At 69.2% G+C, this 57,671-nt stretch carries 46 protein-coding genes and 1 pseudogene (1 of these 47 running past the window's edge); 26 read left to right on the top strand and 21 right to left on the bottom strand.

Annotation, left to right across the window (positions count from 1 at the left end; all coding sequences use genetic code 11):
- The 5 genes from AAG801_RS03935 to AAG801_RS03915 all read right to left on the bottom strand — a co-directional run.
- Positions 1 to 149: the 5' portion of a hypothetical protein gene (locus AAG801_RS03935; RefSeq protein ID WP_341887248.1), read on the bottom strand. Its footprint begins 115 nt before the window's first position; 149 of the gene's 264 nt are visible here — the first part of the coding sequence; the start codon lies at positions 147 to 149; the stop codon falls past the left edge of the window.
- A gap of 15 nt (positions 150 to 164) precedes the next feature.
- Complete coding sequence (locus tag AAG801_RS03930) at positions 165 to 416, bottom strand: hypothetical protein (protein ID WP_341887247.1); 252 nt, start codon at positions 414 to 416, stop codon at positions 165 to 167.
- A gap of 122 nt (positions 417 to 538) precedes the next feature.
- Positions 539 to 793 (bottom strand): hypothetical protein, encoded by a 255-nt coding sequence (locus AAG801_RS03925; protein WP_341887246.1) that lies wholly within the window; start codon positions 791 to 793, stop codon positions 539 to 541.
- A 161-nt stretch (positions 794 to 954) separates the two neighbouring features.
- Positions 955 to 1,218, bottom strand: a complete 264-nt coding sequence (locus AAG801_RS03920; protein ID WP_341887245.1) for a hypothetical protein — start codon at positions 1,216 to 1,218, stop codon at positions 955 to 957.
- A gap of 499 nt (positions 1,219 to 1,717) precedes the next feature.
- The gene (locus AAG801_RS03915) at positions 1,718 to 2,635 is read right to left on the bottom strand and encodes a LysR family transcriptional regulator (protein ID WP_341887244.1); all 918 of its coding nucleotides are present in this window, start codon (positions 2,633 to 2,635) and stop codon (positions 1,718 to 1,720) included.
- A gap of 185 nt (positions 2,636 to 2,820) precedes the next feature.
- Here AAG801_RS03915 and AAG801_RS03910 point away from each other — a divergent pair, with 185 nt between their 5' ends.
- The 19 genes and pseudogenes from AAG801_RS03910 to AAG801_RS03820 all read left to right on the top strand — a co-directional run bounded on the left by AAG801_RS03910 (position 2,821) and on the right by AAG801_RS03820 (position 22,497).
- Entirely contained in the window at positions 2,821 to 3,942 is a 1,122-nt protein-coding gene (locus AAG801_RS03910) for an FAD-dependent oxidoreductase (protein ID WP_341887243.1), read from the top strand.
- 35 nt (positions 3,943 to 3,977) lie between these two features.
- Complete coding sequence (locus AAG801_RS03905) at positions 3,978 to 5,696, top strand: DUF1302 family protein (protein ID WP_341887242.1); 1,719 nt, start codon at positions 3,978 to 3,980, stop codon at positions 5,694 to 5,696.
- 15 nt (positions 5,697 to 5,711) lie between these two features.
- Positions 5,712 to 7,064, top strand: a complete 1,353-nt coding sequence (locus AAG801_RS03900; protein WP_341887241.1) for a DUF1329 domain-containing protein — start codon at positions 5,712 to 5,714, stop codon at positions 7,062 to 7,064.
- 16 nt (positions 7,065 to 7,080) lie between these two features.
- Positions 7,081 to 8,124, top strand: coding sequence for a YCF48-related protein (locus AAG801_RS03895; protein WP_341887240.1), 1,044 nt, complete (start codon positions 7,081 to 7,083; stop codon positions 8,122 to 8,124).
- On the top strand, positions 8,121 to 10,511 hold the full coding sequence (locus AAG801_RS03890; protein ID WP_341887239.1) for an MMPL family transporter: 2,391 nt from the start codon (positions 8,121 to 8,123) through the stop codon (positions 10,509 to 10,511). Before AAG801_RS03895 ends, AAG801_RS03890 begins: the two co-directional genes overlap by 4 nt.
- A 13-nt stretch (positions 10,512 to 10,524) precedes the next feature.
- Positions 10,525 to 11,517: a universal stress protein gene (locus tag AAG801_RS03885; protein ID WP_341887238.1), complete on the top strand. Its 993-nt coding sequence runs from the start codon at positions 10,525 to 10,527 to the stop codon at positions 11,515 to 11,517.
- Between the two features lie 16 nt (positions 11,518 to 11,533).
- On the top strand, positions 11,534 to 12,568 hold the full coding sequence (locus AAG801_RS03880) for an aromatic ring-hydroxylating dioxygenase subunit alpha (RefSeq protein ID WP_341887237.1): 1,035 nt from the start codon (positions 11,534 to 11,536) through the stop codon (positions 12,566 to 12,568).
- A gap of 32 nt (positions 12,569 to 12,600) precedes the next feature.
- Positions 12,601 to 12,759, top strand: a pseudogene (locus AAG801_RS03875) (oxidoreductase); the annotation flags it as partial.
- Between the two features lie 19 nt (positions 12,760 to 12,778).
- Positions 12,779 to 13,828, top strand: coding sequence for an aromatic ring-hydroxylating dioxygenase subunit alpha (locus AAG801_RS03870; RefSeq protein WP_341887236.1), 1,050 nt, complete (start codon positions 12,779 to 12,781; stop codon positions 13,826 to 13,828).
- A gap of 68 nt (positions 13,829 to 13,896) precedes the next feature.
- The gene (locus AAG801_RS03865; RefSeq protein WP_341887235.1) at positions 13,897 to 14,313 is read left to right on the top strand and encodes a nuclear transport factor 2 family protein; all 417 of its coding nucleotides are present in this window, start codon (positions 13,897 to 13,899) and stop codon (positions 14,311 to 14,313) included.
- Between the two features lie 9 nt (positions 14,314 to 14,322).
- A complete protein-coding gene (locus AAG801_RS03860) occupies positions 14,323 to 15,489 on the top strand; it encodes a prolyl oligopeptidase family serine peptidase (RefSeq protein ID WP_341887234.1) in 1,167 nt (388 codons plus the stop codon).
- A 23-nt stretch (positions 15,490 to 15,512) separates the two neighbouring features.
- On the top strand, positions 15,513 to 16,445 hold the full coding sequence (locus tag AAG801_RS03855; protein WP_341887233.1) for a VOC family protein: 933 nt from the start codon (positions 15,513 to 15,515) through the stop codon (positions 16,443 to 16,445).
- A gap of 13 nt (positions 16,446 to 16,458) precedes the next feature.
- Positions 16,459 to 16,806, top strand: a complete 348-nt coding sequence (locus AAG801_RS03850) for a Rieske (2Fe-2S) protein (protein WP_341887274.1) — start codon at positions 16,459 to 16,461, stop codon at positions 16,804 to 16,806.
- Positions 16,803 to 17,930, top strand: coding sequence for an FAD-dependent oxidoreductase (locus AAG801_RS03845; protein WP_341887232.1), 1,128 nt, complete (start codon positions 16,803 to 16,805; stop codon positions 17,928 to 17,930). Before AAG801_RS03850 ends, AAG801_RS03845 begins: the two co-directional genes overlap by 4 nt.
- Positions 17,931 to 17,949: 19 nt before the next feature.
- Positions 17,950 to 19,125: an MFS transporter gene (locus AAG801_RS03840; protein WP_341887231.1), complete on the top strand. Its 1,176-nt coding sequence runs from the start codon at positions 17,950 to 17,952 to the stop codon at positions 19,123 to 19,125.
- The gene (locus AAG801_RS03835) at positions 19,122 to 19,916 is read left to right on the top strand and encodes a cyclase family protein (protein WP_341887230.1); all 795 of its coding nucleotides are present in this window, start codon (positions 19,122 to 19,124) and stop codon (positions 19,914 to 19,916) included. Before AAG801_RS03840 ends, AAG801_RS03835 begins: the two co-directional genes overlap by 4 nt.
- Positions 19,917 to 19,920: 4 nt before the next feature.
- Entirely contained in the window at positions 19,921 to 20,499 is a 579-nt protein-coding gene (locus tag AAG801_RS03830) for a cupin domain-containing protein (RefSeq protein WP_341887229.1), read from the top strand.
- Between the two features lie 63 nt (positions 20,500 to 20,562).
- Positions 20,563 to 21,543: a fumarylacetoacetate hydrolase family protein gene (locus AAG801_RS03825; RefSeq protein ID WP_341887228.1), complete on the top strand. Its 981-nt coding sequence runs from the start codon at positions 20,563 to 20,565 to the stop codon at positions 21,541 to 21,543.
- Positions 21,544 to 21,555: 12 nt separating this feature from the next.
- Positions 21,556 to 22,497, top strand: coding sequence for an NAD-dependent epimerase/dehydratase family protein (locus AAG801_RS03820; RefSeq protein ID WP_341887227.1), 942 nt, complete (start codon positions 21,556 to 21,558; stop codon positions 22,495 to 22,497).
- 206 nt (positions 22,498 to 22,703) lie between these two features.
- Here AAG801_RS03820 and AAG801_RS03815 read toward each other — a convergent pair whose 3' ends face one another.
- Positions 22,704 to 23,141, bottom strand: coding sequence for a DUF2798 domain-containing protein (locus tag AAG801_RS03815; RefSeq protein WP_341887226.1), 438 nt, complete (start codon positions 23,139 to 23,141; stop codon positions 22,704 to 22,706).
- A gap of 48 nt (positions 23,142 to 23,189) precedes the next feature.
- On the opposite strand from AAG801_RS03815, the gene AAG801_RS03810 reads away from it, so the two are divergent.
- The 3 genes from AAG801_RS03810 to AAG801_RS03800 all read left to right on the top strand — a co-directional run bounded on the left by AAG801_RS03810 (position 23,190) and on the right by AAG801_RS03800 (position 28,848).
- Positions 23,190 to 23,675 (top strand): MarR family winged helix-turn-helix transcriptional regulator, encoded by a 486-nt coding sequence (locus tag AAG801_RS03810; protein WP_341887225.1) that lies wholly within the window; start codon positions 23,190 to 23,192, stop codon positions 23,673 to 23,675.
- 487 nt (positions 23,676 to 24,162) lie between these two features.
- Positions 24,163 to 27,174, top strand: coding sequence for a dockerin (locus AAG801_RS03805; protein ID WP_341887224.1), 3,012 nt, complete (start codon positions 24,163 to 24,165; stop codon positions 27,172 to 27,174).
- A 369-nt stretch (positions 27,175 to 27,543) separates the two neighbouring features.
- Positions 27,544 to 28,848 carry an integrase gene (locus AAG801_RS03800; protein ID WP_341887223.1) on the top strand — a complete coding sequence of 435 codons (1,305 nt, stop codon included), beginning with the start codon at positions 27,544 to 27,546 and terminating at the stop codon, positions 28,846 to 28,848.
- Between the two features lie 243 nt (positions 28,849 to 29,091).
- Here the strand turns inward: AAG801_RS03800 and AAG801_RS03795 are convergent, their stop codons facing one another.
- The 8 genes from AAG801_RS03795 to AAG801_RS03760 are packed head-to-tail and all read right to left on the bottom strand — an operon-like array spanning position 29,092 to position 40,347.
- Positions 29,092 to 29,922 carry a hypothetical protein gene (locus AAG801_RS03795; RefSeq protein WP_341887222.1) on the bottom strand — a complete coding sequence of 277 codons (831 nt, stop codon included), beginning with the start codon at positions 29,920 to 29,922 and terminating at the stop codon, positions 29,092 to 29,094.
- A gap of 23 nt (positions 29,923 to 29,945) precedes the next feature.
- Positions 29,946 to 32,747 carry a hypothetical protein gene (locus AAG801_RS03790; protein WP_341887221.1) on the bottom strand — a complete coding sequence of 934 codons (2,802 nt, stop codon included), beginning with the start codon at positions 32,745 to 32,747 and terminating at the stop codon, positions 29,946 to 29,948.
- 49 nt (positions 32,748 to 32,796) lie between these two features.
- Complete coding sequence (locus tag AAG801_RS03785; RefSeq protein ID WP_341887220.1) at positions 32,797 to 35,154, bottom strand: serine/threonine-protein kinase; 2,358 nt, start codon at positions 35,152 to 35,154, stop codon at positions 32,797 to 32,799.
- The gene (locus AAG801_RS03780; RefSeq protein WP_341887219.1) at positions 35,151 to 36,419 is read right to left on the bottom strand and encodes a hypothetical protein; all 1,269 of its coding nucleotides are present in this window, start codon (positions 36,417 to 36,419) and stop codon (positions 35,151 to 35,153) included. The genes AAG801_RS03785 and AAG801_RS03780 overlap by 4 nt, the downstream gene beginning before the upstream one ends.
- 12 nt (positions 36,420 to 36,431) lie before the next feature.
- Positions 36,432 to 37,775: a hypothetical protein gene (locus AAG801_RS03775; protein WP_341887218.1), complete on the bottom strand. Its 1,344-nt coding sequence runs from the start codon at positions 37,773 to 37,775 to the stop codon at positions 36,432 to 36,434.
- Between the two features lie 15 nt (positions 37,776 to 37,790).
- Complete coding sequence (locus tag AAG801_RS03770) at positions 37,791 to 38,306, bottom strand: DUF1425 domain-containing protein (RefSeq protein ID WP_341887217.1); 516 nt, start codon at positions 38,304 to 38,306, stop codon at positions 37,791 to 37,793.
- A gap of 26 nt (positions 38,307 to 38,332) precedes the next feature.
- Entirely contained in the window at positions 38,333 to 39,658 is a 1,326-nt protein-coding gene (locus AAG801_RS03765; protein ID WP_341887216.1) for a hypothetical protein, read from the bottom strand.
- 44 nt (positions 39,659 to 39,702) lie between these two features.
- Entirely contained in the window at positions 39,703 to 40,347 is a 645-nt protein-coding gene (locus tag AAG801_RS03760) for a penicillin-binding protein activator LpoB (protein ID WP_341887215.1), read from the bottom strand.
- Between the two features lie 181 nt (positions 40,348 to 40,528).
- Here AAG801_RS03760 and AAG801_RS03755 point away from each other — a divergent pair, with 181 nt between their 5' ends.
- The gene (locus AAG801_RS03755) at positions 40,529 to 43,114 is read left to right on the top strand and encodes a winged helix-turn-helix domain-containing protein (protein ID WP_341887214.1); all 2,586 of its coding nucleotides are present in this window, start codon (positions 40,529 to 40,531) and stop codon (positions 43,112 to 43,114) included.
- On the opposite strand, the gene AAG801_RS03750 is transcribed toward AAG801_RS03755, so the two are convergent.
- Together AAG801_RS03750 and AAG801_RS03745 are read right to left on the bottom strand one after the other, a co-directional pair.
- Positions 43,107 to 45,344, bottom strand: a complete 2,238-nt coding sequence (locus AAG801_RS03750) for a hypothetical protein (protein ID WP_341887213.1) — start codon at positions 45,342 to 45,344, stop codon at positions 43,107 to 43,109. The genes AAG801_RS03755 and AAG801_RS03750 overlap by 8 nt on opposite strands.
- An 80-nt stretch (positions 45,345 to 45,424) precedes the next feature.
- Positions 45,425 to 46,114, bottom strand: a complete 690-nt coding sequence (locus AAG801_RS03745; protein WP_341887212.1) for a hypothetical protein — start codon at positions 46,112 to 46,114, stop codon at positions 45,425 to 45,427.
- Between the two features lie 193 nt (positions 46,115 to 46,307).
- Between AAG801_RS03745 and AAG801_RS03740 the strand changes: the two genes are divergently transcribed.
- Positions 46,308 to 47,144, top strand: a complete 837-nt coding sequence (locus AAG801_RS03740; protein ID WP_341887211.1) for a hypothetical protein — start codon at positions 46,308 to 46,310, stop codon at positions 47,142 to 47,144.
- Between the two features lie 229 nt (positions 47,145 to 47,373).
- Here the strand turns inward: AAG801_RS03740 and AAG801_RS03735 are convergent, their stop codons facing one another.
- Together AAG801_RS03735 and AAG801_RS03730 are read right to left on the bottom strand one after the other, a co-directional pair.
- Complete coding sequence (locus AAG801_RS03735; protein WP_341887210.1) at positions 47,374 to 48,387, bottom strand: hypothetical protein; 1,014 nt, start codon at positions 48,385 to 48,387, stop codon at positions 47,374 to 47,376.
- Between the two features lie 10 nt (positions 48,388 to 48,397).
- Entirely contained in the window at positions 48,398 to 49,444 is a 1,047-nt protein-coding gene (locus tag AAG801_RS03730) for a hypothetical protein (protein ID WP_341887209.1), read from the bottom strand.
- A gap of 447 nt (positions 49,445 to 49,891) precedes the next feature.
- On the opposite strand from AAG801_RS03730, the gene AAG801_RS03725 reads away from it, so the two are divergent.
- Positions 49,892 to 50,752, top strand: coding sequence for a zinc metalloprotease (locus tag AAG801_RS03725; protein WP_341887208.1), 861 nt, complete (start codon positions 49,892 to 49,894; stop codon positions 50,750 to 50,752).
- A 38-nt stretch (positions 50,753 to 50,790) separates the two neighbouring features.
- Positions 50,791 to 52,032, top strand: coding sequence for a hypothetical protein (locus AAG801_RS03720; RefSeq protein WP_341887207.1), 1,242 nt, complete (start codon positions 50,791 to 50,793; stop codon positions 52,030 to 52,032).
- On the opposite strand, the gene AAG801_RS03715 is transcribed toward AAG801_RS03720, so the two are convergent.
- From AAG801_RS03715 to AAG801_RS03705, 3 genes are read right to left on the bottom strand one after another with little or no spacing between them, the layout of a single operon-like run.
- Positions 52,007 to 53,209 (bottom strand): trypsin-like peptidase domain-containing protein, encoded by a 1,203-nt coding sequence (locus AAG801_RS03715; RefSeq protein ID WP_341887206.1) that lies wholly within the window; start codon positions 53,207 to 53,209, stop codon positions 52,007 to 52,009. The two genes, AAG801_RS03720 and AAG801_RS03715, sit on opposite strands and share 26 nt — an antisense overlap.
- The gene (locus AAG801_RS03710; protein WP_341887205.1) at positions 53,206 to 56,265 is read right to left on the bottom strand and encodes a hypothetical protein; all 3,060 of its coding nucleotides are present in this window, start codon (positions 56,263 to 56,265) and stop codon (positions 53,206 to 53,208) included. Before AAG801_RS03710 ends, AAG801_RS03715 begins: the two co-directional genes overlap by 4 nt.
- Positions 56,266 to 56,267: 2 nt before the next feature.
- Positions 56,268 to 57,347 (bottom strand): ATP-binding protein, encoded by a 1,080-nt coding sequence (locus tag AAG801_RS03705; protein WP_341887204.1) that lies wholly within the window; start codon positions 57,345 to 57,347, stop codon positions 56,268 to 56,270.
- Positions 57,348 to 57,671: the final 324 nt, after the last annotated feature.

The following is a 57,671-nucleotide window of genomic DNA, read 5'->3' as shown; positions in this document are numbered from 1 at the left end:
TGGGCGAACAGGGCGATCACCGAGGCGACCGAGGCAGGCAACGCGAGCAAGCCCATGAACGACCCACCGCCTTGTGCCGCGAGGAAGACGACGATGTAGGCGAAGACCTGAGCCACCAGCGGCACGAAGAAGATGAGCAGCAGGCGCATGCGGGTGGCGGCGGTTCAGCCGAACACCGTGTCGCTCTCGGCGTGGCCGCTGCTGAGCAGCAGGCGCAGGGTCGGCGCCATGCCGTCGTGCTCCCAGATGCGTGCCTGGACGATGAACTGGCGGCCGCCGATGCGCAGGGCATCGCCGGAGGCCGGCGCCACGGCGTGGCCCTCGAAGAACTTCGGCACGGCGATCGACGAAAGTCGGAGCCAGGCCTGGTCTTCGGCGGAGAACGACAGGACGATGCGAAGGTCTTGCTGGGGCATGGCAGGCATCCCTGGGATTCGGATGCGCGAGCTTAGCGCGGAGCGATCGGTCCGCCCATCGCACAGGGCAGGTCGTCGGGCCCGAGGCCGACCCGGTCAGGCCGTGATCGCAGAGCGTCCGGCTACGGCAGCTTGGTGACCACGCACTGGATGCTGGAGAGGGAAGCGCCCTGCTGGACCGTCTGGCAGGCCACCGCCTGGCGCGACGACGGTTCGTGAAACCACACCGTGCTGGTGTTCCCGCTGGAGGACACGCCGATCGGCGTGAAGCTGGGGGTGGCCTGCACCTGCGACCGCGCAGTGGGCGCGAGTGCCACGGCCAGGGCCAGGGCGGCGAAGGTCGCCGCGATGAGCAAACCAAGGTTGCGAGCGTTCATGACGGGCTCCTGAGAGACTGGGCCGAACAGGACTCGGTGGTCGGGCGACGGTGATTCGAACTGCTCCCGGGCCGAGGTGGCAAGAGCTTACCCGCAGCGGCCGCGCGGCCGGGAGCGTCGGCCCTGCACCGTGCCACCCACGGGTCGGCGATGCCGGATGCCTAGGCAGCGACCGTCAGCGCACCCATCTTCTGCGCCAGCTCCGAGAACCTGGTGGCGAGAACCCCTGCCGGCTGGGCACCGACGAAATCCTGGACGACGAAGCTCTCGTTGCCCTTGCGGGCCTCGAAACGAAAGCTCTCTCCACCCATGGCGCGGCCGGAGATGACCATGTCGGTGGTGTCCGAGATCAGGACCCGGTTGCCCACCTGCGACTCCGGCTCGAAGTGCTTGCTACCTTTGACGACTTGGACGAGGAACCACATGGCAGCCTTTCAGTCCTGTACCGGGCAACTGCCGAAGCGGCGCGTAGCGAACTACTGTTGAACTCGACTCCAGGTTGAGTGCCGAGCATATCGACATTCGCCGACGTAGAATCCGCCGCCTTCACCGACGCTCATGGCCACAGACTTGGAATCCTCTCTCGCTCGATCCGCCAACGACAAGAAGCGCGCCGCAGCCGCGCCGGCCGCACGACAAGCCGCGGGGAATCCGAAGTCCGAATCTGCGAAGGCACCTGTCCGGACGGTACTGGTGGCCGCACATGGCTGGCCCACGGATGCCGCCTTGCCTGCGCGCCGGCAGGGCGCGAAGCGCTGAACGTGACGATGGTCGCGCTGCGGGCAGGAGCGGGGGCCGAGCATCCTGTTTCGGCGCGATGAACTCGAAGACCTTGTACCGGTGGTCCCGCAGCAGCTGACTCGAACCGTGACCAGGGCTCGGCAGCCGGCGTCCCCCGGCTCGCGCCAGTCCTGAGGCTGTTGCTCAGTCGGCGCTTTGCAGGTCCTTGGCCGCCTGCCGCATCAGCCCGCGCAACCACAGCAACCCCGGGTCGAGTGAGCGGTACTTGTGCCACTGCATCGCCTGCTCGAACGTCGGCATCGGCAGTGGCAGCGGCAACAGCGTGATGGGCAACGCGGGTGCCACGTCCCTGGCCAGCATCGAGTGCACCGTGGCCACCAGTTCGCTCCCGACCACCAGGAACGGTAGCGCGGCGAAGCTGTAGGTCGTCACGTCGATGCGTCGGGACAGCCCGTAGCGCTGCACGAACCAGCTCTCGAAGGCCGGCTGGTCGGTGTTCACCGGCTGCATGACGACGTGCCCCGCGCCGGCGTAGCGCTCGAAGCTCATGCCCTCGCGGACGTGACTGCTGCCGCTCCAGACGGCACAGACGAATTCGTCGGTGAACACGGTCTCCATCGGGTGCTCGGCAGTGCAGTACGCCTTGGGGATGACCAGCAGATCGGCTTCCCCGCGCTCGAGCGCGCGCGCCGGGCTCGAGGCCTGCGGGGCCAGCTTGAAGCGCGCGGTGCTGCGCTGACCGGCGGCCAGCGATAGCACGCGCGGGACCAGCAGCTCCATGGTGTAGTCGGAGATGCACAGCCGGAACTCGCGATCGGTCGTGGTGCAGTCGAACTGAGGCTGCGCGGCGATCGAGGTGTCGATGCGCACGAGCACATCGCGCACGGCTTCGCGCAGCACCTCGGCGCGCGGCGTCAGCTCGAGTTGGCGGCCGACCTGAACCAGCAGCTCGTCGTCGAAGTAGTCGCGCAGCCGGCCGAGCGAGGCGCTCATCGCCGACTGCGACAGATGCACCCGCTCGGCCGCGCGCGTGATGCTGCGCTCTGTCAGCAATACATCCAGCGCGACGAGCAAGTTGAGGTCGAGCTTGTTGAAACGCATGAGCCAGGGTTAACCCGAAAAGTATCCACGGCATCGATGCGCCGCATGAATGCAAACCATTTTGCGCGGGGGCTCGTGCTTCGTAAGCTCTCGTCAACCCGATTCCCATACCCACAACGGAGACGACGAATGGCTGGCGGCCAGGCGAAGGGCGAACTCATGCCTGCATCTTGCGAGGCGCTGCGATGACGCAGCGCATCGCGAGTGTCTGCGTGATCGGCGCCGGTCTGGCCGGGTTGGCGTGCGCGCTGGCCGCCGCGAGCGGCGGCGTACCGGTACAGGTGCTGGAGGACGCGCCGAAGGTGTGCGCAGTGCCCGCCCACATCGAGGTGGTTCCGAACATGCTGCGCGATCTGGCGGCCTTCGGCATTGCCGAGGACTGTGTGCGCGCGGGCTTCCCCTATCACGGCATCGACGTGGTCGACCGCCAGGGGCGGCACCTGTACGAGCTGCCCACCCAGCGCCTGGCCGGACCGCGCTTCCCCGCGGCACTGGGCATTCGTCACGCCGACCTGCACCAGGTGCTCGAGCGCGCCGCTCGCGGTCGCGGTGCGCAGTTGCGCCGTGGCGTTCGCGTGAAGGCGGTTGATGATCCTGAGGGTCGCGCGCGCGTCGTCCTGGTCAGCGGCGAGGCCATCGAGGCCGATCTTGTGGTGCTCGCCGCCGGGGCCTCGAGCGAACTGCGCACGGCCTTGTTTCCGCATGCCCGCGTGGTGGCCGAGCTCGGTCAGGCCTGGTGGTACACGCTGCTGCACCGGCCCGTCGAGCTTGACCGACCGTTGATCGCTTTCGGCCGCACCGGGAGCCGCGCGGTGATCGTGCCGGTACGCCACGACCTGGCCGGTCTCGCCCTCACCGAGCCGACGCCGGCAGACCCGCAGGGCGAGCCAGGCGAGCGCATGCGCGCGGCGCTGTCGTCGTTCGCGCCGCCTGTGCGCCAGCTGGCCGCGCAGCTCACGTCCGACACGCCGGTGGTGCTTCGGCCCGCACGCTCGGCGTTGCTAGAGCCGCCCTGGCATCGCGGTGCGGTGCTCGCCGTGGGCGACGCCGCACACGCGTTCCCGCCGCACTTCGGACAGGCGGCCGCCCAGGCGATCGAAGACGCTCGCGTGCTCGCCGACCTGCTCGAAGCCGCGCCGGCGCGCGGCGCGCTGCTCGAGGCGTTCGAGCGGCGCCGTGCAGCGCGCGTGCGGCAGGTCCACGACATCGCCTCCACGGCGGCGCGTTGGGATCTGCAGCCCGATGGCACCACTGACCTGAGCCAGCTGATGGAGCGGCTGATGCGCATCGTCGCGCAGCCGGCCTGAGACGCTTCCACCCCAAGACGACGAGGAGACAGACCATGACAGGACACAGGGCGCCCCGCCTGACGGCGCTCGCCGCGGCGATGCTGAGCTGCGGCGCGCAGGCCTTCGAGATCGACACCGGCAACCCGGACTGGTCGCTTCGCTGGGACAACAGCGTGCGCCTGAGCACCAAGTTCCGCACCGAGGCGGCGGACCCGGCTCTGAAGGACACCTTCCGCCAGGTGCCGACCGGCGCGCCGGCGCCGGCACCGGCCACCTTCAGCTTCCCGCAGGCGCTCAACTTCAACGCCGGCGACCAGAACTTCCAGAACAAGGGGCTGGTCTCGGCGCGTCTCGACCTGCTGTCGGAGTTCGATGCTGTCTGGCGCCGCGACTTCGGCCTGCGCCTGAGTGCCGCGGCCTGGTACGACGACAAGCTGCAGCGCAAGACCCGCGCCGACAACGACCCGACCATCGGCCAGAACCCGTACGACGAGTTCCCGAGCAGGACCAGGAAGCTCGCTGGCGAGAAGGCCGAACTGCTCGATGCCTTCGTGTTCGGCGGCTGGCGCCTGCCCAACGGCATGAAGCTGACCACGCGGCTCGGCCGCCACGCGCTGCAGTACGGCGAGAGCCTGTTCTTCGGCGACAACGGGATCGCCCGTGCGCAGGGCCCGGTGGACATCGACAAGCTGCTCGCCTCGCCGAACGCGCAGTTCAAGGAGATCGTCCGCCCGGTGCCGCAGCTCTCCGCGCAACTGCAGCTCACCACCGACGTCTCGATCGGCGGCTATGTGCAGTTCCGCTGGGAGGAGGACCGCCTGTCACCCGCGGGCAGCTACTTCTCGACCGCCAACACGCCCTGGGGCTCGCAGCAGCCGGAGTTCGTCAACATCCCGGCCGGCACGCCGATCTCGGGCAGCTATGCGCTCACGCCGGGCAGCGACCAGAAGCCCAGGGACTCCGGCCAGTTCGGCCTGCAGCTGAAGTGGCGCCTCGACGAGACGGACCTCGGCTTCTACGTCGCGCGCTACCACGACAAGTCCGGCCAGCTCTACGGCAACCTGAATCCGGCCGGCACACCCGGCCCCTTCGGAACGCTGCCGGGCAGCTGGTTCTACCAGTTCCCGGAGAACGTCAGGACGGCCGGGGTCAGCGCCTCGCACTCCTTCGGCGACTTCAACGTGGCCGGCGAGGCCTCGGTGCGGGACGACGTGCCGCTGTGGAGCACCAACATGCTCTACCCGGGCAGCGTCGGCGCGCCGCAGCCGCGCCCGGCGATCGGGCGCACCGCCCACTTGAACCTGTCGACGCTGGCCACCTTCGGGCCGAGCGTCATCGCGCGCGAATCGAGCCTGGTGGCGGAGATCGCCTGGAACCGTGTGCTCTCGAAGGACGATCCTGACCACTCGCTCGACGAAGGCCGCACGCGCGACGCCACGGCGCTGCAGTTCATCTTCACGCCCAGCTACCGCCAGGCGATGCCGGGGCTGGACCTGAGCGTGCCGGTCGGCCTGCGCTACGTCGTCGACGGCAACTCCGCCGTCACTGGGGCGGGCTGGGGCGCCAAGGGCACCGGCAGCGCCAACCTCGGCGTCGAGGGCACCTACCTCGGCGTGTGGCAGTTCTCGGTCAACTACACGCACTACATCGGCAAGGCCGTGCCGTTCGTCGACTACTCGCCGCTGCTGACCGGCGGGCACGCGATCTTCGGCAAGGGCAGCCAGCTGGCCGACCGCAACTACCTGGCGCTGGCGCTGCGTCGCACGTTCTGATCACAGGAGTCCACGATGACCATTCTCCGCATCCCCCTGGCCGCGCTGATGGCGGTCGCGTTCGGGTCCGCGCTCGCGGCCGTGTCGGCCGACGAGGCCGCCAGGCTCAAGAGCGAGTTGACGCCCTTCGGCGCCGAGAAGGCCGGCAACAAGGACGGCTCCATCCCGGCCTGGACCGGCGGCCACACCACGCCGACCGCCGGCGACAAGCCCGCAGGCCGCCGCGGGGATCCGTTCAAGGACGAGAAGCCGCTGTTCTCGATCAGCGCGAAGAACGCCGAGCAGTACGCCGACAGGCTCAGCGACGGCCAGAAGGCGATGCTGAAGAAGTACCCGGACAGCTATCGCATCGATGTCTACAAGTCCCACCGCACCGCGACCGCGCCGCAATGGGTGGTCGACAACACCTTCAAGAACGCCACACGCGCAAAGCTGAATGGCGACGTCGTCGAGGGTGCCTACGGCGGCATCCCGTTCCCGATCGCCAAGACCGGTGCCGAGGTGATGTGGAACCACATGCTGCGCTGGCGCGGCACCTCGTGGGAGTTCAACATCAACCAGTACCAGCTCACCGCCGACGGCAAGGCCGTGCTGACCACCGACGGGCGCGCCGACCAGCAGATGCCGTACTACTTCCCGGACGGCAGCCCGGAGCAGTTCGCCAAGGGCAACGAGTACTGGATGATCCGGCTGGTCAACGCCGGCCCGCCCATCCGTGCCGGCGAGGCCATCGTCGGCCGCGTCAACATCGACGGCAGCAAGGACCAGGCCTGGGTCTACCTGACCGGCCAGCGCCGCGTGCGCAAGCTGCCCAACCCCTGCTGCGATACGCCCACGCCGTCCGCGGCCGGTGTGATGGCGTTCGACGAGATCGAGGTCTGGACCGGCCGGCTCGACCGCTTCGACTGGAAGCTGATGGGCAAGCAGGAGATGTTCATCCCCTACAACGCCAACCGCTTCCTGCAGCCGAAGACCGACGCCGAGGTCATCGGCAAGAACCACTTCAACCCCGACCACATGCGCTGGGAGCTGCACCGCGTGTGGGTGGTGGAGGCGACGCTGCGCGCCGGCCAGCGCCACCAGGCGCCGAAGAGCCGCTACTACTGCGACGAGGACACCTGGATCTGCGTGCTCGGCGACCGGTGGGACGCCAACGGTCAGCTGTGGAAGACGCTGTGGGCGCAGACCTTCGTCGCACCCGACCTGCCCGGCAACCCGATCGGCTCGTTCGGCTTCAACGACCTGCTCTCCGGCCAGGGCTTCATGGGCAACCTCTACAACGCCAAGGCCTCGCAGTACCCCTTGAAGCCGCGCTTCCCGGACAGCGTGTTCACGCCGGACGCGCTGGCCGGCGAAGGCGTGCGCTGAGGCGAGGAGCGCGACGATGAGCTTGCAGATCCGGCTGCGGCGGATGCTGGCGCTTGCCGCGATGCTGGCGGCGCCGCTGGCCGGCGCGGCGCCCGCCGGCGAGGCCCTCGAGCGGGCCGCCGTGGCAGTTCGCGCGCCGGGCCACGCCGTGCTGCTCGGCGCGGCACGGGCGGGCTCGCGCATCGTCGCGGTCGGCGAGCGCGGCATCGTCGCGCTGTCCGACGACGGCGGGCGGGCCTGGCGGCAAGCCAGCGTGCCCACCAGCGTCACGCTGACGGCGGTGCGCTTCGCCGGCGCCAGGCGCGGCTGGGCCGTCGGGCATGGTGGCGTGGTGCTGGCCAGCGACGACGGCGGGGAGCGCTGGACGCGCTGCCTCGACGGTCGGCGGGCGGCGCAGATCGTGCTCGAAGCGGCTCGCGCCGCGGGCGATGCGAGGGCGATCGCCGAGGCCGAGCGGTTCGTCGCCGACGGGCCGGACAAGCCGCTGCTCGACCTGCTGCTGCTGCCCGGGCCGCGGCTGCTCGCCGTCGGGGCCTACGGGCTGGCGCTGACCAGCGAGGACGGCGGGCAGAGCTGGCACTCGTGGATGCGTCGCCTGCCCAATCCGAAGGGCCTGCATCTGTATGCCGCACGCCAGCGCGGGCAGGTTCTGCTGTTGGCCGGCGAGCAGGGGCTGGTGCTGTTGTCGACCGACGGTGGCCAGAACTTCCGCCGCGTCGAGACGCCGTACAAGGGCACGTTCTTCAGCGCCGAGCTGCCGGGCGAGCAGGACATCGTGCTGGCCGGGCTGCGCGGCAACGCCTGGCGCTCCGCGGACGGTGGCGCCAACTGGACGCCGATCGCCGCGCCGATGCCGGCGTCGATCACTGCCACCGCGCTCGGCGCCGACGGCCGCCTGCTCGCGGCCAACCAGGCCGGCTTCGTGATGGCGCTGCACGGCGAGCGGCTGGTGCCGCTGAACGCCACGCCGCTGCCGCCGCTCAACGGCCTGCTCATGCAGGCGGGCGCCGTGCTGGCGCTGTCGATCCACGGCGCCATTCCGGTGGCCACCCGGCCATGAGCGACATCCGTTTCGACCCCCGCTCCGGCTCGCTGATCGAGCGCGCCCTGTTCAACCACCGCTGGCTGGTGGTGCTGCTGTGCGCGCTGGTCACCGCCGTGCTCGGCTGGCAGGCCACCCGGCTGCAGCTCAACGCCAGCTTCGAGAAGACGATCCCGGCCGAGCACCGCTACGTCCGCAACTTCCTCGCTCACCAGAGCGAGCTGAGCGGCCTGGGCAATGCGGTGCGCATCGCGGTGGCGAACCCGCAAGGCACGATCTACGACGCCAGGTACCTCGAGACGCTGCGCAGGCTCAGCGACGACGTCTTCCTCGTTCCCGGCGTCGCGCGCAACCAGATGAAGTCGCTGTGGACGCCGACGACCCGCTGGGTCGGCGTCACCGAGGAGGGGCTGGAAGGCGGGCCGGTGATCCCCGACGGCTACGACGGCTCCGGCAGGAGCCTCGAGCAACTGCGCGCCAACATCGCACGCTCCGGGGAGATCGGCCAGCTCGTCGCGCTGGACGCGAAGTCGAGCGTGATCTACGTGCCCTTGCTCGCCAGGGATGGCGACGGCCGCACACTCGACTATGCGACCTTCGCGCGGCGCATCGAGGCACTGCGGGCGAACTACGAGGCGCAGGGCGTGCGCATCCACGTCACCGGCTTCGCCAAGATCGTCGGCGACCTCATCGAGGGCGTGCGCGCCGTGCTGGGCTTCTTCGCGCTGGCGGTGGCCATCGCCAGCGCGATGGTGTTCTGGTACACGCGCTGCCTGCGCTCCACCGCGCTGGTGGTCACCGCCTCGCTGGTGGCCGTGGTCTGGCAGCTCGGCCTGCTGCCTCTGCTGGGCTACGCGCTCGACCCGTACTCCATCCTGGTGCCCTTCCTCGTCTTCGCCATCGGCATGAGCCACGGTGCGCAGAAGATGAACGGCATCATGCAGGACATCGGCCGCGGGTGTCTCAAGCTGGTGGCTGCACGCTTGACGTTCCGGCGCCTGTTCCTTGCCGGGCTGACGGCCTTGCTGGCCGACGCAGTGGGCTTTGCCGTGCTGCTGGTGATCGACATCCAGGTGATCCGCGAGCTTGCCGTCGCCGCGTCGATCGGTGTCGGCGTGCTGATCTTCACCAACCTGATCCTGCTGCCCATCCTGCTCAGCTACACCGGCGTGAGCGCGCAGGCCGCGCAGCGCAGCCTGCGCGCCGAGGCGGCCGACGCGGCCGGCGCCGGCAAGCAGGCGCTGTGGGCCTTCCTCGACCGCTACACGCAGCGCCGCCATGCGACGATCGCCATCGTGGCCGCGGCCGTGCTCGGCGCGCTGGGCTTCGCGGCCAGCCTGCAGCTGAAGATCGGCGACCTCGACCCCGGCGCCCCCGAACTGCGCGCCGACAGCCGCTACAACCGCGACGTCGCCTTCGTCAACGCGGCCTACGGCGCCTCCAGCGACGTGCTCGCCGTGATGGTGAAGACGCCCGAGGGCCAGTGTTCGCAGTACGACACGCTCAACAAGATCGACGCGCTGGAGTGGCAGTTGCGCCAGCTCGACGGCGTGGAGAGCAGCAACTCGCTGGCGCTGCTGAACCGGCGCGTGCTTGCGGGGCTGAACGAAGGCAGCCCGAAGTGGTACGAGTTCCTGCCCAATCAGGACATGCTCAACACCGTGACGGCCGGCGCGCCGCGCGGCCTGTACAACGACGCCTGCTCGCTGCTGACACTGAGCGTCTACCTGCGCGATCACAAGGCCGAGACGCTGACGCGGGTCGTCGACCACGTCGAGGCGTTCTCCCGCGCCAACGACAGCGCCGAGGTGAAGTTCCTGCTTGCCGCCGGCTCGGCCGGCATCGAGGCGGCAACCAACATCGTCGTCCAGGACGCCTGGCGCACCATGCTGCTGCTGGTCTATGCGGCGGTGGCGCTGCTGTGCTTCGTCACCTTCCGCTCGTGGCGCGCCGTGGTCGTGGCGGTCCTGCCGCTGCTGCTGACCTCGGTACTGGCCGAGGCGCTGATGGTCGCGCTCGGCATGGGCGTGAAGGTGGCCACGCTGCCGGTGATCGCGCTCGGCGTGGGCATCGGCGTGGACTATGCGCTGTACATCCTCAGCGTCACGCTCGCGCAGTTGCGCGAGGGCCGCAGCCTGTCGGAGAGCTACTACCGCGCGCTGCTGTTCACCGGCAGGGTGGTGATGCTGACCGGCGTGACGCTGGCCATCGGCGTGATCACCTGGGTGGCCAGCCCCATCAAGTTCCAGGCCGACATGGGCCTGCTGCTGGCCTTCATGTTCCTGTGGAACATGCTGGGCGCCATGGTGCTGCTGCCGGCGCTGGCGCACTTCCTCCTGAAGCCACAAGCCGTCGCGCCCGACCTGACGGCCGAAGCCTTCGGTGCGCGGCCGCAGCCGCTCTGACGAGGACACGACGATGTACATGCACCTGCTGGTTCCCGTCGACGACACGCCGCTGGCTGCCGCCATCGTCGAGCAGGCGGTCGCCTACGCGCGTGTCGGCGGCGCGCGGCTGAGCTTCCTGCACGCGCGGGCCGACCTCGCCGCCCGTGGCGACGGCGCACTGCTGCATGCGATGTCGCCGCAGGCCTTCGCCGACGCGGCCGCAGGCAATGCGCGGGCGCTGCTGGCACGCGCCGAGGCAGCCGCACGCGCCGCAGGCGTGGCGGCCTCGTCGATGCTGGTGACGAGCGACCGGCCGCACGAGGCCATCCTGGAAGCGGCGCGCCACAGCGGCTGCGACCTGGTGTTCATGGCCTCGCACGGCCGGCGCGGGCTGAAGGGGGCGCTGCTCGGTTCGGTGACGCGCAAGGTGCTGGAGGGCGCCGGTGTGCCGGTGCTGGTGGCCGCGGTGGAGAGCAACCTGGCCGCTCGCAGCGACGAGCAGCGCGCGCTGGCGCTGCTGCGCGAGGAACACCGCTCGCTGGCAGCCGTGCTGCACGCGCTGCTGGGCATCGCCGACGACACGTCGCGGCGGCCCGAGCCGGCACTGCTGCGCGCGATGCTGTTCTACGTCGAGCAGTTTCCCGAGCGGCTGCACCACCCCAAGGAAGAGCGGCACCTGTTCGCGCGGCTGCGCCAGCGCAGCACCGACTGCGACGCCTTGCTCGCCGGCCTGGAGCAGCAGCACCAGGCCGGTGCCGAGCGCTTCGCGCAACTGCGCGCACTGCTGGACGCCGGCGACGTCGCCGCGTTCGCCGTCGCCGCGCACGGCTTCGCGCAGGCGCAGTGGCAACACATGCGCGCCGAGGAGACGCTGGTGCTGCCCGCCGCCAGCCGCCACCTGCGGGCCGAGGACTGGCGAGCCATCGCCGAAGCCTTCGACGCCAATGCCGATCCGCGTTTCGGCACGGGCGAGTCGTTCGACACCCTGGCCGCCCGCCTGCTCGAGCTGGCCGGCCGTCCCTGACCACGAGGAGACCCGATTGAGCTACCTGCGCAATGCCTGGACTGTCGCCGCCTGGGCCAACGAGCTGGAGCCCGGCAAGCTGCTGGCGCGCACCCTGCTCGACGAGCCGCTGGTCTTCTACCGCGATGCCGCCGGCCAGCCGCAGGCGCTGCTCGACCGTTGCCCGCACCGCTTTGCGCCGCTGTCGATGGGCCGGCTGTGCGATGGCGGCGCCTCGGTGCAGTGCCCGTACCACGGCCTGCGCTTCGATGGCAGCGGCGCGTGCGTGCACAACCCGCACGGCGATGGGCGCGTTCCCGCGGCGGCGCGGGTGCGCAGCTATCCGGTGGTCGAGCGCTGGAGCGCGATCTGGATCTGGATGGGCGACCTGGCGTGCGCCGACGCGGCGCTGATCCCGGACTTCTCGTTCAACGACCCGGCGCACTGGGCGGTCGGTACCGGGTCGATGGTGGTCGACGCACCCTACGAACTGGAGGTCGACAACATCCTCGATCTGTCGCACATCGAGTTCATGCACCCGCTGTTCGCCAGCGAGGCGGTGCGCCGTGCCGAGGTGACCTGCGAGCAGGACGGCGACACGGTGTGGTGCAAGCGCTTCATGGCCGACGACCGCGAGGTGCCGGACTTCATCCGCCAGGTGTTCCAGGTGAACGAAGGGCCGGTGGATCGCTGGCTGCACGTGCGCTGGAACGCGCCGGCCTCGATGGCGCTGTGGGCCGGCGGCGTGGCCGGTGGCCGGCCGACCGAGCAGGGCATCGTCTCGCAGCAGGCGCACTGCTTCACGCCCGAGAGCCGCGAGCGCACGCGCTACTTCTATTCGATCGCCTTCCCGCGTGCGATGGGGCCGATGGCCGAGGAACTGGCCGGGCAGAGCGTCGCCGCGCTGCGAGGCCCGTTCGAGAACGAGGACAAGCCCATCGTCGAGGCGGTCGGCCGGCGCATGGGCGGCGCGGCGCTGTTCGACCTCAAGCCGGTGCTCCTGCCGGGTGATGCGGCGGCGGTGCGGGCGCGCCGGCTGCTGCACGCGATGATCGAGAAGGAGCGGGCGTGAGCGACACGCGCGTCGTCCGCGTCCGCTGCATCGTCGTCGCGGCGCTGGCCGCTGCGGGCGTGCAGGTGCCGGTGTCCCGCGAGCAGGGCGTGTGCGGCACCTGCCTGACCGATGAGAAGCATGCACGCGGCGAGCAGATGACGCTGTGCCGCTCGCGGGCGACGTCGCCGCGGCTCGTGCTCGATCTGTGACCTTCCGGAGCAGCGCACCATGACCTACCTCCGCCGCGCCTGGTACGTTGCCGGCTTTGCCGACGAGCTGCCGCCCGGCCAGCTGCTGGCCCGCACGCTGCTCGACGAGCCGCTGGTCCTGTTCCGCCGCGCGGACGGCGGCGTCGCCGCGTTGCTCGACCGCTGCCCGCATCGTTTCGTGCCGCTATCGGCCGGCACCCTGTGCGACGGCGGTGCCGCGCTCCAGTGCCCCTACCACGGTCTGCGCTTCGACGGCAGCGGCGCCTGCGTGCACAACCCGCATGGCAACGGCGCGATCCCGAAGGCGGCAGTGGTGTCGAGCCGCCGGGTGGTCGAGCGTGACGGCCTGCTGTGGCTCTGGGCCGGCGACGCGGCGCGCGCCGACGAGGCGCTGATCCCCGACTTCGCCGCCGTGACGAGCGCGCCGGAGCACGCGACGATCCGCGGCTACCTGCCCACCGCCTGCGACTACCGGCTGCTGGCCGACAACATCATGGACCTGACGCATGCCGACTACCTGCATGCCGGTTCGCTGGGCAGCGGGGCCATCACGCGCGCCAGGGCGCAGCTCACCGACCTCGGCGAGCGCAGCATGCGCGTCGCCTGGCTGTCCAGCGGCGACCAGGCCCCGCCCGCGTTCGACGAACACCTGCGCCTGCGCGGGCAGGCGACCGACCAGTGGACCGAAGTCACCTGGACGGCGCCGTGCGCGATGCTGCTGCGTGTAGGCGCCGCGCTACAGGGCGAGCAGCGCGAGCGTGGCGTGGACACCGCCAACCTGCACCTGGCCACGCCCGAGGCGGCCGGCCGCACCCACTACTGGTACTGGAGTACGCGCAACTTCGCGGTCAACCCGCACGCCAACGCGGCGATCAGGCCGATCGTCGAGTTCGCCTTCTCGCAGCAGGACAAGCCGAGGCTCGAAGCCCAGCAGCGGCGCATCGGCGACGCGGAGTTCTGGTCGCTCCGGCCCGTGCTGCTGGCCAGCGATGCCGGCGCGGTGCGTGCGCGCCGCAAGCTCGATGCGCTGATCGCCGCCGAACAAGGATCTCAGGAGGAAACCGCATGAACTTCAGAGTGTTGTCGCCCTTGCTTGGCGCAGCGTGCATCGCCTGTTCGACACCAGGCCCCACGACCGTGCCGTCCCCGGCCGAGGTGTTCGACCGCTACGTGGCGGCCGTGCACGCCGCCGACATGCCCGCGGTGCGCGCCTTGATCGGCGCGAGCGTCGAGCGGTCCGACTTCGCCGGTTGCCGGCCGGAGATGGACAACCCGGCCTGCCTGGCTCACTACATCGAGGCCACGGTGGTCAAGCCGGGCGCGCGGCTGACCGAGCGGCGGCGCAACGTGGACGGCGAGACCGTCACCGCCGAGCTCGAGGTGCGCAGCCCGCTCTACACCCGCGCCGGCGCCGAGCGCATCGTCGGGCGCGACATCGTGCGCGTTCGCGACGGCCGCATCGTCGCGTTCCGCTTCTTGCCGGACTTCTCCGACGAACCCACCGCGACCTTCTTCGCGACGCTGGGCATCGGCCCGCGTGCCCGCCGCCCCTGAGGATCTTTCATGTTCAAGTACTTCCCCACCAACTACGTCTGGAACCTCTCGGTCGATCTCGCGATCGAGATGGGCGCGCGCATCGGCGAGATCGAGGAGATGTGCGCCCCGCTGCAGGAGGCCGCCAAGGCGCCCGATGCGGCCGGCACCCGGGCCTTCCGCGAGACCTGGGTGCGCATGGCCGACAAGCTGTGCGTTCTGGCCGACGAGGACGAGGCGCGCGGCCGGCTGCTCTCCGCTGGCGAGAAGATCCGCCGCGCCGCCAGCTACCTGATGACTGCCGAGCGGCTGCAGGCGCACGACGCGCCGGGCCGCATGGATCTCTACCGCCGCGCGCTGGCGCTGTTCCTGAAGGGCTCGCGCCTGATGGGCGACCCGGTGCAGCGCGTGGAGATCGCCTACGAAGGCACGCACCTGTCGGCCCTGTACCTGCCGGCGCAGGGCCTGCAGCCGGGCGGGCGCGCGCCGCTGCTGGTGCAGCTCAACGGGCTGGACTCGACCAAGGAGATGAAGCACCTGGTCGGGCTGCCGGCCTGGCTGGCGCGGCGCGGTGTGTCCTCGCTCGTCGTCGACCAGCCGGGCACCGGCGAGGCGCTGCGCCTGCAGAAGCTGACGGCGCGCTACGACGCCGAGCACTGGGCCAGCCGCGTGGTCGACTGGCTGGAGACGCGCGCCGACGTCGACCCCGGGCGCATCGGCTGCGAGGGTGTCTCGCTCGGCGGCTACTACTGCCCGCGTGCGGTGGCGATGGAGCCGCGCTTCGCCTGCGGCGTCGCCTGGGGCGCCAACCACGACTGGCGCGACGTGCAGAAGCGCCGCCTCGAACGCGAAGGCAGCCTGCCCGTGCCGCACTACTGGGCCCACGTCTGCTGGGTGTGGGGTGCGAAGGACATCGACGATTTCATGAAGATCGCCGAGAACGTGCACCTGGACGGCGTGGTCGAGAAGATCCGCGTGCCGTTCCTGGTGACGCACGGCGAGAAGGATTCACAGATCCCGCTGAAGTGGGCGCAGCGCAGCTACGAGCAACTCGTCAACAGCCCGAAGCGCGAGCTGAAGGTCTTCACCGAACGCGAAGGCGGGGTGCAGCACTCGAGCTTCGACAACAGCATCAACGCCGGCCACTACATCGCCGACTGGGTCGCCGAAGTGCTCGGCGGCCGCACGGCCCTCTGAACCCTGCCCAGGAGAAAGCACGCATGAACATCATCGGACCGGACGCACTGGTCTTCGGCGTCGACGACCTCGCCGCCTGCCGCCAGTACCTGATCGACTACGGCCTGAAGGCCGTGGGCGAAGGCCGCTTCGAGGCACTCGACGGCACGGCCGTCATCATCCGCGCCAAGGACGATCCTTCGCTGCCACCCGGCCTGGGCACCGCCAGCATGTTGCGTGAAACGGTCTACGGCGTGGCCGATGCGAAGACGCTGGACGCCCTCGAAGCCGAGCTGCGCCGCGACCGCGAGGTCACACGCCGCGACGGCGTGCTGCGCTGTTGCGACGACATGGGCTTCGCCCTCGCCTTCCAGGTGACGGTGCGCCGCCCCCTGGTGCTGGCCGCCGAGACGGTGAATGCGCCCGGCGCCGCGCCGCAGCGCGGCGCCAACACGATCGGCGTCACGCCCGACATGCCGGCCGTGCCGCGCTCGCTGTCGCACGTCGTCTACTTCGTGCCCGATGTCGCGAAAGCCGAAGCCTTCTATTCCCGGCTCGGCTTTGTCTGCACCGACCGATTCACCGGCGTCGGCCCCTTCCTGCGCCCGGCCGGCACGCTGGATCACCACACCCTGTTCATGATCCAGACGCCACCGTTCATGAAAGGCGTCGAGCACTTCACCTTCCACATGGGCGGGCCCACCGAGCTGATGCTGGCCGGCGCACGGTTCGTCGGGAAGGGCTACCAGAGCTTCTGGGGGCCGGGGCGCCACCTCTACGGCAGCAACTGGTTCTGGTACTTCAACTCGCCGCTGGGCTGCCACGTCGAGTACGACGCCGACATGGACCTGCACGACGACAGCTGGACCGCGCGCGAGACGGGCATGGGTGCCGATGCCTCGCAGGCCTTCCTGTTCCAGTACCGCGAGAAGTGGGCCCCCTCCGGCGGGCCGCCGCCGGCCGGCGAGAAGCACTGAGGTGGGCGTGACCATGCGCCTGTGCCATCTCGACGATCTGCCCGACGGCGACTCGCGCGGCTTCGACCCGCAGGCGAGTGGCCGCGACACGATCGTCGTCGTACGGCAGGGGCGCGTGCTGCACGGCTGGCGCGACGCCTGCCCGCACCACGGCACGCCGATGGCATGGCGCCGCCACGCCTACCTCAATGCCGCGCGCGACCGCATCGTCTGCGGTGCGCACGGCGCGCAGTTCGACATTCCCACCGGCCGCTGCACGCTCGGGCCCTGCCTGGGCCAGGCGCTGACGCCGGTGCCGCTGACCATCACCGACGACGGCGAGGTCCACCTCGCCTCATCTCCCGAGGAGACACACACATGACACTCGCAGCCCGACGCATCCTGATCATCGGCGGCGGCTTCTCCGGCATGTCGGCCGCCATCGAGTGCGCCAAGCGCGGCGCCGCGGTCGACCTGGTGGAAATCGACCCCGGCTGGCGCAACTACGGCGCCGGCATCAGCCTGGGTGGCGCGACGCTGCGCGCCTTCCGGCAGCTGGGCATCCTCGAGGCCTTTCTGCGCGAGGGCAACGCGGCCGACGGCCTGCAGGCCCTGCTGCCCGACGGCACGCCGCTGGCCACGCTGCCGACGCCGCGCGTCGCGGGGCCCGACGTGCCCGGCGGCGGCGGCATCATGCGGCCGGTGCTGGCGCGCATCCTGGCCGACGCCACGCGCGCCACCTCGACGAACGTGATGCTCGGCTGCACCTTCACGCGCATCGAGCAGGACGCGCAGGGCGTCGACGTCGATTTCACCGACGGCCAGCGCCGCCGCTACGACCTGGTGATCGGCGCCGACGGCCTGTACTCCAAGACGCGCGAGGCACTGTTCCCCGGCGCGCCCGGGCCGCGCTACAGCGGCCAGGCCGTCTGGCGCGCGGTGCTGCCGCGGCCGCCCGAGGTGACGACGGCGATGATGTGGATGGGCCGAGTCAAGCCCGGCGTGAACCCGGTGTCCAGGGACCAGATCTACCTCTTCCTGACCGAGCACCGGCCGAACAACGAGCACGTCGACCCGGCGCAGTTCGCCGAGTTGCTGCGTGCGTTGCTCGCGCCGTTCCCCGCGCCGCTGGTGCAGCGCATCCGCGAGCAGATCGGGCCCGATTCGCAGATCGTGTTCCGGCCGCTGGAGGGCCTGCTGATGTCGCGGCCCTGGTTCAAGGGGCGCGTGGTGCTGATCGGCGACACGGTGCACGCCACCACGCCGCACCTGGCCTCCGGCGCCTGCATCGGCATCGAGGACGCGATCGTGCTGGCCGAGGAGCTCTCACGTCAGGCAGGCATCGAGGCCGCGCTCGCGGCCTTCGAGGCGCGGCGCTGGGAACGCTGCCGCATGGTGGTGGAGAACTCGGCCCGCCTCGGCGAGATCGAGATGGCCGGCGGCGACAAGGAAGAGCACGCCCGCATCATGCGCGAGTCGCTGATGGCGCTCGCGCAGCCCATCTGACCCGGCTCAGGAGAACCACATGGTCACGACCGATTCACGCCGCGGGCGCCTGGCGCTGATGGTGGCGCACTGCGCCGGCATGCTGGACCTGGTGGCGCTGCCCCTCTGGGTGGGCGTGCTGATGGGCCACTACCGCTTCGATCCGCAGCAGGCGGGTGGCTTGGCGACGCTGTTCCTCGTCGGCGCGGTGCTGTCCAGCGTGCTGCTCGCGCCGCACTTCGGCCGCCTGCCGCGCCGCGCGGTGGCGGTGACGGGCTTTGGCGTCGCGGCGCTGGCCTTCCTGGGGGCGTCGTGGCGGACGGATTTCACCGGCATGGGCGTGCTGCACGCGCTGGCCGGGCTGGCCACGGGCGCGGCACTGAGTGTCGCGCACGGCAGCATCGCGCGGGCCGGCAATCCGCACCGGCTGTTTGCGATCGTCGGCGTCGCGCTCGGTGTCTTCGCCATCTGCATCTATGCCGCGGTGCCGCCCTTGCTCGCGCAGGCAGGCGGCCAGCGGCTGTTCGACGTGTTCGCCGGCACGATGGCCACGGCCGCCGTGGTCTCCTGGCTCGCCTTCCCGCAGGCGGACGAGGCGGCGACGGGTTCGGCACATGGCGCGCCTGCAGCCGCGCCAGCCCGGCACGCACCGGTGGCCGGCGTGGTGTGGTTCGGCATCGTCGGCCTGGGCTGCATGGGCGTGGTGCAGGCGATGACCTTCGCCTTCCTCGAGCGGGTGGGCCACGAGCGCGGCTTCGGCCTGGCCGCCGTCACCGCGGTGCTGGTGGCCATGGGCCTGGTCAACCTGTTCCCTGCCGGGTTCGCCGCGGTGCTGGAGAAGCGCTGGTCGGCGCGCAGCGTGATGCTGGCCGGGCCGGTGCTGCAGGCGCTGCTCGTCGCGCTGATCATGACCTCGGGCATGTTCGCGCCGTATGCGGCGGCGGCCTCCGTGTTCGCGGCGGTGATGATCTTCACCCACACCTTCGCCTTCGGGCTGCTGGCCAGGCTGGAGCCCAGCGGGCGTGTGCTCGCCGCCACGCCGGCGATGATGATGACGGGCGCTGCCATCGGTCCCATCCTCGGCGGCACGCTGGTCAAGGCCTACGGCTACGGCAGCCTTGCGCTGGCCGCCGCGGCGATCGCGGCGCTGGCCGTCGCCTGCTTCTCGCGCCTGCCCGCGCAGGCCGCACCCGCGACACGGAGCGCACTGGCATGAAACCGAAACGCCGCTTTGTCGACCTCTCGATCTATCTCGAGAACGACGTTCTCTCCGATCCGCCGCCGCTGGCGCCGAAGATCACCTACCAGAAGCATGCCGACACGCTGCCCGAGTTCATGGCCATGCTGCCGGGCACGAAGCCGCAGGACTATCCCGACGGCGAGGCGGCGGCCGCCGAGTGGGTGACGCTGACCACGCACAACGGCACGCACCTGGACGCGCCCTGGCATTTCCACTCGACGCAGGATGCGAAGAACGGCGGCAGCCGGCCGTCGATCACCATCGATGAGGTGCCGTTGGAGTGGTGCTTCCAGCCGGGCGTGAAGCTCGATTTCCGGCGCTTCCCCGACGGCTACGTGGCCACTGCCGCCGACGTGGCCGCCGAGCTGGCGCGCATCGGCCACGAACTGCAGCCGCTGGACATCGTGGTGGTGAACACGCGGGCCGGCTCGCGCTATGGCCACCCGGACTATCTCGGTGCCGGCTGCGGCATGGGCTACGAGGCCACGATGTACCTGCTCGAGCGCGGCGTGCGACTGACCGGCACCGACGCCTGGAGCTGGGACGCGCCGTTCTCCTACACCGCCAAGAAGGTCGCCGAGACGGGTGACACCTCGCTGATCTGGGAAGGCCACAAGGCCGGGCGCGACATCGGCTACTGCCACCTCGAGAAGCTGCACCAGCTCGAGGCGCTGCCGCCGCACGGCTTCACGATCAGCTGCTTCCCGCACAAGATCCGCGGCGCCTCGGCCGGCTGGACGCGTGCGGTGGCCATCTTCGAGGACTGAAGCCATGAGTCTCCCCGCCATCCACCGCGTCGTCACCGGGCACGATGCCGCCGGCAAGGCGGTCGTCGCCAGCGACGGGCCGCTGCCGACGGTGGTCGAACTGCAGGCCATTCCCGGCACGGTGTTCCACGAGGTGTGGTCCACGACCGGCGCGCCCGCGCCGGTGGACAGCGGCGCCGATCCGACCACCGGCCCCTTGAGGCTGCCGCCGCCCCCGCAGGGCACGCGCATCCGCTTCGTCGACATCCCGCCCGACTCGGCGGAGTTCCTCGCGCACGGAGCGGCGCGCATGCAGCAGGCCTTCACCCAGATCGGCGACGCGCAGGCTTCCACCGTGAAGGCCGACTCCCCGCATCCGCTGATGCACCGCACCGAGTCGGTCGACTACGGCGTGGTGATCGAAGGCGAGATGACGCTGGTGCTCGACGACAGCGAGGTGCTGCTGCGCCCGGGCAGCGTGGTGGTGCAGCGCGGCAGCAACCACGCCTGGGCCAACCGCTCGGGCCGGCTGTGCCGCATGCTGTTCGTGCTGGTCGACGGCCGGTACGAGCCGGCCCTTGCGCAGGCGCTGGCCGCGCGATGAACGCGCCGGCGCCGCTGGCGGCACCCTGATCTCCGACGGCTCCTGACTCACGAAGGTCTTTCCATGAAGCTTGCAACGCTTGCCGATGGCCGCCTCGACGGCAGCCTTCTCGTCGTCTCGCAGGACCTGCAGCGCGCCGTGCCCGTGCCGGCCATCGCCGCGAGCCTGCACGACGCCGTGCAGCGCTGGGACGAGGTGCAGCCGTCGCTGGCCGAGGTCTACGACGCCTTGAACGCCGGCCGCGCCGCCGGCGCGCGGGTCTTCGATGGCGCCGCCTGCACCGCTCCGCTGCCGCGCGCGCCGCAGTGGCTGGACGGTTCGGCCTTCCTCAATCACGGCCGCTTGATGGAGCAGGCCTTCAACACGCCACCGATTCCGGATTTCGACACGGTGCCGGTGATGTACCAGGGCGCGAGCGACGACTTCCTCGGCCCGCAGGCCGACGTGCCGCTGCCCAGCGAGGCCGACGGCATTGACTTCGAAGGTGAGTTCGGCGTCGTCACCGGCCCGGTGCCGATGGGGGTGTCGCCAGAGGCCGCGCTGCGCTGCGTGAGGCTCGTCGTGCAGATCAACGACTGGAGCCTGCGCGCCCTGGGGCCCCACGAGATGAAGACCGGTTTCGGCTTCCTGCAGGCCAAGCCCTCGACCGCCTTCGCGCCGGTGGCCGTGACCCCCGACGAGCTGGGCGAGGCCTGGCGCGACGGCCGCGTGCAGCTGAAGCTGCATGTGCAGTGGAACGGCGAGCGCTTCGGCGAGCCGCACGGCGGTGAGATGAACTTCCATTTCGGCCAGCTGATCGCACACGCGGCACGCACGCGGCGGCTGACGGCCGGCACGATCATCGGCTCGGGCACGGTTTCCAACGTGGCGCGCGGTGCCGGCTCGGCATGCATCGCCGAGCGCCGTGTGATCGAGAAGATCGACCAGGGCGAGATGCGCACCGGCTTCATGAAGTTCGGCGACCGTGTGCGCATGCAGGCACGCTTCGCCGACGGGCGCGATGGGCCCTTCGGCGTCATCGATCAACGCGTCGTGCGCGGCTGAGGGAACGGGCCGATGCATGTGCTCGTCACCGGGGCCGATGGGTTCATCGGCCGCGTGCTGGTGCGCAGGCTGCTGGCGCAGGGGCTGGCCGGCCGCGCGCTGGCGCGACTGGTCGCCGCCGATCTGGCGCTGCGCGATCTCCCGGACGATCCGCGCGTGCAGGGTGTCGAAGGCTCGATCGCCGACCCCGGCGTGCTCGAGTGCGCACTCGCCGAGCCGGTGGACGCGGTGTTCCACCTTGCCAGCCTGCCCGGCGGCGCGGCCGAGCGCGATCCGGACCTCGGCCGGCGCGTCACCCTCGACGCCACCGCGCAGCTGCTGGCGCTGCTGCGCGGGCAGGGCGGCGCGCCGCGCCTGGTTTTCGCCAGCACGGTGGCGGTCTATGGTGACCCTTTGCCCGCCGTCGTCGACGAGACGACGCCCGCTCGCCCGGCCATGAGCTATGGCGCGCACAAGCTGGCCGCCGAGGTGCTTGTTGCCGATGCCGCGCGGCGCGGCTGGGTCGATGCCTGCTCGCTGCGCCTGCCCGGCGTGGTGGCCCGGCCGGGCGATGGTGCCGGCCTGGTCTCGGCCTTCATGAGCCAGCTGTTCTGGAAGCTGGCCGCGGGCGAGCCCATCGAGCTGCCCGTCAGCGCGCAAGGCACGGCGTGGTGGATCTCGGTGGGGGCCTGCGTCGACAACCTGCTGCGCGCCGCCAGCCTCGACATCGCCGCGCTCGATGTTCGCCGCGTGCTGCAGATGCCGGCGCTGCACCTGAGCATCGGCGCGGTGGTGGATGCCCTGGCGAGCGAGTACGGTGAAGAGCGCCGCGCCCTCGTGCGCCATGCGCCGCAGGAGGCGGTGCAGCGCCTGTTCGCGGCCTACCCGCCGCTGCACACGCCGCTGGCGCTGGCGCTCGGCCTGCGTCACGACGGCACGGCGCAGTCGCTGGTCCGCCGTGCCGTCGAAGCTTGACGGCAGGCGCTCGGCCGCCAGGACGAGCGCGGCCGATGTCACACCCCCTGCCGGAGCTGCGGGCGCGGACAACGCAGACTCGCGGTGCGAGCACGCGCACCTTCGGGCGAACAGCATGGGGGCATGCTGGCGGCTTCCGCACGGAACACGTTCACGGGGTCATCGAACGACAGGCTCGCGAAGCGTCGCAGCGCCTCACGGGCCCGTCACACGCGCGCCAGGCGCCGCTCGACCCAGGGCCGCACCCCATACGCCATCAAGGGCCCCATCACCAGCGCCAGCGGGATGGCGCGCAGGTAGGCCTGCAACCAGTGTGAGAAGAACCGCTCCGGGCCCAGGTTGACCAAGGTCGAGAGTGCCGAGGAGATCGCCTCCATCAAGAGTCCCATGGCCAGCGCCATGACGGCACGTTGGGCCCACAGCGGCTGCTTCTCGAGCGTGGCCCGCACCACCGCGGCCACGCCCGCCATCACCAGGCCCCCAGAGGGCAGCATCACCAGGATCGACAAGGCTGCCGCCATGCCCCACTGGGTGAAGAAGTTGGGAGCAGGCCCGACCTGGGTCCAGGTCACTGCGGCACTGATGGCCAGGGCCATCATCACGGCGAACGCGAGAATGGGCGCCATCGCGCGGAGTCTTGTCATGGCATCAGGTGGCGGGAGCCGGCCTTATTGGTTGATAATGTCAACATCATGCCCAAGTCAGTTGCTAAAGTCAACCATATCGGTGGAGCGGGCGCGACACCGGACCCGGCGGTCGCCGACGTCGGCGAGAAGCTTCACGCGCTCGTGCACCGCCTTCGGCAGCATCAACGGCAGGAACTGCTGGGCCAGTCGGACGAAGCCACACCCATGGAGTGGCGGGCGCTGGCCTTCTTTGCCGGCAGGCCGGGCGCCTGCGCGCGTGACCTCGTGGAACATTCCGGCCGAGACAAGGCCCAAGTGGCCAGGCTGGTTCGCCTGCTGATCGAGCGTGGTTGTCTGGAGGCATCGGCCGCGCCGAACGACCAGCGTGTGCAGCAACTTCACCTGACCGCTGCGGGCCGCCGGGAAGCACAACGCCTGCGCGAGGCGCGCGAGCGCATAGACCGGCGAATGATGTCCGCGCTGAGCGCCCAGGATCGGCGTCGCCTGTGCGAACTGCTCGACAGACTGCACGATTCCCTCGGCGAACCCTGATCGGTCAGCCGTCGCGTTCGGCGAGGGTTCTGCCGAGCGATCGTTGTGCGAATCCATCGAAGCGGCGCGCGCCTGCCGCAGGCGCACCGACATCGACACGGACGGCCTGGGCATCGAGCGCTGTTCGCGCCGAGCCGAAGTCGTTCCCGTTCAAGCGACGGCGGGCGAGGCCGACCGACCCGCCAACTCTTCACGCCCAAGCTGCACGGGCGCGGGTCTTGCACGTGGCAGCATCACTGGTTGTCGGTGCGCCTGCCGGCGTGGCTTGCTGGCGCGACTGTGGCCAACGCCGGCGCGGCACATTCCTGGAGCAGTTTGAATGACATCTCTCAGCGCGACCGAGTCGGCGCCCGGGCGCTTGCAGACCGTGCTTTGCTTGTGGATCGCAGGCTTGATCGTCGCGCTGCTCGCGGCATGCGGTGGCGGCGCGGGGGAGGGCTCCACGCCGCAACCCGTTCCCGTTCCAGTCCAGCCGTCCTCGGTGACGGTGACAGCCGGCGATAGCCAGGCCACGATCCGCTGGGCCGCCGTTGCGGGCGCGGCGTCCTACAACATCTATCGCTCCACGGCCCCGGGTCAGAGAGGCACCAAGGTCGGCTCCAGCACGACCACCTCCTATGTCGACTCGACCGTTCAGAACGGCACGACCTACTACTACCAGGTGACGGCAGACAACGCCTCGGGCGAGGGGCTTCCTTCCGCCCAATCGCCGGGTTCGACGCCCGCGGCGCCCGTCACCGCACCGCTGGCGCCCACAGGGCTGAATGTCAGCGCGGGCGACGGACAAGTGAGCCTGAACTGGACGGCAGTGGCAGGCGCCGGCTCGTACAACGTCTATCGATCGACCACCGCCGGGGCGCAAGGCGAGAAGGTCGGAACGACTGCAACGACCGAGTTCATCGACACCTCGGCGGCCAACGGCGTCACGTACTTCTACGTCGTCATGGCGTCCAACGCCGCCGGGGAAGGGGCCGCATCGATGCAGTCGGCCGCTGCAACGCCCAGCGCCCCGATCACCGTACCCGCTGCCCCCGCTGGCGTGACCGCGACGGACGGTGTCGCGCAGGTGAGCGTGAGCTGGTCGGCGGTTTCCGGCGCGACCACGTACAAGGTCTATCGCTCCACCACCCAGGGCGTGCGGGGCACGATGGTCGGCTCGGGGTCGGCGACGAGCTTCGCCGACATCGCGGCCCTCGATGGAACGACCTACCACTACGTGGTCACGGCATCGAACACCGTCGGGGAAGGCGCTGCTTCCGCGGCCGTGTCGGTGACTCCCGCCACGACCTGGACCACCGTCAAGATGGGTGGCGGCGGCTATGTGCCCGGCATCATCTACCACCCGACCGTTCCGTACCTGCGCTACGCGCGCACCGATGTCGCCGGTGTCTATCGATGGGATCAGGCTGAGTCGAGCTGGACGGCGTTGACCGATGCGTTCGGTCGCCCCGATGGAAGCCAGCAGGGTGCGGAGAGCATGGCCGTCGACCCGACCGATCCGAACCGGGTCTACATGACGACCAGCATGGCCGTGCAGTACGGCAACGGTCGCTTCTACTACTCGTCCAACCAGGGCCGTACCTGGAACTACGTGACCCTGCCGTTCCCGGTGGGTTCAAACAATCAGGGCCGGGCGATCGGCGAGCGGCTGATGGTGGATCCGAATCTGCCCACGACGCTGTTCTATGCCTCGCGCACGGCGGGTCTCTGGAAGAGCATGAACCGCGGCCTGAACTGGAGCCAGGTCACATCCCTCTCTTCGCGGGTGATGACCACCAACGAGATCAACAGCGCCAACGGCGGCAGCCCCGTCGGGGTGGAGTTCGTCGTGTTCGACGTCACGGTGCCGACCTCGGGCTTCGCGCCCACGGGCAGCGCCAGCGGCACGATCTACGTCGGCGTTGCGCCCGACTACAAGAGCCTCGCCGGGCTCGGCTTCCACCTCTACAAATCGACCGACGGCGGCGCCAGCTGGTCGGGCGTGCCGATTCCGGCCGCCGTCACGACCGCCATCGGGGCCGACAGCCTCTACATCCCGCACCTGGCGCGCGCCGCCGACGGCATGCTCTACGTGCCCTTCACCTCGAGCTCCGGCCCGGGCAGTGGCGCACCCTCGGCGCTGTACAAGTTCGACGGCACCAACTGGACCTTGCTGGTCGAGTCCGGCGACGGGCGCTACTTCGGTGGCATCGGCGGCCTCTCGGTCCACGGCAGTGGTGCGACGACGAAGATCGCGTTCGGCGTCTCCGGCACCTGGGGTGACGACGGCTGGGTCCAGATCGCGATGCGCTCGGCCGACGGAGGCACCACCTGGCAGGAGTTCGGCCGCTCCGGCGACACCAACGGCAGCCTCGACTACCACGACGCCACCGGCTACTGGGGCTGGGCGGACGATCTCGAGATCGATCCGTTCAACCCCGAGCACGTCTCCTACGTGCTGGGCGGCGGCATCGTCTCGACCACCGAGGGCTTCTCGGCGGCGCTGCCGCGCTGGCGCTACGACGTGGAAGGCATCGAGGAGATGATCAACCTGGTGATGGCGGCGCCGCCGCCGGGCGCTCCCTACGCCCTGGCCAGCGGGCACGGTGACACCGGGCTGTACGTACACACCTCGCTGACGGCCTCGCCGAACCGTTCGCCCACTGCGCAACTCAACGGCAGCGGCGGCAACGGCACCGGCATCGACATGGCCTGGAACAACCCGTCCTTCATCGTCGGCGTGGGAACCTTTGTCACCTCCAAGGGGGCGTACTCCACCGACGCCGGCCTCACCTGGACGACCTTCCCCAGCGTGCCGCCCGTGGGAAACGCGACAGGGGACGAGTCGAGGGTCGCCGTTACGGCCGACGGCGCCAACATCATCTGGGCCATCACGGGCCAAATCCCCTACTACACGACCAACCGGGGCGTCTCCTGGACTGCCACCAACCTGCCGGCGCCGGCCGTGGGCTATCACCTCGCCGCCGACCGCCAGAACCCGCTCAAGGTCTATGCCTACGACCATGGCGGCAACTGGTGGTATCCGTCCAACAGCGCGAAGTTCTACAGATCGAGCGATGGCGGGCGCACCTTCATCGCCATCGCCCGCACCTGGGCGCCGAACGGGAACTGGGTCACGGGCCTGGCTGTCAACCCGTTCGTGGAAGGCGAGGTCTGGCTGGCGGACGCGAACAATCTGTGGCGCTCGGTCGACTCGGGACTCACCTGGACGAAGCTGACCGCGATGGCCACGGTGGGGGCCGAGTACACGAACGTGCATGGAGCCATCAGGGTCGCGCTGGGCGCTCCCGCGCCGGGATCGGGCCAGTCGGCAGCCGTCTACCTGGTGGGCACGATCGGCGGCAAGGACGCCGTCTATCGATCCGCCGACATGGGCGCGACGTGGGTCCGCATCGACGACGACGACCATCGCTACGGCGGCGTCAACGGGATTGCTGCGGACAGCGGCGTCTACGGCCGGGTGTTCATGCGAGGGCGGGGTTTGAACTACAACAAGTGAGCTCCCCGAAGAGGTCGGCATGCTCGCCATGCCGGCAGACCTCCTTGGTTCAGTGAGGCCGCCAGTCTTCCGCCGTGGCAGATGTGTCGCAAAGGCTGAGAACTCCGGCATCCGGCCAAGAAAAAAGGCCTGCACTCGCGTGCAAGCCTTTGATCTTCTTCGGTTTTCTGTGGCTCCCCGACCTGGGCTCGAACCAGGGACCTACGGATTAACAGTCCCTGGGGATGGGATTGTCTGGGATCTCCTGATACAAGTCGCCTCCTAAATACTCTTTACAGATCAACATCTTGCATCCATAGTCGTTTCAGGCCGTCTCGGACCATTCCCGCCAAGACTGGCACCAGACTGGCACCAGATCAGCTACGGACTATGGCAAGAGATCAAGTTTCAGCGGCCACCGCGGCCATCCGAACGCTCGACAGCGGCGCATTCGTGACGCTGCACAGTCGACTCGATCGAGGTGGTGCATTGCAGGCTCGCAAGCTCGCGAATGGCGCGGTCCAGCTCTACTGGCGCTATTCGCTCGGCGGCACGACGAGCCGCGAGCCGATCGGCGTCTACGACCCTTCGGCCCCACCGAAGAAGCAGCAGCCGACGCCTCGCGGCTATGGCCTTGCTGCTGCGCTCGAGAGGTGTCGTGAACTCGCCGACGTGCATGCAGAGCGTGCGCAGACTGGCGGACTTCGGGAGGCGAAGGCTGAGAAGCGTAAGACCTTCATTGCGCAGAAGGCAGCCGAGGCGGCGAAGGCGGATCGCACGCTGCAAAGGCTTCTCGATGCCTACGTGGAGCACCTGAAGACGCAGGGGCGGCGCAGCCATGTAGATGCCGATCAGATCTTTAGGCGCCACATCACCGAGGCCTGGCCGCCCATCGCGGCGGCGCCCGCCGTCGATCTCACGCCCGACCAGGTGCTCGACATGCTGCGCAGGCTGATCGAGGCCAGCAAGGGGCGCACTGCGAACAAGCTGCGGTCCTACCTCCGCGCGGCCTACCAGTGTGCGCTGGACGTGCGGACAACCGCCTCCATCCCGGTGGTCTTCAAGTCCTTCGAAGTGGTCTTCAACCCAGCGGCGCAGACGCGTCGCTCGCCGCAGTTCGATCGGGCCGACAAGCGTCCGTTTTCCAAGGCCGAACTGCAAGCCTATTGGAAGCTGATCGCCGACAGGCCCGGTCCTGAAGCGGCAGCCTTGCGGCTGCATCTCCTGACGGGTGGTCAACGCGTCGAGCAGTTCGTTCGCCTGAAGTGGGCGGACGTGAGCGACGATGCGGTGACGATCTTCGATGCCAAGGGACGACCAGGCCAAGGTCCTCGTGCTCACCAGATCCCACTGCTGAAGCAGGCTCGCGCAGACCTCTCACACGCGAAGCGACAGGGCGAGTTCGCGATCTCGACGACTGCCGGAAAGAAGCCCATCAGCGTGCGGACGCTCGCGGGCTGGGCCCGTCATGTTGTCGGCGACTCGATCGATGGCTTCCAGCTGAAGCGCATCCGATCTGGTGTAGAGACCCTTCTAGCTTCCCATGGAGTCAGTCGAGATGTGCGCGGCCACCTTCAGTCGCACGGCCTGAATGGTGTTCAAGCCCGGCACTACGACGGGCATGACTACATGCCCGAGAAGCGCTCGGCGCTCGACATCCTGAGTCGTGAGCTTCAATCGAAGGCTAAAGCGTAAGCAGCCGCCCACGAGTACACGCTTTCCGCCATCAGCTGAACTTGGCCGGCGCTGAGAGAGCAGCCGCTTGAGACTGACTGCAGCCGGTCAGGTCTTGCGGCCCAATGAAAGCCGCCGCCGAAAGGAGTCGCGGCAGTCGCAGCAATCGTGGGCGCATTCCGCTAGCTGCTTTCAAGTCTCCATGCCGACGGGCACTTGGGGGCGATGCGGCAGGCCATTAATTCAAGGCACGTCTCGAGGCCCTCACCACCCAGGCGACAACCGTGCCATTACCGCCAGCGCCAGCGCCCTGCCGACGTCCTCGACCGATGCCACGGCCCCGTCCGTGCGCTCGAAGCCGGCGGCGCCATTGACTGCGACCCAGCGGCCGCTGGGTCGTTTGGCCAGCGGCGGTGCGATGTATTCAGCGAACAGAATCGCCGCGCTGTTGACCTCGCGCGCGCTGACAGAGAAGCCAACGCCAAGCGGCGCTTGCGCGTCGCCGACCATCAGCACCTCCAGCACCACGCGCGCCTGCTGCAGCGCAAGCATCTCGTTGGCCTGCATGTCCAGCGGGCCGCTAGCCCGCAGCGCGGCGGCGCGCACGAGCATCGTCCGGTCGAGCGGGCGCAGCCCGCCCGAGGCCAGCGTCGCGAGGAAGGCGCCGCGCAGGCGCGCCTCGGAGCGTTCGTCGAGGCCGCGGCGCGCGGCCTCCGCCGGCGAATGGGTACTGACCTCGGTGACCTGCCCGCTGTTCTCCTGCTTGTTGATGCTCTTGGAGCTTTCGGTGCCGGTCTCGCTGGCGCTCTCGCGGCGGTGGCCCTGTACCGATTGGCGCTGCACCGCCGATTGCACGACGCGCTCGTTCAGCTCGCGGTTCCACAGCAGCGCCACCGCCGGCTTGCGCTGGCGCTCGTAGCGGCGCCTGAAGGCATCGACGATGGCGCTGCCGTCTTCCTCGACCTCCTCGGGCGGAGCGTCCAGCACCTGCGGTTGCGCGTCGCGGAAGGGCGCGGCTCGGGCGGCGGGCGACAGCGCGAGCAGCAGCAGCGGCGGCAGCAGCAGCGCGACGATGGTGTGAAGGGTCGTTCTCATGAGGGCTTCTCCTCCTGTGTTCCTCAGAAATGCATCCGCGACGAGCCCGCCTGCGCAGCTTGCGCGGCCTGGGCTGCTTGCGCGGCGCTGGCCGAGTCCTGCTGGGCCTGCGCGGCCATGTCCTGCAGCTGCTCCAGCGTCTGCCGGGCCTGGTCGTGCATGTCCTGCACTTCGGCGAGCAGCCTTTCGGCCTCGGCGCGCGCCTCCACCGCGGCGTCGGTCTCGGCCTGCGCGCGCTCGCGCAGCTCGGCGGTGGCATCGTGCAGCTCCTGTGTGCCGGTATGGAGCTCGGAGACATGGTCGTGCAGGTGTTCGGTCTCGTCGTGCAGGACCTCGGTTTCGCTCGCGATCTGCTGCACGCTCGCGAGCAGCTGGCTCGCGTTCTGCTCGTGGTCCTGAGCTTGCGTGCTGCTGTCCTGCGCCTGGGTGCTGCTGTCCTGGGCGTGCTGGCCGGCGGTGGCGGCCTGCTCTTCGCCGTACGCGGCCTGAGTCGCGGATTGCTCCGCCTGACCGCTCCCCTCGCGCGCGCCTTCGGCGCCGACTTCGGACTGTGCCTGGTGCTCCTGCGCCAGCGCGGCGTTGTGGGCACTCTGCTGCTCCTGGTCGTGCGACTGCAGCGCGGCCTGCTGCGCCTGCTGTTCATTTTCCAGCGCGTGCTGCGAGCTGGTTTGTGCCTGCTGCATCGATTGCTGCGACTCGCCGGCGTCGGCGCGGGCCTGTGTCGAGGCGTCGCTCGCTTCGGCGCCGCTGGCGCGCGACTGCTCGGCCGACTGCTCGCTGTCCTGCGCACCCTCGCGCGATTGGTCCGAGGCGCTGCCGCTGGCCTCCGCGTCCTGCTGCGCCTGCTGTGCTGACTGGTCGGTGGACTCGGCTGACTCGCGGGCCGACAGCTCCGAGTCGGAGGCGCCTTCGGCCGACTCGCCGGACTTGATGGCGGCGTCGTCGGCCTCGTCGGCGGACTGGTTCGTTGAGTCGGCCGCGGCATCCGAGTCCTCGGCCGCCTGGCGCGCGCGGTCGGTGGCTTCCTGGGCATCGCCGGCGCTGGTGCTGGACTGTTCGGCCGCGTCGTGCGACTGGGTGGCGCTGTCGTCCGCGCGCGTCCGTGCGTCCTCCGTCTCCTGCGCCCGCGAATGCGCGTCCTCGCCGGCGCTCTGAGCGCGCGACGCATCGTCCTCCGAGCGCTCGGCGTCGTCGCGCGTGCTGTCGGCCGCCTCCTGCGCTCGGATCTGCGCTTCCTGGACCGCGTCGGCGTCGGTCCGTGCCTGTTGGTGGGCCGACTGCGTGGCTTCGGCATCCTGCTGCGCCTGCTGGTGCGAGGACTGCGTCCCATCGGCGTCGCTTTGCGCCTGCTGGTGGGTGGACTGCGTCGCTTCGGCGTGCTGTTGCGCCTGCTGGTGCGAGGACTGGGTGCCGTCGGCGTCGCTCTGCGCTTGCTGGTGCGACGCCTGTGCGCTATCGGCATCGGTTTGCGCCTGCTGGTGCGCGGACTGCGTAGCCTCGGCGTCCTGCTGCGCCTGCTGATGGGAAGACTGTGTGGCTTCGGCATCCTGCTGCGCTTGCTGGTGCGAAGCCTGCGTGCCATCAGCGTGTTGCTGGGCCTGCTCGTGCGAAGCCTGCGTGCCCTCCGCATGCTGCTGGGCCTGCTGCTGCGAGGTCTGAGTGCCCTCGGCGTGCTGCTGCGCCTGCTCGTGCGAGGACTGCGTGCCTTCGGCGTGCTGCTGGGCCTGCTGGTGCGAGGCCTCGGTGCCTTCGGCGTGCTGTTGCGCCTGCTGGTGCGAGGTCTGCGTCGCTTCGGCGTCCTGCTGCACCCGCGCGTGGGTATCCCGGATCGCCTCGGCATGCTGCTGCGCCTGGGCGTTGAGTTCCTGCAGCTGCTCGGTGCCCGCGCTGCGGTAGCTCTCCACGCCCTCGGGCGCCTGCCCGCTGCGGTGGGCCACCGTCTCGATCTCCTGGCGCATCTGGCGCGCTCGCTCCATCTGCTCGGGATCGTGCTCGCGCAGCTTCAGGCTCGGATCGGATTCGCGCAGCATCTGCAGCCCGCGGCGGTTCTCGTCCGAGCTGCCCTGGCTGACGAGCCCTGAGAGTTGCCCGATCTGCTGCGCTCGCTGCTCTTCGTGCTGCGCGCGCGTCTCGGCGGCGCCGACCTGGCTCTGCGTCATCTCGCTGAGGCGCGTTCGCTCGTCACCGGCTTCGTTGAAGCGCCGGCTACCCTGGACGACGTCGTAGCCGCCGCTGACCGCGCCGGCCACGTTGCCCAGGTGCTTGGTGGCGCCGGCCGCGCCGTCCGGGATCTTGAACGCCTCGCCAGCCTTGTGCTTGCTGAAGCTGTCGATGGCGCCGAATACCCCGCCGGCACCGGTCAAGGCGCCGGTGCCGGCCTTCACGGCGGCGGCCTCCGCCGCTTCGGCGGACGAGTTGCCGCTCCTGGACGTGAAGAGGTCGTTGATCGCGCCGCCAAGCCCGGTGCCGGCCTTCCAGGCGCCGGACACGGCCGCGCCGGCGTGGCCGAGGTAGCTTGCCCCGGCCGCCGCGATGTCAGCCGCGCCCTTGGCCACCTGCACCCCGGCGATGCCCTGCGCGACGCTGGAGAAGAACGTGCCTTCTTGACCATAGCCGCGCATGTCGTCGGCGGCGCCGTGGATGTCCACCGCCGCCTGCTGGTGCCGCGCCTGACTCGCCTGCAATGCGCCGCGCAGCTGGCTGCCGGCGCCGGCGGCCACCGCATCGGCCAGCTGCATCTGGTCGTACAGCGCCTGCTTCTGCTGCGGGTTCAACTGGTCGACGTCGATACGCCGGCCGTCCGGCAGTTGGAGGATTCGGCTCATCGCAAGACTCCTGGTGATCGGTTCGTTGGGTAGGTCGCTTCGAAAGTCATCAAGGCCCGAGCGGCCGCGAGACCGCGAAGCTCACGCCGATGTCGCCGCGACGCCAGCTGCGCGCGAGGCGGTAGTGCTGGCCGGTCTCGCGGCTCAGCCACTCGACGTACTCGCGCGCGTCGCCGGCAGTGACGGCATTGCCGTCGTCGGAGGGGCCGCCGCCGTCGCGGTACAGCGCCGCCGCTTCCTGCAGCCGCGAGGGTCGACCGCGGGCCTGGAAGAAGCGGGCCAGGTCGGCGGCGCCGATTTCGGCGCGGCTGCGTGCCGAGCCATCTCCGGTCTCGGCCGACCCGCCGGCCTCCACCACCATCAACGGCCCCTCGCCGCCCGAGCCCAGTTTGTCGCGGAACTCGCGCCCGGGGCGGACGAACTCGGCGCGGCGCTCGGCCTCACGCTGCGCGACTTCCTGCTGCGCGGCATCCTGGCGCGCGCGCTTCTCGGCGATGGCCGCTCCCTGGGCACGCCCCTGCGCCGCAGCGACGCGCTCCGCGCCTTCCTGGCGCTCACGCACACTTTCCTTGGCCACGCGGGCGAGTGCCGCCGCGTCGGCGTAGGCGGCGATGGCCTCGTCGACGCGGGCCTCGGATATGTGGCGGTCGCCGCTTTTGAACAGCGCGGCACGCGCCTCTTCACCGTGGCTGGCCGCCAGCGCAGCGGCGCGTGCCCGCGCCAGTTCGGCCAGCCGCGGCACCGCGCCGACACGCGGTGCCAGCCAGGCGCGCAGGCTCTGGTAGGTCTCGTTGGCCTCACCGGGGCGGCCTTCCTTCAGCGCCGCATCGGCGGCGGCGCGGCGGGCATGGCTGGCGATCTGCGCCGTGGTCGGGTAGAGCAGGCCGGTCCACAGATCGAGCTCGCCGCGCACCGCGTCTGCGTTGCGCGCGTCCTGCTCGGCGGCGGCTGCCGCGGCCGGCGCGGCGTTGCCGGCGGTGCGGGCCGCGCGCTCGCGCAAGGTGTTCAGCGTGGCCTGCCGCTCGGCCGCTACTGCATCGGCGCGCACGAAGAGTTCGGCCACCATTGCCTGCGCCTCGATCGCCGCGCTGCGCTCCGAGGTGGTGTCAAACCAGCGCATCTTCTCCAGGCTCTTCCCCTGCAGCAGCAACCCGGCGCCTCCGACGAGCGTCAGCACCGCCGAGCCGATCAGCACGCCGCCCAGCACGCGGCGCGTCTGCGGCGCGCGCGGCGTCAGCGCGTCGAGCCAGGGCGTCTTGTCGAAGGCGCGGCGGAAGGCCTCGGTGTTCGGGTGGCGCTCCTCGGGCGCGGGCTTCAGCGCCTTCATCACCGCGGCGGCGGCGCCGGCCGGCAGGTCCGGCCGCTCCTCGCCCAGCGGCCGTGCCACCCCGGTCGGCACGCGGCCGGCGAACAGTTCGTACAGCACCACCGCCAGGCTGTACTGGTCGGCCCGGTGGTCGAGCGCGAGGCCGCGCAGCTGCTCGGGCGCGACGTAGTAGGCCGAGCCGATGCTCTGCAGCGTGCGCGAGCGACGCTCGGCGCTGAGCGGCTGCGCGACCCCGAAGTCCATTAGCTTGACGCTGCCGTCGTCGCAGACCCAGATGTTCTCGGGCTTGATGTCGCGGTGCACGAGCTGCTGGTGCGCGAAGGCCAGGCCCGCGAGCAGGTCATGCGCGATCGCGATGCCCTGCTCCAGCGGGTACGGCCGCCGCGCCCGCTTCTGCTCGTCGATGCGCGCGCGCAGCGTCTGCCCGTGCAGCAGCTCCATCGTGATGAAGTGGCCCTCGTCATCGGCGCCGACGTCGTGCACGCGGATGATGTTGGGGTGCGAGAGCGAACAGGCGAGCTTCGCCTCGGCGACGAAGCGCTCCTGCACTCCCTTCTGGCGCATCAGTTCGGGCGCTATGACCTTAACCGCGACATAGGACTGCTTGATGCGGTCGTAGGCGCGGTAGACGCGGCCCATGCCGCCCTCGCCGATGAACTCGAGGATCTCGTAGCGGCGGGCCAGCACGGTGCCGATGAGTTCGCCGCCGGGGTCGGTCGATCCCGGCCCGCCACCGGCGCCCGAGTGGCCCGTGGGCAGCGCCCTTGGGTCCGTCTCCGGATCGCGCGGCTCGGGCCGCGCGGCGGGCACCCGCTGCCGCTCAGCCTGCTCGAGCAGGCGGTCGCGTGCATGGGCCAGCCGCTCGCGCTGGCGCGCTGCACGCTCGCGCGCCGCGGGCGACCAGTTGGCGCCGGCGGGCTCGACCAGCGCCGCTTCGCGCCGCGCATGCGCCGCGCGCACGAGTTCGGGCGTGCCGACGGCGGCCAGCTCCAGCAGCGCCAGCGCTTCCTCGAGCGCGGCGGGTGCACCCTCGTACGATGCGGCGCCAGGTGGCACCGCGGACGGCAGGGTTTGGTTCATGGGCAGCTCCGTTGGATCTGCAAAGCGCGTCGCTCCGCGTCGGGGTGCAGGCGGCCGGCGGGATCGACGAGCAGGGTCTCGCCGTAGCGCCAGGCCGGAATCTCGAAGCGCAGCTCGATCGCGCCGCAGCGGTGGCAGGCCACGCGCAGCTGCAGTTCGCTGCGCGCGCGCGATTCGGCCGGCAGCGCGATCGAGCCGTGCGCGAGGCGGAAGGCGCGGCCGCTGCCGGCCTCGATGGCACGTAGTTCGAAAGGCAGCAATCGCTGGCCGCTCCGGCGCAGGACGAGGGTGTGCTCGCTGGTGTAGGGCAGTTCCGTGCCCGCGGGCGCCACGATCACGCGCTCTGCCGCCGTGGAGTGGCCCGGCTCCAGCGCGAAGGCGAGCACGTGCGCGAGTGTTGGCGGGTCGGCTGTGAAAATGACGTCCATCGATTCGAGGCCCAGCAGGTCGGACTCGGCGCTCGCGTCCACCGCGTCTTCCCACTCGACCCGGGCCGCGAGGTGCGGGCCTGCGGCGGCCTGCGCCATCCGCGCCATTAACGGCCGCAGCGCGCGTGCGCGGGCGCGGCGGGCATGGTCGCTGCGTTCGAGCCGCCACCGACCCTCGCGCGGCACTGCCACGAGGCCGCGGCCTCGGCCGTCCCGCCGCGCCTGGGCGCCGATGGCCTGCTGCAGCAGCGCGTCCTGCGGGCCCGCGCAGGCGAGCGCGTCGCCGTGCGCGTGTTCGAGCAGAGCGGCGCTCGGCGCCAGGCTGGCCAGCGCCGCGACGCCCCGGCCGCCCTCGAAGTACGAGAGCACGCCGAGCGAGAACGCTAGTGACGGGAATGCCAGCGGCGGCAGCGCCGGCAGCGCCGCGATCGCGCCGTGCTCCAGGCCGGCGAGCCAGCAGGCCACCGGCAGGTGGGCCGCGAGACCGTGGGCGGGAGCGATGCGCAGGCACCATTCGAGCGCATCGTGCGGGTAGCGGCGCTCCACGGCCTGGCACAGCAGGCACAGGAAGAGCGCGAGCCGCTCGCTCGCGACGGCCGCCGCGGGCCCGGCCCGGAGCGGCTGCGCCAGGTCGTCGAGCACGACGCGGCGGCACGCCAACTGGGCCTGCAGCGCCTGGGTGCCGATGTAGCGCTCGCGCCCGATCGAACCCAGCAGCAGCGGCATCGAGCCGGCTTCGTCCCAGGGGGCGCCGGCGAGCCGGCGCGGGCGCTGGCCGTCCTGCGCGGCGAATACCTGCAGATGCTGGCGCCAGAGGAGGACCGTGATGCGGACCATCGCCGTGTTCCTTCAGGCCGATGCGATGGTTGCGCGGCCCGCGGGCGCGCCCGTGCCGGCGGCGCGAGCGACCGCCATGCCGCGCAGGTCGGCCTGGATCTGCAGCAGCCCCTGGCGCCGCGCCGCCAGCGCGCCTTCCGCAAGCTCGATCTCGCGCAGCGCGGCCTGCGCCGCGTTGCGCTGTGCCTGGGCCTCGCGCGCGACGCGCGTGGCGGCGGCGCGGGCGGCGTCCTCGACGCTTCCGATGGCGCTGCGCCTGAGCGCCTCGAGTGCCTCGCCGAGCGCCGACTGCAGCTCGCGGTAGACATCGCCGAGCAGGCGCCGCGCCTCCATCGCGAGCTGCTCGTGCGCCTTTTCGAGTTCTTCCTCGATGCGCTCGCGTTCGTCGTCCTTCCACGAGCGGAAGGTCCAGCCGACCGCGGCGATGAAGCCGGCTATGAAGAGCCAGCCGAGCACCGGATGCGTGCGCCAATTGAAGCCGAGGAAGGAGCCGAACAGCGAGACGAACATCAGCACCGCGAACACCGACTTGCGGCCCTCGGCCAGGCGCTGCAGGAAGCCGCGCCGCGGCAGCGCGCCGCGGTAGCGCGGGTTGAACTGCATCGCGTCGGCCACGCGGTCGAGCAGCTCGGCGGTCTGCCAGCGCGGCATCGGCGCCGCGGGGCTGCCGCCGAACTCCTCGCGCAGCGAGCGCTCGACCAGCACCTCGATCTCCACCAGTACGGCGTCGGCCTGCGCCGCCATCGAACCCAGGTCCTGCTCGACCAGCTCGCGCATCGCGTGCTGCAGGTCGGCCATGAACTCGCGCCGCAGCGCCAGGCCCACTTCCTTGCGCGAGGCGTTGCGCGCGAGGTCGGCGTCACCTATGCGGGCGACCTCGGCCGTCATGCGCGCCTGCACGCCGCTCTCGCGGGCCAGCGTGCGGCGGCAGTGCTCGCGCAGCGTGCGTTCGAGGGCCAGCAGCCGGTCGGCCAGTTCGGCGCGTACGGCTTCGACGGCGGCTCGTTCGGTGCCGCCCGCCACCGGCAACCGCGCCAGCGAGCGGGCGAGCGTCTCGCGCCGCACGGCGTGGCCGGCCTGAACTTGCTGCGCGTGCTGCAGCAGCGCGTCGGCGATGGCCAGCGCCGCGCCGGTGGTGCGGCGTTCGCGCCGCGCGCGCCGGGCTGGATCGCGCGTCGGCGCGGCGCCGACGCGGCGGCGCAGCCAATCGGCGAGGGCGCAGGTGTCGTCGGGCTGCATGATGTCGTCGCGCAGGCAGGCCTCGAGCTCGGCCAATGCCAGGCCGGGGTCAGTCGCGCGCGCGGCGGTGGGCGGCGCGATCCGCGGGTTGCGGGCGATTGGGCTCGAGAGGGCCATGGTTCGCGTGTCTCTTCAGGGTGAGCCGTCTTCGGCGCGCAGCTCGACCACGTAGTGCTCGGCCTGCGCGCTCATCGACAGCGCCTGCCACTGCGCCATCGCGCGCGGCGCCATCACGATGCGTTGCCAGGTCGAGGTGTCCTCCACCGGCTTCTGCTTCGCATCCATGAAGTGCAGGCGCGAGCCGACCACGATCGGCCGGTCGGTGCAGTTGACCAAGCGCCCGGTGACCTGGATCGTTTGCGTCGCAGTTCGGCGCGCGCTGAGCTGTTGCACTACGACCTCACGCGCGAGGGCCTGGCTCGTGAACTGCACGGCATTCAGCGGGATCGGCGTCATCGCGTCGTTGTAGTCCTGAGCGACCAGTGCCGCGCCGGCCGGCGCGCCGGGCCCCGGCCACTTGCACTCGACCACAGCTCGCGGCTCGTTGGCGCAGCCGCCGACGGCTAGCGTCAGCGTCACGGGCAGCACCAACCATGCCGAAGCGTGGCGCGCGCGCGGGCGCGCCGGGCTGGAAGAAGGGGCGTTCATAGTTCGGACCTCCGATTGCCGTCGCATCACAACTGGCCGGGCAGCGCGGCTTGGAACTTGCGCAGCCGCGCCACCGCCTCGCTGGTGCCGTCGATCGCCTCGACCGCGCCGGGAACGACGTCCGGCAGCGGCTCGAGCCGGGTCCACGCGACGCTGCAGCGCGCGTGTCGGCCGACCAGTTGCGGCGCGCGGCCGGCGCTGCCGTCGGGCTGCGCCTGCAGCTGCGCCATCGCCTGCGTCTCGACGCGCGGCGTGGCGAGCCAGATCGACGAGGGCAGCGAGTCCCAGGCGCGGGTGTCGGCCGCCGGCATCGTGCTCTGCTCGACTGCGCTGCCGAATAGGCCCACCAGTGAACCGGCGAGCGAGAGGTAGCTCGAGTTCATCGCCGCCTGCATGTTGCCGGTGCGCTGCTGCAGGTCGGCGTTGATCAGGCTCACCGCGGCGACGGTGCTGCCGATGTCAGCGGCGGTCTTGGCGCCATCGCGGAAGTTGGCCTTGCCCTGGAGCAGGAACTCGACCGGCCGGCCGCCTCGCGTCGAGGCCTGGTAGTACAGGCTCTCGGCCTTGACCGCGGCGCCAGCGTTGCTGCTGCCGGACTGCAGCGCCAGCGTGGCCGTGTCGCCCCCGCCTTCGCCCCAGCTGAGCCGCTCCTGGTACTTGCCGCTGCCGAGCTTGCGCGGCGCGCGCCCGCTCTCGACGATGGCGAGCGCCGGCTTCGTGACGTCGACGTCCTTCAGCTCGGACCGCATCTGCAGCGCCTGGCGGTACAGCTCCTCGGAGGTGGAGCCCTCGCCGTTGCAACGCAGCGCCCACGCCTGCAGCAGCTTGGCCGAGGCGAAGTCGGCTTGGTTATTGGCGGCCTCGGCGACGCTGTCCTCGACGTTGACCTGCGCGAACGAGGCCGCGGCGTTGGAGAAGTCTCCGCCGACCAGGTAAACGAGGCCGCGGTAGTAGTAGACCATCGCCTTCTCGTAGGGCTCGCCCTTGAAGTCTTTGCTGGCCTCGGTGCTGAATTTGCTCTTGGCGGCCTCGATATCGCGGCCGCCGGCGCGCACCGCCTCGATGCGCTGGATCGATTGGTCGAAGGCCTTCGCGGCGAGCTCAGGCTGGCCCTGCACCATCGCGGCTAGGCCCAGGCGGTTGAAGTTGAGCACCGCGTTGCGCTCGCCCTCGGCGTAGATCTGCTTCAGGTAGGGCTGCAGCTGCGGCGACTGGCCGGTGATGAAGCCGGGCAGCTGGGCCGGCAGTGCAGGGCGCGTGGGGGCGGAACTGCAGCCGTGCAGCGCGGCGAGGGCCAGGGGCGCTAGGCCGAAGGCGGCGCTGCGGCGAAGGATTCGGTGGGTGCGGTTCATGATCTCTCCTTCTGCGAACGGGGTCAGTGGATGAACGAGCGGGGTCACTGGTAGGTGATGTCGTCGGCGGCGGCCTTCTGGAACGTGTAGTCGTTGCTCCAGATCACGGCCGAACTTTCGAGATCGGTCATCTCGAAGGTCACCTGGGTCCGGCGCTGGCGCATGCCGGTGGCGTTGTTGGCCGCGTTGAGGGTGCGAATCGAGCCGGTCAGCTTGAAGTCGGCGCCGGCCACCGCGCGGGTCAGCCCGGTGGTGCCGACGTCGGTGACGCCTCGCCGCTTGAGATCGCGCTCGCGCTCGACGCTGGCCATGTGCTGGCGGTCGAGGAAAACCATCCGGCCGCGCGCGGCGCGGTTCAGCCGCACGCGCAGCGAGTCGGTGATCATTCCCTTGTCGAAGGCCTGCGAGCCGCGGTTCTGGAAGTCGCTGTCGTCGAGCACGATGCGCGGCGCCTGGCTACGCCCGGCGACCTCGGGCGTGGCGAGCAGATCGCGAGCCATCTTGTCGGCCATCGCGTCAATGTCCTGGCTCTCGACGCCGACGCCGGACACAGGCCCCTGCGTCTGCGTGTCTACGTAGCGCGTCGGCGTGGCCTGGTAGCGCGCGGCCTGAGGAGCGACGTTGGAGCAGGCGGCCAGGCCAAACGCGGCGGTCAGGCACAGGCTGGTGAATGCGGCATTGGCGACCATGAGGTACTCCTGTCGGGCTTCGGTTTGGAAACGTGCAATCAGTGTGGGAGACTTCTTTCGTGAAGTGCTTTAGCCGTCTAAATTGCGGGTGAAGCGTTGACAAGCCGCAGGAAGTGAGCGGGCACGCAACGGCGCGAAGCAGCGCAGCCAGGGGGAGGAATCGATGCAGTCGGTGCCAGGTGTGAGGGTGCGGTTCGGGGCGCACGAGGTGCAGCTGCACGAGCGGCAACTGCGCACGGACGGCAAGCCGGTGGTCGTCGGGGCCCGCGCGTTCGACGTGCTGGTGGCGCTCATCGAGGGCGTCGGCCGCACGGTCAGCCGCGCCGAGCTGCTCGACGCGGTCTGGCCCAATCTGGTGGTCGAGGAGAACAACCTCTCGGTGCAGATCGCGAACCTGCGCCGTCTGCTCGGCTCGGAGGTGATCACGACGATCCCGGGGCTCGGCTACCGCTTCAGCGCGCCGTTGGAGGCGAGTGCGGCTGATGCGCCGACGACCGCAGCGCCTGCTCTGGTGCCGGCCCCGACCGCGAACGCGCGCGCCGGGAACGTAGCGCCTTTCCAACCCAAACTGATCGGGCGCGACGCTGATCTGGCCCAGGTGGAGGCGCTGCTCGAGCAGCATCGGCTGGTCACGGTCAGCGGTGCCGGCGGCATCGGCAAGACTCGGTTGGCACTGGCCGTCGCGGCCCGGCTGCGCGAGCGCTTTGCGGCCGGCACCTGGGTCGTCGAGCTGGCGCCGATCGCGCCGGCAAGAGCGAGTGCCGACGATACCGAGCAGATCAGTGCCGATGCGCGCCAGGTCGGTGCCGCGATCACCCAGGCTCTAGGTCGTAGCCTGCCGGGCCTGCGCGACATGCTCGACGAGCTCGCCGAGGCACTTGCTGAAGAAGAGCTGTTGCTGTTGCTCGACAACTGCGAGCATCTCGTGGCCGGCGTCGGCCATGTGGCGCAGCTGCTTGCCGCGCGCACGCACGAAGTGCGCCTGCTTACAACCACGCAGGCGCCGCTGAAGCTGTCGAGCGAAAACGTGTTCCCGCTCGCGCCGCTGTCGGTGCCGGGCGACGACGACACGGCGATCGAGGCGCACGGGTCGATCCGGCTACTGGTGGAACGGGTGCGCGCGCTGAACCCGCGCTTCGCGCTCGGGCCGGCGAATGCCGCCGACGCAGTGGAGATCTGCCGCCGCCTGGACGGCCTGCCGCTGGCCATTGAGTTGGCGGCCGCGCGCGTGCCGCTGCTCGGTCTGGCCGGCGTGCGCGAGCGCCTGGACGACCGGTTGCAGTTGCTCACCAGCGGCCTGCGCGGTGCCGCGGCGCGGCACCGCACGCTGCGCGCGATGCTGGCCTGGAGCCACTCGCTGCTGACGCCCGCCGAGGCGGCCGGCTTCAGGCGCGCAGCGACCTTCGCCGGCAGCTTCGGCCTGGACCAGGTGCGCGCCGTACTGGTGGGCGAGCAGGGCGACGCCTGGGAGGCGCTCGATATCCTGGACAGCCTGGTCTACAAGTCGCTGGTCGTGGTTGAGTCGGGCGTGACCGAGGCGGGAGAGGCGGACGAGCGGCCGCGTTACCGGCTGCTCGAGAGCGCGCGCGCTTACGCTGCGGAGATGCTGCGCGACGCCGGTGAGCGTGAGGAGTCGAGGCGACACCACGCGCTGGCCTACGCGCAGCTCTTCGCCGCCTCGATGGCGCGAGAATGGAAGCTGGCTTCGCAGGTGCGCCGTGACCGCTATCTACCCGACCTCGACAACGCGCGCGCCGCACTCGAGTGGGCCGAGCATGCCGACGTGGCGCTGTACGCGGCCTTCGCCGGTTCGATTGCTTGGCTGTTCGCGGCCGCGGGCCACAGCGTCGAGGGCCTCGCGCACTGCCGGCGCGCGCTCGAGCGACTGCCGGGCGACGGAGACGCTGGCGTCCGGGCGCGGCTACTGCAGGAGATCTGCCAGCTCGACCGTGGCCGCTCGGGGCTGCGCAAGCTGGCGTCGGCCAAGCAGGCGGTGCGCCTGCTGCGCCCGCTCGGCGATGCCGCCGCGCTCTACTCTGCGCTGGGCCGCTTGGCGATCGCCGCGGCGCTATGCGGCCTTACCAAACGGGGTGACGCAGCCACCGCGGAAATGGGTCGCTTGCGCGATCCGACCTGGCCTCCGTTGTCGGAGTGGGATTGGCTCAACGCCCGTGACTACGTCGCCAACGCCGCGCGCCGCCAGAAGGAGGCTGAGCAGCTGGCCCGGGAAGAACTGGCGCTGGCCCGAGCCCACAACGACAGCGGCAAGATGGTGTTCGCAATGATGGCGATGGAACAGTGCGTCGCGGCACGCGGTGACTATGAAGAAGCAGTCGAGCGCGGACGCGAACTCATCGAAGTCGCCCAGCGCGAGAAGCACGTGGCGGACCAGCATGTCTACCTGTTTAACCTGGCGACCGCGCTGGCGATGTGCGGCCGGCTGGACGAGGCGCTGCCGCTGGCGCGGCGCTCGGCCGAGCTCGACGAACGCCACGACTCGCTGTGGCAGGGCCTCGACCTGATGGCTCTGATCGCATGGCGGCGCCAGCGCATCGAGGCTGCGGCGCGCATCATCGGCCGCTCCGACGCCGTCAACGCCCACCGCGGCGGTGACCGCGAGCCGGTAGAGGCTAATGTCTACGGGCGCGTCGTCGAGGGCGTAAGGACGCTGTTGCCGGCCGAGCGCTGGCAGGCGCTGCGCGAGCAAGGCGCGGCGCTCAGCGACAAGGCAGCGACGGCGCTGGCGCTGAAGGACGAGCCTACTTGAGCGTGGACAGGTATTGGACGATGCGACGGCGGGCGTCCTCGTCGCCTACACCATGCATCGCCGACGTATGCCGGTCCTTGCCCAGGAAGGCATCGGGATCCTTCAGAAGTTCCAGCAGATTGGCCTCGTCCCAGACCGGTCGCGGCTGCCCGGGCTTCGGTTGCGCCAGCTCGCGCAGGGCTGGGGAGTAGCGGCGGAAGCTCGTCGATGCCATCGACGCGCCCGCAACGCCGCGCAATGCCGGGCCCCACGCCGTCGCATTGCCGTTGGTGGCATGGCACTCGGCGCAGTACGCCGAGAAGTCCGAAGCGGGGGTGGCCGCGGCTGCCGTGGCGCTTGCCGCAAGGGCGTACAGCGAGGCGGCGCCGCCGGGATCTGGTTTCGTGATCTCGACCAACGTCGTTGGCGGATTCGCGGGATCTTCGCCCTCGTTCTTCAACCAGTCCACGAACAGACCCCTCGGTCCGACGGGGTCGAAGTACTCCAGCGAAAGGCATTCGAAGAGCGCCTTACGCTCGTCGCGGTTCAAGCCACCTTTTGGTGTCATCTTCGGTGGGTCTGAACCATCGACCAAGTCCAGCGGCATCACGCCTCTGAGGATGTGCGACCGGACAATGTTGGGGGCGAGCGGCGATTCAGCGCTGTACCGGATGCGCTGCCGCTTGTCGGTTCCCTGCGGGTAGTTCAGCACGCCGTAGGCCGGTTCGTTCGTGCCACCGTCGCGGCCGTTGTGGCACTTGGCACAGCCCATCGAATTGCTCACCTTCTGACGACTGGCGGCGTCGAGCTTGACGCCGGCGCGAGCACTGCAAACCTGGAGCCATCGGTCGCTACGCGGTGGCAGGCGGAAGCTTCTCGGCCCGGTGCCGAGCCCCAGGCTGCCGTAGTTGCGCCAATCCGCTGTCGTGTCGTCCTTCCCGATGGAAAAGACCGGCGCCCGGCCGTACCAGGACTCCCAGTCGCGGATGCGGTCGTTGACGACGTCAGCAGCCTTCTCGACAGCCCTCGCGTCGATGGCGCGCAGCCGCTTGTTCTTGTCGATGCGATAGACCTTCTCGGGGTGGATGCTCAGGGGCATCATCTTGTGGCAGCGCTGGCAGTCGTCGCTTTCGCCGTTGACCTGGAGCCTGAAGCGCAACTGCACCGTCTTGTCATCGACCGGGCCGGGCGTATTGCAGGCATCGCGGGCCAGGATGGCTCCATCGGCGGAGCGCGCAATGTGGCAGGACCCGTCAACGCAGCGCCACCAGTCCGCGATGGCATCGTAGGTCCGCAGTGGCGCAACCGCAGGTGGCTTCGGTCCGCCGATCTTGGCGACCGCGACGATCGACACGTTGTGGATATGGCACTCCTTCCAACGGGCGCTGTCCTTCTTCTGGCCGTAGCAGCTGTCCTGCGGCGTCCAGATACCGAACTGGACCCATCGATCGGGCTCTGGGCCCAGGCCGGGCACCACCACAAGAAGCCGCCCCAGGGTCTCTTTCGCTTCCTCCCTGTCTGGAGCGGTCAAGAACCTCGAGCGATAGATCAGTGTGTCCCATGGCGGCTTCGGTGTCGCCTCCTTGCACTCGCCTTCGAGTGTTCCGTCGTTACGTTGCTTGATGAGATCGAGGGCCTCCCAGTACGTGCTGGGGTGACGCATGGCGGTCAGGAAGTCCTGGCGCCTGAGCAGGCACGGCAACTCGATCGCCGGCCGTGCCTCGCACAAGTAGTCGTCGTCGGTCTTGACCGGCCCATGCCCGAACTGATGCTGCGGATTGGGCAAGAGGTAGTTGGCGTTGTGCTGCGTGCGCACGAAGCGCTTGAGCGTGCGAAGCGGGTCCCGCGGCCCATCCGGCGGCGGAGGTTTGCCAGTCGCCGAGCAACGTTCGAGAGCAACCACGATCTGGGACGAGCGCGTGAGCACGTCCTGCTCGTGCAGGTAAGGCAGCGTCTGCGAGGCCTTCCTTCGCTCCTCTCGGGTCGGCTTGCGGGTCAGCAGCAGGTACTTGATCGCAATATCGCGCCATTCGGTCCAGGCCCTTTCGTCGCCGGTGTCCGGGCACTTGTTGGGCAACTGCGTCACCTCGCTGTCCTCAACCGCTGCGGAGGGGGCCAGACCCGGAGAAGAGAAGAGGCCGGGGGCCGCCGTCTTCGGAGCTGCCTTCGCCTTCTGCTCGGGCGGCGGACTGAACTGCCTGAAGCGCTTGGCGTCGCCTTCAGCGTGTGCCGTGACCGCGAGAACGGTCATCGCCGCCACCGTGACCGCATGGATCAGAAGTCTCCGCATTGGTCCCCCGAATGACGTTCGTTGTCGGGCGGCAGGCCTCGTCAGCCTGCCTGTCCTTCTTCAGCGCCGACCCAGCGCGCGCGGTCATCGAAGCGGATCGCGTACCCGCTGCCGAGGTCGCCGCGCAACCACACCATGAGCTCGCCGATCGCGACCGACAGCGCTTCGCCGCCGCAAGAGTACGCTGCGGCCACGGCGGCCGCAACACGCGATGACGCCACGTCCTCCATACACTGCACGATGCGCCGGCCGTCCGGACCTTCGATGTGCAGGGCCAACTGGTGCCGCAGCCGCCGGCGCGGGCCGTGGCCGCGGGTATGGAAGTGATCCTCGTAGACCGCCAGAGGCTGTTCGCCAAAGCTCGACTCGGCGGCCGTGGTCGTCGGAAGGTTCGTCGTGCCGAGTTCCTCGCCGGTGCGAACCCGCGCCAGGGTCTCGCTGTTGGTGGCGGAGTAAATCTTTACTCCCTCGAGCCATGCCGGGCAGGCAACGACGATGCTCGCGGTCACCTTGAGCGAGCAGTCCAGCACGCGCCCGCTCGGCGCGCGGGCCCTGAAGTCGAATTCCATCAGCCCAGCGGGTGGATCCTCGGCGGCGTAGCGCGGCGCGAGGCGGATGTCCGACCAGTGCGAAGTCAGGACTTCGCCGAGGGACTGCACCAGCAACTTCGGGCCGGATGCGCTCTCGAAGCGGCAGGCATCGATCCACTTGACTTCGTTCACGTGCGTCATGAGGCGGAACCATCGACTGAACTGGCGCAGATCATGGCTGACCTCAGGGACGCTGGCCTTTAGCGCTGTGAAACGTCGTCAAAGATGCGTCGCCGCTCGGCCGTGCGCTTGTTTGCAGCCGCAGCGCACGCCTAGACTTCGCGACGTCGGCGTCAGTTGCCGAGAATTCGTCGACATCGAGGAGGAGATATCCATGACCACACGGAATCCGCGCTCGCAGGGCTCAGCCGCAGTCATGCGTGCAGCTAGTGGAAAGGTGCTGCTGTGGGTCGTGCTGGCATCGGCGGGCCTCACGGCACGAGAGTCCCCTGCTGCCGAGCGCGTGCGCACCACCGCAGGGGCAGACCGCAACACCGCACGGCTGTTGAGCTTGGCCGTGCCACCAACGCAGGAACAGCCCTCCGAACCGGTGTACACGGTCCAATTGGGAGCGTCCTTCGACCGCGCCTCGGATGGCGAGCGGACGCTGTCGTTGCCCTTTCTCGTGAGCTACGCGCCGAATCGCTGGTACTTCGAGGTCTCTGGCGACGGCTACCAGCGAGTTAAGTCTGGCGTAGAGCGAAGCCGCGGCTTGGCCGACATCGCGTTGGTCGTCAACTACACGAAGACCTTCGGTTCTTCGGGGCAGTACGGCATCGTGCCCGAGTTGGAGTTGGACCTGCCCACCCACGGAGAGGTGGGTTCGAGTCGCATGTCGCAGGTGCTTCGGCTTACCCTGAGCGGCGCCTTCGGGCCTTGGGGCTTGGATATGGCCGGGGCCGTTTCGCGGGACGGCGAGACTCCCGAGGCGGACGTCAGCCGGTACAGCCGATCGGTGGCGGCGAAAGTTAGCTACGAGTGGAAGCGCAATATGTTGGCCGCTCTGCAGGTCAAGCGTGTGACGCAGAGCGGGGCGCCCGGCAAGACGGTTTGGCGCGGCGAGTTCGACTATCCGATCAAGGCGAAATTGACTGGCATTGTTTCGCTGGGATATTCCCATGCTGACAGCAGTACCCGCTCGATCGGATTTGATCTGGCCTACGCCTTCTAGGGTTGTGCGAGTTCGCGCTCCTGTTGTTCAGGGCCATCGGATGGCCGATAGCATGCCCGAGCGGCCGGACGGTGAATCCCGGAGGAACCACTACGACGAGTTGTTCTTGCGCTTGTCGGCCCGCTTGTCTGTGCCGTTAGCGGTCGAGTTGGTGGCCGAGGCTTACATGGACGGAAAGCCGCAACAGGATCACCGGACGCTTACTTCCTGACGCGGAAATGCGCGCGTTCTACTGGACTTGCTCCGGGTAGAGCGCGAGCGCCTCGAGCGAGGGGAACGGTGCTCTGATGCTTGCGATGGCCTCCTGGGGTTGGATCAGGCCCATGGTGGAGCGCGCTTTATCGGCAAGTCTCTTGGCGTCCTCGGGCACAAGGTCGGCGCTCCATCTGGCCAGCTGGATGAAGTTCTTCATTCGCACCTCGGCCTCGTTCGACTGGCCGCTCTGCACGGCCGCGCGGATGGCCTCCCAGCCTTCTTTGAGTTCCGGAATGAGCATCCAATCAGCGCGCTGACGACTCCTCCGAATCCTGAAGACGACGTATGGGTAGTCCTTGTATGGATTTCCTTTCGTGTCTGTGATCTTGCCGTCTTCTGAGTCAAGGCGAATCTGCGAGACATCTACCTTCCCCTTAGGCCCCCGAATGAGAACCCAGGTACCCGTGCGCAACTGATCCCAGGTCTTGTCCAGGCCAACCTCGAGCGTCGATTGGTTACTGTTGCCGAATAGCAGATCAGCCCCCTTCTTCAGTGGCTCGATATAGGGCCGTGCTGCACTGAGGAAGGACACTCCCGATACGCTGGCGAGGCTGTCTAGCAGTTCCAAGTAGGAACCCGCTAGATCGCCACCTTTGACGGAGAACAATCCCAGCTCCATTGATAGCCGGCCCTTGTAGGGAACAGGTCCAACGACTGGCTTGTCCACGACGATGAATCGGTCTACGTTCAGGACGTCGAGTTCCCCGAGCTTGGGTACGATCACCTGCTGCAGTTCGACTTGTCCCGCCCTGTCGTGAAGGTAGGACACGCGGGACTGAACGGAACTGTAGAACTTTCCGGTCCACTTGCGGACGGCCACGATCCGCGACGAACGCACCTCGATCGTCACGTAGTCTTCGTCCGGAACGAGGTCGACCGGAGGGGCGGTGACGTTGTTGACCGTTGTGAGTTCCTCAAGGACGTAGTCCTCACCTTCCTTGACCACGATTCCCCGAGCAGCGTCGAGGATCTTTTTGAACCAGCTCATCGAGACTCCTTCAGATCAGTGAAACATCCAGAGCATCCAGAACTGACTGGGCCCACACCCAGGAGCAGTGTTCTGGCTGAGCACCAGGCAGCGTTCTCTCAAAAGCAAAGCCCACGAGGTATCCGTCGTCCGTCACCAATGCGGCACCCGAGTCACCCGGTTGCGCGTCCCTCGCGGTGTAGATGAGTGCTTGCCGATTGGGACTCGGGTTCGGAAGCTCTGGGTTGAAGCCGGTGATTCTTGTCGTCGAATGCCCCGAAGTCGTCCCGCGGAACTCGGCCTGCTGCATGCCGCGAGGGAGCATGCCCTTCATGACTCCGCCTGCCGGCGACGCAACAGGAGGGGACAGGCCCGGCACTTCCAGAAAGGCGCTGTCTGTCAGGCGGTCGGAACGGACCATACTGCCCATCAAACCACCTACCGTTACTGAGCCCGTTCCCTTAGCCAGCCCGTGATAGGCGGCCGTCACTCCGCTCAAACCGGACCTTTGACTGCATCGGACGAGGGCGCCGGCGGTCGAGGTGGATCCAACGAGATCGTCGACGGTCAGGGGCGGATGCGGCACACACAGTGACTCGATCGGTGGGTGTGGGGCCAGCACGACCATAAAGGGGCTGCCCAGGAATGCGGCCTCTGCAACTACGTCTGAGAAGTTGACAAGATCTGGTGGTACGCCGGCCAACTCTGAAAGTTGTGCGCCCCGGTATACGTCACCGGCAGGAAAGATCTGCCTATCGACCGTCAGACCGCGCGGTGCTGCAGCATCTGGCAGCCCGGGATCCAGCACCAGAAGATCGAATCTGCCGTTCCCACGTTGAGGTGCGAGCAGGTAGCGGGCGGCAGAGTAGGCCAGGGAACTGGCACGCAGCGTGGCCAGAGAGCGGAAGTACGCGTTAGATGCGAGAAACGATCGCCAGAAGGCCCCAGCAATGAGCGTCCGTGTCTTGTCCTCGTTTCTCACCCGGGCGTAGACCATCTGGCTGGCCGGACCCAAATGCATCAGGTCGGATACTGGCGATGTGGATCCGTTCCGATCCATGAAGAATTCAAGATCCACCTTGGCTTCCCCTTGTCCAATGCCAGCTATGCGCTTTGGTGCGTGCCCGGAGCGCTCTAGTTCGGATCTGGTCGCACTCGCCGCCTCTAAGACCAGAGCCGTAGCGTGGAGCGACTAGGCACATTGTGGCTCAGACCCGCAAGCTAGCGAACGATTCGATCCGGATCGCCCGCAGAATTGACTACGTCACCGTGAACTCCTTTAATCGCATTGAGCGCGTAAGTGCCGCCCGCAATGGCCAGTGATACTGAAGGCCGCGGGGCCTGAGCCCTCGAGCAGGAATCGGGCAGGCGAGGTGGCGCAGGGCGCAGACCGCCTACTGGTGGGTACAAACCCGTCCTTCGGCTTTCCGATGACAACTGCGCGACTCGCCGATAGAGTCAGCGCTCTGTCGGGCGGCGTTGGATTTCCACGAAGCATGTCTGCGCACACAGGGAGGTCCATCGAATGGCAAGCAACACCCCAGGATTCCGCCGCTGCGCCACCCATCAGCCCGGTACGGGCGATCGCAAGCGTATCGCTGACTTCGAGAACGCCTACCTGCGTAACGTTCCCGAGGCAGGCCTCGACGTCACCATCCTCATTGCCTTCATCCACATCACCAACGGCGACGCAGGAACCGTCACTGCCGAACGCCGCAAGCTGCAGGTCGATGCACTCAACCAGGCCTTCAACCCGCTGGGTGTCCGCTTCCGGTTTGAGGAAGCCCGGACGCAGTTCGTCGACAGCGCCGCCTTCTTCACCATGGGCCACCGGTCGAAGGCCGAACGGCAGTGCAAGCAGCAGTACCGCGGCCTGGATCCGGAAGACGGACTCAACTTCTACACGGCCGGGCCAGGCGGTGGCTTGCTGGGATGGGCGACGTTCCCGTTTGAAAGGGAAGGTGATCCGGACATGGATGGCGTAGTCATCCTGCACTCCACCTTGCCGGGAGGCGACTTGGAGGACTTCAATCTCGGCATCACCGCAGTTCACGAGGTGGGGCACTGGCTTGGCCTGTACCACACCTTCCAGGACGGCTGCTTCGGCGAGGGAGACGAGGTCAGCGACACGCCCGCCCATGGCGGCCCGAACTACGGCAAGCCCGACGACGCCGGCCAGCCCTACAACCTGTGCCCCTCGGCCCCTGCCGGCCTGGAGTGTCCGATCCACAACTACATGAACTACTGCGACGACGAATGGCTGCGTGAATTTACGCCGGGACAGCGCACGCGTGTGTTCGCCCAGCTCGGCATGTTTCGCACGAAGCTGCTGGGTGGGACGCAAGTGGAGGCTGCAGCCGAGGCCGGCGGTCGCGTGGCCTGGTGAGCCGCGGCGACGGCGCAGGGGCGCCGCGGCCCGGGCGCATGAAGGTTCTGAACCTCGTCATCGAAGTCGAGGGACTCGTGCGGCGCTTCGGACGACTCGACCCCGATGTGCAAAGCATGCTCCAGCGCTTGGCGACGATAAGGACCTGGGCGAAGCCGCCGCATACCTGTCTCGAGATGTCGCTGGCCCGCTTCGGGGGCGATGCCGATGTATCGGCGTCGCAAGGCGACGGGTCCATGACTGCCGTGGAAGCCACGACGCTGCTGATGAACGACCCACGCGACTTGGCCGCGCTGGCGGGTGCCGAGGCGGGCGTGATGCTGCTCACGGCTTTCGACGACCACGCGCGGTCGGCCATCGATGCCGGCGTGCCGGCGTACCAAGTCGGCGATCATGCGCAGTTCCTGCATAGCGCACTACACCCTAGGGACGTTCCGCGCGTTCTCAGTGAAGCCCTCCGCCTGCCGGTTCCCCGTCCGCTGCCTGATGCCGCTCGCCGCGGCACGCTGGTGTCGATCCCGGATGAGGGTCCGCAGGCTGCGCGGGCGCGAGGCGCCGCGGCGCTCCGCCTGGACCCGCGGGCCGACTGGCTCACGCTCGGTACGCAGCAGGTGCTCTATCTGGAAGACGAGGCGGCGATCAGCGCCGCCCTGGGGGCGCCGCACGCAAGGCGCGTTGCCGACGGCGTGGCACTGCATAAGTTGGCGCTGCTGAGCGGTGGCCAATCGAGGCAGGCGAGCCTGGTCACCTCTGACGGCCACCGCCTCATCCAGTCACGGGCCGAGGCCGGCGAAGCGCCCTGGGCGCAGTCGCGGCGCACGAGACTGGGGGCGCCGGCTATCGCCGTGCCGGATCCGGCTGCTGCGACCCTGTCCTTCCCGGCCACTCATCACGGACCGTATACCTTGCTGGGCTACGCGTCGGCTGCGGCCGATCGCCTGCTGGTCGTCTATTGGGACGCTGCCGCCGATGGCGCCGGCGCGCTGTCGTTCGCCCTGCGAGTTCGCGAGTGCCTGGGTGGCGATGCCGTGGTGCTGGCGCCTTTGGGTGCAGCACCGCTGGAAGTGTTATGGCAATCCGAGCGCAACCGCCTGCGCGCCATCGTGCACCTGCAGGGCACGGGTGCAGCGGCCCTGCGGGAGTCCCAGGAAACAAGCCCCCCGCCCGTGCGGGTGCTGTTCGTTTCGGGCCTGGATGCCGAGCCCGAATGGATGCAGGCGGCCGACAGGGTTGCCGGCCGACTGGCCCAGGCGCTCACGGCTCAGCCTGACCCGCAGTGATCTCTGCCATCAGGGCAGGGGCGCTGACCCCTAAGTGAGTCATGATGGTCGGCATCGGAATGCCATAGTTCTCGCGCCGATAGCGCTGGCCAAGGATCTCGATACCCTCCGCTTGGATCGCGCGCGAGCCGGCATGCAGCGCCGAGACCCTCCAGGTGTCGTCGCACACTGGGGAGCCTGACGAGCCGATATCTGTGTCGGTTAGGTAGCTCAACCACCGGTCGTCGCCGACCACGACATAGTTGTTGCGGAAGCCCAGACGCATCGGCTTGCCGTTAGGATGCTGCAGCAGGTTGACACCCATGCCGAGTGCCTGTTGCTGCGTCTTGCGCATCGCGTGGGTGCGTAGGCGCAGCGGCCGGCGCAGGGGCGCTCCGGCTGGCAGGCGCAGCAGCGCGAAGTCCAGGTCCCTGTCGCTATACAACAATGCACCCGGACCCGTGAGCACGGGCTCCGGCGCGCCGTCGCTCACGTAGTCAAACAGAACGCGCGTGTTCTCCGCCTGCAGGCGGAAATCGGCATCCGTCGCGTCCGCCTCGATGACCCCTTCTTTGCGACGCGCATTGATCACATGGTGGTTCGTAATCAGTAGGCCCGGTGCAATGATCCACCCTGTGCCGTTCACCAACCTGGGTTGGTCGCCCTCGACGAACTCCGATTCGCCACCGATGTGCCGGTGAACCAACAACTTCACCACCGACTTCGATGCTGCCAGGCCATCTGACAGGAAGCGCACGCTGACAGTCTGGTCGAGCGCACCCGTCTGCGCCTGCAGCGTGACCTCAGTATTGATGGGCGCTACCGGGCCCGGCGTTGTCACGGCATGCGTGGCGACGAGGGTGGGCGCGGACGGGGGGGCGGCCACGTAGTGGACGGTCTCCAGCGAGCGTCCAATCACAGCTGCTTGGCTCGTCCCAGCCGACAGGAGCGCGGCGATCTCAAGGAACTGCGCCAGCGGCACGTCACCGTTGACGAGGTTATGGACGCGGTTGAGCTGATTCAGCGTCAGGGTCAACTGCACCTTCGGCGCGAGCGCCACCGGCAGCAGCGCCTGGTAGGCGGGCGTGATCCCCGAGCGCATGGCGTCCTGCGCCTCCGGCTTGAAGAGCCCGAGGTCGACCAGCGCATGGATAACCTCCCGGAGCTGGGTTGCGGGCAGATAGCCTTCGAAACTCACGGCAGCGCCTTGAATGTGGCCAGTGATCCCGCCACGATCGCCGGATCGTCGCCGAATGCCGTGAGCAAGGTATCGATCGTCTCGCCACGTAGGCCATGACGGAGCACTTCGGTGGCGAAGCGCACCGGATCGTCCTCCCGGGTGGCCAGGCCGATGCGCGGCGCGAAAGTGGTCAGCAGCTTGAGGCCGCCCTGCCGCGACTTCACCGTCTCGAACAGCGAGCTCCAGGTCCTTAGGTCGTTCGTGAGCAGGTCCTGCTGCGGAAGGTCGCCGAACGTGGACGCGGCCTTGCGCAGCACGGCATTGGACGTGCTGCCGAACGAGCGGACGACGCGCGCGGCCAACTGTTCATCCGCGCGCAGGTCGCGCTGCGGGCTGTCAACGAACGTGCGCTCGAGTTCGCGCATGACCACCGGGCTTCCGGTGACGCGGCCTAGCACGTCGAGGGCATGTAGGCGCGCGTTGACGTCGCCCGCCGCGCCAGCCATCGCGGCGGCAGACTCGGCGTGCGCCTGTGCGTCGGCGGCACGCCCCAGGACATCGGCGGCATCGGCGGCCATCAGTTGCAGTTGCAGCACGTGCGCCACCGGTGCGTGCGCCCGCCGCTCCAGCGCGAGCTCCAGGACATGTAGGGCGTCTGCATGTCGTCCCAGGGTCGTGAGCGCGTTGGCCTCGACAATGTCGAGCACGGAACCCGGCGTGCGTTCCTGCCGCTCGTGCAGGGCGACGAGTGCACCGGCCGCGTCGCCAGCCCGCAGCCGCTCCCGCGCCACGCGGGCGGTGCGGATCTCCCAGTCGACGAGGCGCAGATCCTGACCCGGCTCGCTCCAGTCCAGGCCGAGGCGAAGCCCCAGCCAGGCGCGCGCGCGGACTGGGAAGGGCTCGGCCCACGACCGCGCGAGCAGGGGGGCCATCCGGTCGTCCCATGGCAGGTCGTCCTGCTCAAGCTCGTCCCACTCGCTGTCGAGCATCAGCAGGTGGTAGAGCCGCTCGGCACGCGCGACCAGTCCGGGCAGGTCCTTGTAGTAGTCGGCGGCCCGACGATGGATGAGCGGCAGGTCGCTGCGCCATCGGGGATCGTCGTGCATCACCTGCAGCAGCGCCTCGCGCAGGTCCTGACGATGGCGCAGCGCACCCGGGTCTGCGAGCGGATCGTCGTCGGGGCGGAGCTCCGAGGCAGGCTCGAAGAGGTCGATCTGGCCCGGCAACCGCGCAAAAAGCGGCTTGGCCTGCGCCGGCGCAATGCGACAGACATCGGCCAGCACCACACGGATGACCTCCGCCGTGATTCGCCGCACCACCATGCCCGGATGCGCCAGGCGCTCGATGTCGGGGTCGCTGATGTGCCCCAGCACCCGCGTGTAGAGCAGACCCTGGACCCGCGTGCCACGCGCTTGCGCATCGAACTGGTTTATGTCGTTCAGGCTGAGCTTTCCGGACTTCACGGCCTGGCCGGCCAATCGAAGCACTAGCGGACTGCTGCCCATGACCTCGAGGATGCGCGACTGCAGGCCCTCGTCGACAACACCGTGGGAAACTAGCACCGCGCGGGCACTCCGGGTGTCCAGGTCCTTCAGGACCATGGGATACATGTCCAGCGGCAGGTCGATGCGGCCCCGCCCCGAGATCACGATGCGTGCCCGGGGCAATATCGACAGGAAAAGCTGCACGAAGTCGGCGAAGCGCCTGAGCACCTCCGGCCCGCGGGCGCAGACGACTTCAAAGGTGTCGAAGACGAGAACGATCTCGTCATCGTTTAGGCCTTGCTTCAATCCGCGGAGCAACTCCGGCTCGGTGTCAACCTTGGGTAGCCAGTGGGCGAGTTGTTCGTTCGGCGGGATGTTGTCGCCGGCAGCAATCCCCTCCAGTTGGTAGAAGTCGCGCGAGGCGGGTGACCCCAGCAGGCCCGCATACAACAGCCCCAGATTGCGTGCGATGCGCTCGATCAGCTTGCGCGGGTTGGCTGGATCGACTTCGGCGCGGTCGAAGTCGAGGTACACGACCGGCTTCGGCACCTCGACGTCGATCAGGGTTAGCACGTAGCGGCCGATGAGCGCCGACTTGCCCACCCCGCCCAACCCCGTGAGCGCAAGTACGTGCATGTGCTGCGGGCCGAAGCCTGCGGGCTCGGCCAGGATGGCCAGTTCTTCTTCGCGGCCCTGGAAATGCTTCCCCACGAGCTTGCGTAACGGCTGGATCTTGTCGCGGGCCTCCAGTAGCACGCTGAGGCGGTCCAGGTCGACCGGCTGATGCTTCGCGCGCTGGAACCAGTCGCCGATGGCCTGCGCGGCAACAAGGCTTTCCTGCGAATCGTTGACGGTCACGCGGATATGTCCGTAGTCGCATGCCTGGTCGAGTAGATCCATATAAAGGCCATGCCGTCGATCGCGGTCCAGGCGGCGTGCCAGGTCTAGGGCCTGACGCAGAGTGCCTTGGTCGACCATGTGTGCAATGGCGTCGCGGCGAGCCTCGCGCTTAAGCACCCACAGCCCGCTGCCTTCGGTTTCCACCAGCGGTGCCATGGCGACCAGCGCATCGTCCGCCTGGCCATCCTTGCTCTCGTGCGCCAGGCGCGCTAGCGCGCGCGGGTCGAAGCTCGGCAGGAGGGCGGCCGCGTCGATCCAGTACGGCGGGGGGCTGGACGGAGGGGACGCTGCCTCGTCCAGCACCGCGTCCAGGCCGACCAGCCAATCGTCAACGCCGGCGCCTGTTGCCGTAGCGCCGGGGCCGCGCACGGCCGCACTGGCTGCGACGGCCTCTGCGTTGCGGACGGTTTCGTCGCCCTGTTCACGGCGCCAGGCCTGCCGGGCACGATCGATGATGTCCTTGTACTCGGGGCTGGTGGACTCCAGCGCATCGAACAGGGCCTCGGACAGTTTGCCGGCCTCCGCGAGTTCGCGCGCGAAGCGCGCCGCCTGACTGGTGGGCGACGTCTCGCTTTCGACGGCAAGTCCGATCTTCTCGCCGGCGAACCGCCGGGCGAAGCGAACCAGCGTGCCTGCGGCGGACTTGCCGAAAGTGGCCAGCACGGCGCTGAGGATAAGGTCCGGTCCCATCGTTAGGCGAACTTCAGCGCGGCCGCGCGAACGAAGTTGTTCAGGCCCTCCATGCGCTGCGCCGGTGCCAGCTTCGTCACGCGGTCGGCGATCCGCTGCGCAGCCGTTTCATAGCGGTAGTTTTCATGGCCAGGGAAGCGCATGCGGAACCACATTTCCAGATGCGAGGCTTCTATCGGCTCCAGCACGTAGTGCTGGTACTGGATGCCCGCATCCGAAAGCCTCTCCTTCTGGTAGTCGATCAGCACGACGCGCAGGCGGGCTCGCACCCGGGCGTCGTCCTGCACCCGGCGCGCCAGGGTGACGACGAACTTGTGGTGCGCCGGGCTGACGCCGGACCTGCCGAACTCGTCGAGGATCGCAAGCGCAGGGATGCTTCGATCGACGCTATAGCGGGCGATCCACGTCGCCAGGTTTTCGGCATCCCGTTCCGGTTCCCCGTGTTCGTCGGGTTCCGCGTCGATGGAGACATCCAGGTCGAGCGCCAACCGCTCGGCCAACGGACGGGGGCTAGGGTTAGCCAGGTCATTCGACGGCACGCGCGCGTATCCAATGGACAGGCCCTCGCGTCCAGCGACCAGCGCGCGGCAAAAGTCGTGAAGGTAGGACTTGCCGCCCGCGGTGTCGCCGGTGACGAGGATGCAGGCGGGCGTGCCGGTCACGCCGAAACGAGGCAGCAGTTCACGGAATCCGCGCCGGTCTACGAAGGGGCGACCGTCCGCGACGGCCAGCGGGTCGGAATCAACCGTCCAGTCGGGCCTAGCGCCGTCCAGCGGTTGCCACTGGGCGGGGTCCGTGCGCAAGGTGTTCGCCAGCGTCACCAGCGAGGCCGCTCCCGACTGAAGGTCGTTGGCGAACTCGACCACGCTGATGAAGTAGGCGGGCGTCGACGCCCGCAGGATCTCGTCCACGAGCCAGCGTGCGACCGTGTCAGTCCGGGTGGAGGTCGGCATCTTCGCGGCCACGTCGGGGCCCGTGATGTTGGACACGTAGCCCGCGTCGACGGCAGCAGGCAGCCGCAGTGCCACAAGGGTCACTAGCGTCGTGTACTGCGACGGTGTCATCAACACGGCAGTGGGCATACGGTGGGCTTCCTTCAGATGCCAGCCAAAGTGTGCGATGTCGGGCGCACCCTGCCTTCCATCAACCTAATGATGCAACCGTCCGTCGCGCACCGGTGTGCAACGGAAAGTGGCCCGTTGGCGGGGGACTTGCCTGAACGGCACATTCGCGGAAGTGCCCCAGTCTCGAGCTTGCCAGCGCGAGGGCTTGCCGTCCAGGGTCAGTTTGGTTCTGCCCCGCGGGGAGGCGTGTGAAGCGTGCTTCATCGGGCAGTAGAGCTACTCCAGTGGGCAACCCTCCAGGCGAAGAGACAGGATATGGCCGGGGCATGGTCTCGACATTTC

It is taken from the genome of Variovorax sp. YR752, from assembly GCF_943372545.1.
The sequence above is the reverse complement of the archived record's forward strand: the minus strand, read 5'-3'. Positions and strand labels throughout refer to the sequence as shown.

Bases quoted from the DNA above. Each gene is read 5' to 3' on its own strand.
- AAG801_RS03930 (WP_341887247.1), bottom strand. From the start codon at position 416: ATGCCCCAGCAAGACCTTCGCATCGTCCTGTCGTTCTCCGCCGAAGAC.
- AAG801_RS03925 (WP_341887246.1), bottom strand. From the start codon at position 793: ATGAACGCTCGCAACCTTGGTTTGCTCATCGCGGCGACCTTCGCCGCC.
- AAG801_RS03920 (WP_341887245.1), bottom strand. From the start codon at position 1,218: ATGTGGTTCCTCGTCCAAGTCGTCAAAGGTAGCAAGCACTTCGAGCCG.
- AAG801_RS03915 (WP_341887244.1), bottom strand. From the start codon at position 2,635: ATGCGTTTCAACAAGCTCGACCTCAACTTGCTCGTCGCGCTGGATGTA.
- AAG801_RS03910 (WP_341887243.1), top strand. From the start codon at position 2,821: ATGACGCAGCGCATCGCGAGTGTCTGCGTGATCGGCGCCGGTCTGGCC.
- AAG801_RS03905 (WP_341887242.1), top strand. From the start codon at position 3,978: ATGACAGGACACAGGGCGCCCCGCCTGACGGCGCTCGCCGCGGCGATG.
- AAG801_RS03900 (WP_341887241.1), top strand. From the start codon at position 5,712: ATGACCATTCTCCGCATCCCCCTGGCCGCGCTGATGGCGGTCGCGTTC.
- AAG801_RS03895 (WP_341887240.1), top strand. From the start codon at position 7,081: ATGAGCTTGCAGATCCGGCTGCGGCGGATGCTGGCGCTTGCCGCGATG.
- AAG801_RS03890 (WP_341887239.1), top strand. From the start codon at position 8,121: ATGAGCGACATCCGTTTCGACCCCCGCTCCGGCTCGCTGATCGAGCGC.
- AAG801_RS03885 (WP_341887238.1), top strand. From the start codon at position 10,525: ATGTACATGCACCTGCTGGTTCCCGTCGACGACACGCCGCTGGCTGCC.
- AAG801_RS03870 (WP_341887236.1), top strand. From the start codon at position 12,779: ATGACCTACCTCCGCCGCGCCTGGTACGTTGCCGGCTTTGCCGACGAG.
- AAG801_RS03860 (WP_341887234.1), top strand. From the start codon at position 14,323: ATGTTCAAGTACTTCCCCACCAACTACGTCTGGAACCTCTCGGTCGAT.
- AAG801_RS03855 (WP_341887233.1), top strand. From the start codon at position 15,513: ATGAACATCATCGGACCGGACGCACTGGTCTTCGGCGTCGACGACCTC.
- AAG801_RS03850 (WP_341887274.1), top strand. From the start codon at position 16,459: ATGCGCCTGTGCCATCTCGACGATCTGCCCGACGGCGACTCGCGCGGC.
- AAG801_RS03845 (WP_341887232.1), top strand. From the start codon at position 16,803: ATGACACTCGCAGCCCGACGCATCCTGATCATCGGCGGCGGCTTCTCC.
- AAG801_RS03840 (WP_341887231.1), top strand. From the start codon at position 17,950: ATGGTCACGACCGATTCACGCCGCGGGCGCCTGGCGCTGATGGTGGCG.
- AAG801_RS03835 (WP_341887230.1), top strand. From the start codon at position 19,122: ATGAAACCGAAACGCCGCTTTGTCGACCTCTCGATCTATCTCGAGAAC.
- AAG801_RS03830 (WP_341887229.1), top strand. From the start codon at position 19,921: ATGAGTCTCCCCGCCATCCACCGCGTCGTCACCGGGCACGATGCCGCC.
- AAG801_RS03825 (WP_341887228.1), top strand. From the start codon at position 20,563: ATGAAGCTTGCAACGCTTGCCGATGGCCGCCTCGACGGCAGCCTTCTC.
- AAG801_RS03820 (WP_341887227.1), top strand. From the start codon at position 21,556: ATGCATGTGCTCGTCACCGGGGCCGATGGGTTCATCGGCCGCGTGCTG.
- AAG801_RS03815 (WP_341887226.1), bottom strand. From the start codon at position 23,141: ATGACAAGACTCCGCGCGATGGCGCCCATTCTCGCGTTCGCCGTGATG.
- AAG801_RS03810 (WP_341887225.1), top strand. From the start codon at position 23,190: ATGCCCAAGTCAGTTGCTAAAGTCAACCATATCGGTGGAGCGGGCGCG.
- AAG801_RS03800 (WP_341887223.1), top strand. From the start codon at position 27,544: ATGGCAAGAGATCAAGTTTCAGCGGCCACCGCGGCCATCCGAACGCTC.
- AAG801_RS03795 (WP_341887222.1), bottom strand. From the start codon at position 29,922: ATGAGAACGACCCTTCACACCATCGTCGCGCTGCTGCTGCCGCCGCTG.
- AAG801_RS03790 (WP_341887221.1), bottom strand. From the start codon at position 32,747: ATGAGCCGAATCCTCCAACTGCCGGACGGCCGGCGTATCGACGTCGAC.
- AAG801_RS03785 (WP_341887220.1), bottom strand. From the start codon at position 35,154: ATGAACCAAACCCTGCCGTCCGCGGTGCCACCTGGCGCCGCATCGTAC.
- AAG801_RS03780 (WP_341887219.1), bottom strand. From the start codon at position 36,419: ATGGTCCGCATCACGGTCCTCCTCTGGCGCCAGCATCTGCAGGTATTC.
- AAG801_RS03775 (WP_341887218.1), bottom strand. From the start codon at position 37,775: ATGGCCCTCTCGAGCCCAATCGCCCGCAACCCGCGGATCGCGCCGCCC.
- AAG801_RS03770 (WP_341887217.1), bottom strand. From the start codon at position 38,306: ATGAACGCCCCTTCTTCCAGCCCGGCGCGCCCGCGCGCGCGCCACGCT.
- AAG801_RS03765 (WP_341887216.1), bottom strand. From the start codon at position 39,658: ATGAACCGCACCCACCGAATCCTTCGCCGCAGCGCCGCCTTCGGCCTA.
- AAG801_RS03760 (WP_341887215.1), bottom strand. From the start codon at position 40,347: ATGGTCGCCAATGCCGCATTCACCAGCCTGTGCCTGACCGCCGCGTTT.
- AAG801_RS03750 (WP_341887213.1), bottom strand. From the start codon at position 45,344: ATGACCGTTCTCGCGGTCACGGCACACGCTGAAGGCGACGCCAAGCGC.
- AAG801_RS03745 (WP_341887212.1), bottom strand. From the start codon at position 46,114: ATGACGCACGTGAACGAAGTCAAGTGGATCGATGCCTGCCGCTTCGAG.
- AAG801_RS03740 (WP_341887211.1), top strand. From the start codon at position 46,308: ATGACCACACGGAATCCGCGCTCGCAGGGCTCAGCCGCAGTCATGCGT.
- AAG801_RS03735 (WP_341887210.1), bottom strand. From the start codon at position 48,387: ATGAGCTGGTTCAAAAAGATCCTCGACGCTGCTCGGGGAATCGTGGTC.
- AAG801_RS03725 (WP_341887208.1), top strand. From the start codon at position 49,892: ATGGCAAGCAACACCCCAGGATTCCGCCGCTGCGCCACCCATCAGCCC.
- AAG801_RS03720 (WP_341887207.1), top strand. From the start codon at position 50,791: ATGAAGGTTCTGAACCTCGTCATCGAAGTCGAGGGACTCGTGCGGCGC.
- AAG801_RS03710 (WP_341887205.1), bottom strand. From the start codon at position 56,265: ATGGGACCGGACCTTATCCTCAGCGCCGTGCTGGCCACTTTCGGCAAG.
- AAG801_RS03705 (WP_341887204.1), bottom strand. From the start codon at position 57,347: ATGCCCACTGCCGTGTTGATGACACCGTCGCAGTACACGACGCTAGTG.